This window comes from Rahnella sp. BIGb0603, from assembly GCF_024808755.1.
Taxonomy (GTDB): Bacteria; Pseudomonadota; Gammaproteobacteria; order Enterobacterales; family Enterobacteriaceae; genus Rahnella; species Rahnella contaminans.
Window position 1 is genome coordinate 1 of record NZ_JANUEX010000005.1, and the last position, 57,671, is coordinate 57,671.

Annotated in this window: 48 protein-coding genes and 1 pseudogene (1 of these 49 running past the window's edge); 19 read left to right on the forward strand and 30 right to left on the reverse strand. The window is 53.4% G+C overall.

Going from position 1 to position 57,671, the window contains the following annotated elements:
- The 5 genes from M2403_RS14195 to M2403_RS14215 form a co-directional block, all read left to right on the forward strand.
- Positions 1–2,496 (forward strand): YadA family autotransporter adhesin (locus tag M2403_RS14195; protein ID WP_259229642.1); only part of this gene is annotated, 2,496 nt, incomplete at its 5' end.
- Between the two features lie 87 nt (positions 2,497–2,583).
- Positions 2,584–3,387 (forward strand): OmpA family protein, encoded by an 804-nt coding sequence (locus tag M2403_RS14200; protein ID WP_259229643.1) that lies wholly within the window; start codon positions 2,584–2,586, stop codon positions 3,385–3,387.
- A gap of 12 nt (positions 3,388–3,399) precedes the next feature.
- Positions 3,400–4,263, forward strand: coding sequence for a hypothetical protein (locus M2403_RS14205; protein WP_152326637.1), 864 nt, complete (start codon positions 3,400–3,402; stop codon positions 4,261–4,263).
- Between the two features lie 139 nt (positions 4,264–4,402).
- Complete coding sequence (locus M2403_RS14210) at positions 4,403–4,876, forward strand: helix-turn-helix transcriptional regulator (RefSeq protein WP_217153025.1); 474 nt, start codon at positions 4,403–4,405, stop codon at positions 4,874–4,876.
- A gap of 132 nt (positions 4,877–5,008) precedes the next feature.
- The gene (locus M2403_RS14215; protein ID WP_259229647.1) at positions 5,009–5,893 is read left to right on the forward strand and encodes a GNAT family N-acetyltransferase; all 885 of its coding nucleotides are present in this window, start codon (positions 5,009–5,011) and stop codon (positions 5,891–5,893) included.
- On the opposite strand, the pseudogene M2403_RS14220 reads toward M2403_RS14215, so the two are convergent.
- The 7 genes and pseudogenes from M2403_RS14220 to M2403_RS14250 form a co-directional block, all read right to left on the reverse strand.
- A pseudogene (locus M2403_RS14220) lies at positions 5,844–6,089 on the reverse strand (glycoside hydrolase family 10 protein); the annotation flags it as partial. The gene M2403_RS14215 and the pseudogene M2403_RS14220 sit on opposite strands and share 50 nt — an antisense overlap.
- Positions 6,090–6,199: 110 nt before the next feature.
- Positions 6,200–7,141, reverse strand: coding sequence for a DMT family transporter (locus tag M2403_RS14225; RefSeq protein WP_259229649.1), 942 nt, complete (start codon positions 7,139–7,141; stop codon positions 6,200–6,202).
- 64 nt (positions 7,142–7,205) lie between these two features.
- Positions 7,206–8,990: an ABC transporter permease subunit gene (locus M2403_RS14230; RefSeq protein ID WP_259229650.1), complete on the reverse strand. Its 1,785-nt coding sequence runs from the start codon at positions 8,988–8,990 to the stop codon at positions 7,206–7,208.
- Entirely contained in the window at positions 8,990–10,498 is a 1,509-nt protein-coding gene (locus M2403_RS14235) for an ABC transporter substrate-binding protein (protein WP_259229651.1), read from the reverse strand. Before M2403_RS14235 ends, M2403_RS14230 begins: the two co-directional genes overlap by 1 nt.
- A gap of 13 nt (positions 10,499–10,511) precedes the next feature.
- Positions 10,512–11,750, reverse strand: coding sequence for an MFS transporter (locus M2403_RS14240; RefSeq protein WP_259229653.1), 1,239 nt, complete (start codon positions 11,748–11,750; stop codon positions 10,512–10,514).
- Between the two features lie 4 nt (positions 11,751–11,754).
- Positions 11,755–12,576, reverse strand: coding sequence for an ABC transporter ATP-binding protein (locus M2403_RS14245; RefSeq protein WP_259229655.1), 822 nt, complete (start codon positions 12,574–12,576; stop codon positions 11,755–11,757).
- Entirely contained in the window at positions 12,573–13,394 is an 822-nt protein-coding gene (locus tag M2403_RS14250) for an ATP-binding cassette domain-containing protein (protein WP_259229657.1), read from the reverse strand. Before M2403_RS14250 ends, M2403_RS14245 begins: the two co-directional genes overlap by 4 nt.
- Before the next feature lie 334 nt (positions 13,395–13,728).
- Here M2403_RS14250 and bamA point away from each other — a divergent pair, with 334 nt between their 5' ends.
- Positions 13,729–16,149: an outer membrane protein assembly factor BamA gene (gene bamA / locus M2403_RS14255; RefSeq protein ID WP_165060063.1), complete on the forward strand. Its 2,421-nt coding sequence runs from the start codon at positions 13,729–13,731 to the stop codon at positions 16,147–16,149.
- 288 nt (positions 16,150–16,437) lie between these two features.
- On the opposite strand, the gene M2403_RS14260 is transcribed toward bamA, so the two are convergent.
- From M2403_RS14260 to M2403_RS14310, 11 genes are all read right to left on the reverse strand, one after another.
- Complete coding sequence (locus M2403_RS14260) at positions 16,438–17,805, reverse strand: efflux transporter outer membrane subunit (RefSeq protein ID WP_259230162.1); 1,368 nt, start codon at positions 17,803–17,805, stop codon at positions 16,438–16,440.
- A gap of 5 nt (positions 17,806–17,810) precedes the next feature.
- Positions 17,811–20,921, reverse strand: coding sequence for an efflux RND transporter permease subunit (locus M2403_RS14265; RefSeq protein WP_208951271.1), 3,111 nt, complete (start codon positions 20,919–20,921; stop codon positions 17,811–17,813).
- Complete coding sequence (locus M2403_RS14270) at positions 20,921–22,063, reverse strand: efflux RND transporter periplasmic adaptor subunit (protein ID WP_152326627.1); 1,143 nt, start codon at positions 22,061–22,063, stop codon at positions 20,921–20,923. The genes M2403_RS14265 and M2403_RS14270 overlap by 1 nt, the downstream gene beginning before the upstream one ends.
- Before the next feature lie 113 nt (positions 22,064–22,176).
- Positions 22,177–22,668, reverse strand: a complete 492-nt coding sequence (locus M2403_RS14275; protein WP_259229664.1) for a PadR family transcriptional regulator — start codon at positions 22,666–22,668, stop codon at positions 22,177–22,179.
- A 264-nt stretch (positions 22,669–22,932) separates the two neighbouring features.
- Positions 22,933–23,514, reverse strand: a complete 582-nt coding sequence (locus M2403_RS14280) for a membrane integrity-associated transporter subunit PqiC (RefSeq protein WP_259229666.1) — start codon at positions 23,512–23,514, stop codon at positions 22,933–22,935.
- Complete coding sequence (locus M2403_RS14285) at positions 23,511–25,109, reverse strand: intermembrane transport protein PqiB (RefSeq protein ID WP_259229668.1); 1,599 nt, start codon at positions 25,107–25,109, stop codon at positions 23,511–23,513. The genes M2403_RS14280 and M2403_RS14285 overlap by 4 nt, the downstream gene beginning before the upstream one ends.
- The gene (locus tag M2403_RS14290) at positions 25,102–25,755 is read right to left on the reverse strand and encodes a paraquat-inducible protein A (RefSeq protein WP_405047827.1); all 654 of its coding nucleotides are present in this window, start codon (positions 25,753–25,755) and stop codon (positions 25,102–25,104) included. Before M2403_RS14290 ends, M2403_RS14285 begins: the two co-directional genes overlap by 8 nt.
- Positions 25,719–26,339 carry a paraquat-inducible protein A gene (locus tag M2403_RS14295; RefSeq protein WP_310503638.1) on the reverse strand — a complete coding sequence of 207 codons (621 nt, stop codon included), beginning with the start codon at positions 26,337–26,339 and terminating at the stop codon, positions 25,719–25,721. Before M2403_RS14295 ends, M2403_RS14290 begins: the two co-directional genes overlap by 37 nt.
- A 22-nt stretch (positions 26,340–26,361) precedes the next feature.
- A complete protein-coding gene (locus M2403_RS14300) occupies positions 26,362–27,024 on the reverse strand; it encodes a DUF3313 domain-containing protein (protein ID WP_259229669.1) in 663 nt (220 codons plus the stop codon).
- A 227-nt stretch (positions 27,025–27,251) separates the two neighbouring features.
- Positions 27,252–28,289: a TRAP transporter substrate-binding protein DctP gene (gene dctP / locus M2403_RS14305; protein ID WP_152326621.1), complete on the reverse strand. Its 1,038-nt coding sequence runs from the start codon at positions 28,287–28,289 to the stop codon at positions 27,252–27,254.
- A gap of 523 nt (positions 28,290–28,812) precedes the next feature.
- Entirely contained in the window at positions 28,813–31,185 is a 2,373-nt protein-coding gene (locus M2403_RS14310; RefSeq protein WP_371819759.1) for a TonB-dependent receptor domain-containing protein, read from the reverse strand.
- Between the two features lie 425 nt (positions 31,186–31,610).
- Between M2403_RS14310 and M2403_RS14315 the strand changes: the two genes are divergently transcribed.
- The 4 genes from M2403_RS14315 (at position 31,611) to M2403_RS14330 (ending at position 35,831) form a co-directional block, all read left to right on the forward strand.
- The gene (locus M2403_RS14315) at positions 31,611–32,222 is read left to right on the forward strand and encodes a TetR/AcrR family transcriptional regulator (protein WP_152326618.1); all 612 of its coding nucleotides are present in this window, start codon (positions 31,611–31,613) and stop codon (positions 32,220–32,222) included.
- A 175-nt stretch (positions 32,223–32,397) separates the two neighbouring features.
- Positions 32,398–33,210, forward strand: coding sequence for a siderophore-interacting protein (locus tag M2403_RS14320; RefSeq protein WP_152326617.1), 813 nt, complete (start codon positions 32,398–32,400; stop codon positions 33,208–33,210).
- A gap of 237 nt (positions 33,211–33,447) precedes the next feature.
- The gene (locus tag M2403_RS14325; protein WP_217153010.1) at positions 33,448–35,178 is read left to right on the forward strand and encodes a tannase/feruloyl esterase family alpha/beta hydrolase; all 1,731 of its coding nucleotides are present in this window, start codon (positions 33,448–33,450) and stop codon (positions 35,176–35,178) included.
- A gap of 107 nt (positions 35,179–35,285) precedes the next feature.
- Entirely contained in the window at positions 35,286–35,831 is a 546-nt protein-coding gene (locus M2403_RS14330) for a PadR family transcriptional regulator (protein ID WP_217153009.1), read from the forward strand.
- A 63-nt stretch (positions 35,832–35,894) separates the two neighbouring features.
- Here M2403_RS14330 and M2403_RS14335 read toward each other — a convergent pair whose 3' ends face one another.
- The 3 genes from M2403_RS14335 to M2403_RS14345 form a co-directional block, all read right to left on the reverse strand.
- Entirely contained in the window at positions 35,895–37,247 is a 1,353-nt protein-coding gene (locus M2403_RS14335) for a glycoside hydrolase family 10 protein (RefSeq protein ID WP_405047828.1), read from the reverse strand.
- A 104-nt stretch (positions 37,248–37,351) separates the two neighbouring features.
- Complete coding sequence (gene map, locus M2403_RS14340) at positions 37,352–38,152, reverse strand: type I methionyl aminopeptidase (RefSeq protein ID WP_259229675.1); 801 nt, start codon at positions 38,150–38,152, stop codon at positions 37,352–37,354.
- Positions 38,145–38,399 (reverse strand): ParD-like family protein, encoded by a 255-nt coding sequence (locus M2403_RS14345; RefSeq protein ID WP_104925134.1) that lies wholly within the window; start codon positions 38,397–38,399, stop codon positions 38,145–38,147. The genes map and M2403_RS14345 overlap by 8 nt, the downstream gene beginning before the upstream one ends.
- A gap of 159 nt (positions 38,400–38,558) precedes the next feature.
- Here M2403_RS14345 and M2403_RS14350 point away from each other — a divergent pair, with 159 nt between their 5' ends.
- On the forward strand, positions 38,559–38,948 hold the full coding sequence (locus M2403_RS14350; RefSeq protein ID WP_259229682.1) for a hypothetical protein: 390 nt from the start codon (positions 38,559–38,561) through the stop codon (positions 38,946–38,948).
- 142 nt (positions 38,949–39,090) lie between these two features.
- Here M2403_RS14350 and ampC read toward each other — a convergent pair whose 3' ends face one another.
- Positions 39,091–40,176, reverse strand: a complete 1,086-nt coding sequence (ampC, locus tag M2403_RS14355) for a class C beta-lactamase (protein ID WP_259229685.1) — start codon at positions 40,174–40,176, stop codon at positions 39,091–39,093.
- Positions 40,177–40,340: 164 nt separating this feature from the next.
- Between ampC and ampR the strand changes: the two genes are divergently transcribed.
- Positions 40,341–41,219: a LysR family transcriptional regulator AmpR gene (gene ampR / locus M2403_RS14360; protein WP_259229686.1), complete on the forward strand. Its 879-nt coding sequence runs from the start codon at positions 40,341–40,343 to the stop codon at positions 41,217–41,219.
- A 232-nt stretch (positions 41,220–41,451) separates the two neighbouring features.
- Positions 41,452–41,829: a hypothetical protein gene (locus M2403_RS14365; protein ID WP_165060094.1), complete on the forward strand. Its 378-nt coding sequence runs from the start codon at positions 41,452–41,454 to the stop codon at positions 41,827–41,829.
- Positions 41,830–41,970: 141 nt separating this feature from the next.
- On the opposite strand, the gene M2403_RS14370 is transcribed toward M2403_RS14365, so the two are convergent.
- The gene (locus M2403_RS14370) at positions 41,971–42,453 is read right to left on the reverse strand and encodes a glutathione peroxidase (RefSeq protein ID WP_259229687.1); all 483 of its coding nucleotides are present in this window, start codon (positions 42,451–42,453) and stop codon (positions 41,971–41,973) included.
- Positions 42,454–42,655: 202 nt separating this feature from the next.
- On the reverse strand, positions 42,656–43,150 hold the full coding sequence (locus M2403_RS14375; protein ID WP_259229688.1) for a DUF523 domain-containing protein: 495 nt from the start codon (positions 43,148–43,150) through the stop codon (positions 42,656–42,658).
- 231 nt (positions 43,151–43,381) lie between these two features.
- On the opposite strand from M2403_RS14375, the gene M2403_RS14380 reads away from it, so the two are divergent.
- Together M2403_RS14380 and M2403_RS14385 are read left to right on the forward strand one after the other, a co-directional pair.
- Positions 43,382–44,488, forward strand: coding sequence for an ABC transporter substrate-binding protein (locus tag M2403_RS14380; RefSeq protein ID WP_259229689.1), 1,107 nt, complete (start codon positions 43,382–43,384; stop codon positions 44,486–44,488).
- Between the two features lie 468 nt (positions 44,489–44,956).
- Positions 44,957–45,343: a restriction endonuclease gene (locus M2403_RS14385; RefSeq protein ID WP_259229690.1), complete on the forward strand. Its 387-nt coding sequence runs from the start codon at positions 44,957–44,959 to the stop codon at positions 45,341–45,343.
- Positions 45,344–45,429: 86 nt separating this feature from the next.
- On the opposite strand, the gene M2403_RS14390 is transcribed toward M2403_RS14385, so the two are convergent.
- From M2403_RS14390 to M2403_RS14400, 3 genes are all read right to left on the reverse strand, one after another.
- Complete coding sequence (locus tag M2403_RS14390; protein WP_259229691.1) at positions 45,430–46,065, reverse strand: transglycosylase domain-containing protein; 636 nt, start codon at positions 46,063–46,065, stop codon at positions 45,430–45,432.
- On the reverse strand, positions 46,044–46,592 hold the full coding sequence (locus tag M2403_RS14395; protein WP_259229692.1) for a hypothetical protein: 549 nt from the start codon (positions 46,590–46,592) through the stop codon (positions 46,044–46,046). Before M2403_RS14395 ends, M2403_RS14390 begins: the two co-directional genes overlap by 22 nt.
- 847 nt (positions 46,593–47,439) lie before the next feature.
- The gene (locus tag M2403_RS14400; protein WP_165060563.1) at positions 47,440–48,093 is read right to left on the reverse strand and encodes a DUF421 domain-containing protein; all 654 of its coding nucleotides are present in this window, start codon (positions 48,091–48,093) and stop codon (positions 47,440–47,442) included.
- A gap of 211 nt (positions 48,094–48,304) precedes the next feature.
- Here M2403_RS14400 and M2403_RS14405 point away from each other — a divergent pair, with 211 nt between their 5' ends.
- The gene (locus tag M2403_RS14405; protein ID WP_165060566.1) at positions 48,305–49,300 is read left to right on the forward strand and encodes a LacI family DNA-binding transcriptional regulator; all 996 of its coding nucleotides are present in this window, start codon (positions 48,305–48,307) and stop codon (positions 49,298–49,300) included.
- 29 nt (positions 49,301–49,329) lie between these two features.
- On the opposite strand, the gene M2403_RS14410 is transcribed toward M2403_RS14405, so the two are convergent.
- The 3 genes from M2403_RS14410 to M2403_RS14420 form a co-directional block, all read right to left on the reverse strand.
- Positions 49,330–50,769 (reverse strand): glycoside hydrolase family 32 protein, encoded by a 1,440-nt coding sequence (locus tag M2403_RS14410; RefSeq protein WP_259229695.1) that lies wholly within the window; start codon positions 50,767–50,769, stop codon positions 49,330–49,332.
- Positions 50,766–52,016 carry an MFS transporter gene (locus tag M2403_RS14415; protein WP_259229697.1) on the reverse strand — a complete coding sequence of 417 codons (1,251 nt, stop codon included), beginning with the start codon at positions 52,014–52,016 and terminating at the stop codon, positions 50,766–50,768. Before M2403_RS14415 ends, M2403_RS14410 begins: the two co-directional genes overlap by 4 nt.
- A 218-nt stretch (positions 52,017–52,234) precedes the next feature.
- Positions 52,235–53,095 (reverse strand): hypothetical protein, encoded by an 861-nt coding sequence (locus tag M2403_RS14420; RefSeq protein ID WP_259229698.1) that lies wholly within the window; start codon positions 53,093–53,095, stop codon positions 52,235–52,237.
- Positions 53,096–53,593: 498 nt separating this feature from the next.
- Between M2403_RS14420 and M2403_RS14425 the strand changes: the two genes are divergently transcribed.
- From M2403_RS14425 to M2403_RS14435, 3 genes are all read left to right on the forward strand, one after another.
- Positions 53,594–54,406, forward strand: coding sequence for a fimbrial protein (locus M2403_RS14425; protein WP_217152214.1), 813 nt, complete (start codon positions 53,594–53,596; stop codon positions 54,404–54,406).
- Between the two features lie 88 nt (positions 54,407–54,494).
- Entirely contained in the window at positions 54,495–54,995 is a 501-nt protein-coding gene (locus M2403_RS14430; RefSeq protein ID WP_165060121.1) for a CS1 type fimbrial major subunit, read from the forward strand.
- A gap of 75 nt (positions 54,996–55,070) precedes the next feature.
- Positions 55,071–57,671, forward strand: the 5' portion of a protein-coding gene (locus M2403_RS14435) for a TcfC E-set like domain-containing protein (protein ID WP_259229704.1). The gene runs 138 nt beyond the window's last position; 2,601 of the gene's 2,739 nt are visible here — the first part of the coding sequence; it begins with the start codon at positions 55,071–55,073; the stop codon falls past the right edge of the window.

The window sequence follows — 57,671 nt, forward strand, 5'->3', positions numbered from 1 at the left end:
AACTACAACAGCATGACGCTGGGTGGCACGACGTACAACAGCACCACGCACACCGGCGGGACGAAAATCACCAACGTGGCGGACGGGTCAAATCCAAGCGACGCGGTGAACTTCTCGCAGCTGACGACGACGAATAACAACATCAACAACATCTATGCCACCGGCACGAAGTACTTCCACGCCAATTCAACCGGCACGGATTCTTCCGCGACGGGCATTGATGCAGTGGCGATCGGTATGGGTGCGGTGGCGGATGTGGCACGCAGCGTTGCGCTGGGTGACGGCGCGACCACACTCGCCGCTGTCGGCACGGCAGGCACCAAACTGCTTGGTGTTGATTACGCGTTTGCCGGCACGGCGCCGGTGGGTACGGTCAGTATTGGTGATGCAGGTTCGGAACGTACGCTGACCAATCTGGCAGCCGGACGCCTGAGCGCAGACAGCACCGACGGCGTGAACGGTTCACAGTTGTTCGCCACCAATACGGCGCTCAATACCGTGACCAGCAGTGTGACCAATCTGGATGCAGGCACGGTGAAATACGACAAATATGTCGACGGCACGGTGAACTACAACAGCATCACGCTGGGCGGCGATACCTACGACAACAGTACGCACACCGGCGGCACGAAAATCACCAACGTGGCAGACGGGTCTGACCCAAGCGACGCGGTGAACTTCTCGCAGCTGACCACCACCAACAACAACGTGACCAATCTGGGTGACCAGGTTAACAACATCTATGCCACCGGCACGAAGTACTTCCACGCCAACTCAACCGGTACGGATTCTTCCGCGACGGGCATTGATGCAGTGGCGATCGGTATGGGTGCGGTGGCGGATGTGGCACGCAGCGTTGCGCTGGGCGACGGCGCGACCACGCTGGCCGCTGTCGGCACGGCGGGCACCACTATTCGCGGTAACGATTATGCCTTCGCAGGTGCCGCACCGGTGGGTACGGTCAGCATCGGCAGCAAAGGCGCTGAACGTACGCTGACTAACGTGGCGGCGGGTCGTCTGAGTGCAGACAGCACCGACGGCGTGAACGGTTCACAACTGTTTGCCACCAATCAGGCTATCGACAGTCTGGATATCAGCTTCACCGATCTGGATAACCATGCGGTGAAATATGACACCCACGTTGACGGCACGGTGAATTACAACAGCGTCACGATGGGCGGGGATACCTACAACAGCACAACGCATACCGGCGGCACGAAAATCACCAACGTGGCAGACGGTTCTGCACCGAGTGATGCGGTTAACTTCTCTCAGCTGACGGAAACCACCAACAACATCAATAACGTTTACAGCAACGGGACCAAATACTTCCACGCAAACTCTTCCGGCGCGGATTCTGCCGCAACGGGCGCTGACGCCGTGGCAATTGGTCAGAGTGCCACCGCCAGCGCGATGAATGCTATCGCTATCGGTAACGGCGCAGACGCCTCCACGGCAAGCAGCGTGGCGCTGGGCGATGGGGCGAAAACGCAGGCTGCCGTCGGCACCAGCGGGATCACCCTTCAGGGCAAGAATTACGCCTTCGCGGGTTCTGCTCCTGTGGGTACGGTCAGCGTCGGCGGTGCCGGTGCAGAACGTACGATCACCAACGTCGCGGCGGGTCAGGTCACGGCCACCAGCACCGATGCGGTGAACGGTTCCCAGCTGTACGCCGTCGCGGATGCGGTGAACAACATCAACAGCGATATCACCAATATTGACCAGCGATCAGTCAAATATGACGTCAATACAGACGGGACCACCAACTACAACAAGATCACGCTGGGCGGCGGGCCAACCACGATCACTAATGTGGCGGCCGGTACTCAGGACAGCGATGCGGTGAACTATGCACAGCTGGAAGTGGTGTCAACTCAGGTGACGAACATCTCCAACGGCACCGACGGTATGTTCCAGGTCAACAACACCAGCAATCTGCCTAAGCCAAAACCAACCGGTAAAGATTCAACCGCCGGTGGCGCGGGTGCCGTGGCATCGGGTGATAACAGCGTGGCGCTGGGTGCTAACTCCGTCGCTTCCGCGACTAACGCTGTGGCCCTGGGTGCGAACTCAGTGGCTGACCGGGCGAACAGCGTGTCGGTGGGCTCTGCGGGTAATGAACGTCAGGTGACGAACGTTGCAGCAGGCACCAGCGGAACCGACGCCGTGAACGTTAACCAGCTGAAATCAGGCGTTGCTGATGCCAATCAGTACACCGATAACAAATTCGGTGACCTTAAAAATCTGGTTGATGGCAACAAAGACAAGCTGAGTGCCGGTATTGCGGGTGCGATGGCGATGGCGAGTCTGCCACAACCTTATGCGCCGGGCGCCAGCATGGTCAGCATGGGCGGGGGCACTTACCAGAACCAGTCAGCGGTTGCGCTGGGCGTGTCTGCTATCTCCGATAACGGTAAGTGGGTAGCCAAACTGTCCGGGACCACCAACAGTCAGGGTGATGCGGGTGCCGCCGTCGGCGTGGGTTACCAGTGGTAATCCCGGCACATTATTGATCTACAGCGTTATGCCCCCGGCATGAAGCCGGGGGAATTCCACCCATTTTGCAGTAACAGGATGATGTAAATGAACAAAAAACAAGCGGGTCTGGCAGCGGTAATGGGCGGTGTGTTGCTACTTGCCGGTTGCACACATTCGGTCAGCAACGTCGACTCACAGGGCATGACGGACAAACCGGTCTTCCCGGACATGGCATCTGCCGTGAGAACCGAAGGCAGTTTCGTCAATATCGATAACCTGAAGCAGGTTCGCAAAGGGGATACCAAAGCACAGCTGTATGAGCTGATCGGTACGCCGCACTTTTATGAAGGCACATTCCGTGTGAAAGAGTGGAACTACATATTCCACTTCACCAAAGCCGATAACAGCGTGCTGACCTGTCAGTACAAAGTGTTATTCGACAGCCATATGAAAGCGCAGAGCTTCTACTTCCTGCCGGAAAACTGTCTGTCCCTGCTGAATGCGAAAAAAGCAGTACCTGCGTTACCGGCTTCGGTCGCGCATCAGGAATTCACCGCAGAAAGCCTGTTCGCATTTGGCAGTGCTTCGCTGAGCCCGGCAGGCGTTTCTCAGGTGCAGAAGATGGCGCAAGGGCTGAAAGCCGCCGTTCCTGGCGACCGCAACGTGGTGGTCTCCGCTTATACCGACCGTATCGGTAAACCGGCAGACAACCTGCGCCTGTCTCAGGCCCGTGCAGACTCGGTCAAACAGTTGCTGGTGGCCGGAGGCATTCCTGCAAGCCATATCGTCACCCGCGGTTTAGGCGACAGTGAACCGCGCGTCCGGTGTGACGGCAGCAAATCCCCGACGGTTATCGATTGTCTGGCGCCAAACCGCCGGATGGTGGTTGACGTCGTTAACGCCCGCTAAGAGCCCATTGCCATGCGTATATCTTCCACTTTCATCAGGACCGCCCTGGGCGGTCTTATCGGTCTGATCAGTTGTCAGGCTATTTCGGCACCGGCAGACCTGAATGTGAAATCCATCAGTGTCCCGGCTTACAGCCTTATCACGGATGCTTTAATCGCTGCCACGCCGACGGTAAAAGGGCAGCGCAACGATGCGGTCATGCAACTGGTGTGTGATCTGGCGCGCGGCACCAAAAACCAGCAACAGGTCAATGACGTCCTGAAGCAAAATAACGTTGAAGTGGAAAATATACCCGCATCAGGCAGTGCGCTTTCATTGTTAGTGAATAAAAATGTCGCCATGCAAAGCACCGCCTGCGCGGCATTTATTGCCACTTCACTTTTCACCCCGGTGAATAACAGCGTCTTATTTGATGTGGTAAAAGACGGGCAAGATAAAAATAAAGAAAAGATCACACTGAATCCTGAGAAATTTGCACAGGAGATGCGTCTGAGGATGGCTATTTCGCAGGCCACCGCGCAAATGTATGCGGTGATCGCCGGTAACCTCAGCAAAGGGAATAATCTGAGCTGGGCAGACCAGCAAAATAGCGTGGTGCGTATTGTCGCAAGTTATGCCCCGCAATATTTACAGTCGGTCAGGGATATCTACCTGTCCGGCCAGCAGGTTTTTACGCCAGTCAGCATTGACGCCAAAAGTTATGACGTTACCGACAGCGTGGGTCACGAACTGAGCCAGACCCCGCAGGGCCCGGTATTAACCTATCGCGGCGTGGAATGGCTGGGCAACGGCAAGATCCTGGGCAAAGAGTATTTTGTTGATGTGCGCGTGATGAGTGATCCGGCGCAGGCAGTTAAAGTGAAAAAGCGCCGCTAATTCTGAATGAAAAGTTAACCGCATTCATTTACGGTCCGGCATTGTCGGATAACTATTTCCCAGGGATGATTAAGAGGGAACCATGTGTATTTATATTATTACGGATGATGTTTTTTTCTTCACCGGACTGAAAAGCATTATGCGCCAGCGCATCGGGGATGAATATATACACCTTCACTCGGACAATATTTTCTCATTTTTAAAGGGTAAGGTTCCGGGAAGTGAGGATGTTTTTATTATTGCCTCTGAATGCCTGTCCCTTAATCTGATGGTTTTACTGTATCTGAAAAATTTCCTGGCGAAATTATTGGTAACAGAAAATAAAACCAACCGGGCTTTATATCACTATCTGCCGTCAGCCGTGATAAAAAGCAATGCAACCGCCGTCGATATTTTAACGATGATAAACCTTGATGAAATAAAACATCGTCACAGCATGTTCGACAAAATCACTGAGCGCGAGCGGGTGATATTGCTGTATACGCTGAAAGGGATATCGGTGAGATCGATTAAAAGTGTGATGAAAATATCGATAAAGACCATTTATTCTCACCGGAAAAATGGTCTTTCTAAACTGGGCGTGAGAAGTCTCATGGATTTGCTCCCTGAGTAAATAAGGCGTTTTCTGCCGCAGGAACTGAGCGGAGTGTTTTTGATCAATGGGAAAGAAAATCCTGATCTGAGTTTGACAAAAAGACGCCGGTTCACTCATTATCATTGATACTATCAACTATCAGGGTTAATGATGTCGGCCATTCATACCATTCGCACCGAGCTCCGCTATCTGGTCAGGGAGCTCGGGCTGCTGGATAAAAACTGTTTTCGCTCGGGTCTATCCCTCACGCAGGCGCATCTGCTGACCTATCTGTCAAAGAATGGCGTGACGTCTTTTGCTGAGTTGTGCCTGCAACTGAGCATGGATAAGGCGTCGCTGAGCCGGACGCTGAGCGTGCTGGTTGGGAAAAATTACGTTGAACAGGTCTCTGGCATCAAAGACAGACGGCAGAAAAATTTTCAGCTGACGGCGGCGGGGGCGCAGAGTTTAGCGACAGCAGATGATGCCGCGGATAATGAATTTTCATTTATTGATAATCAGATGGAATTGCAGGATGCGCAGGCGGTCATTAACGGATTACGGGCGCTGAGAATGAATGCTTTCCGGCGTAATGCCGCGCGTCATCCGCAAAGAATACAAATTGAAATAATGCGCAGTAATTACCAGCCTGAAGTGACGAAACTGTTATCTGAGACCTTTGCGCAGGAACAGAATATTCCCGCAGAGCTGATTTCATTGCCTCCGCACCTGAAAAGTCAATGCTGGATAGTCCGCTCGGGGGAATATGTTCTGGGCACCGTGGCCGGCTGGCATGAAAATAATCACTGGCACTGGGGGAGATTTGCGGTAAATCCGGGTTATCGCGGCATGGGCATCGGTAAGCATCTGGCGCGGGTATCCCTCGCGGAAATGCTGGCGAAAACGGATAAAGTCCTGCTCGATGCCCGGGATTCTACGGTAAAAATCATCACGGATCTGGGCGGCGTCATTACAGGCCCGACCACAGATTTTTACGGTATGCCGATTACGTCGATGCGTCTGACAAAAGAAGATTTTGAAAAAGCGACCGCCTGACCGGTCGCGTTCCTGTTGCCTGAGCCCGCGTGGCGCGGCGGCTTTTCAGAAAGCTGAGCGCCTGCGGCTGGTTGAGGTCATTTTCCCTGAACAGAATGGTGCCCTGAATTTGCGGGTTGGATTCATTCATACCGGGCTGTTTTTTCAGCTCAGGCACACCCCCGTTAATCATCCCGTCCGGTTCGCTCTTTGAAGGGCAAAGGGCGCGTAAACTCCATTTTTTTGTAACCGCGGGGACCGGTTGCAGAGTAGCTCCTTCGTGCCGCGTGCTTAATGAACAGTATTAATTTTCTTTGTAATCAGGCATTAACGCAATTTCCCCAGACGCTTTTTTGCTATCCATTGGCCCAACATTCCTTCGGCACTCACCGTCAGTATTCCCAGCATGATCAGTAACGCACCGGCGATAAAGTTGATTTTCAGCGGTTCATGCAAAAATACCACCCCCGCAATAATGCCGAAAACCGGCGTCATAAACGAGAGGATCCCCAGACGCGACGCCTGATAACGACGCATCAGGCTGAACCACGCCAGATAGCTGCCAAACGTCACGACCACGGTCTGAAATACCATGCTGCTGACGGAAACCGGGCTGAGGCGGAAATGCGTTTGTCCGGTCACCCATGCAAGCCCGCCGAGCAGCACGAACGCACCTGCCAGCTGATAGAACAACGTCATCGTTGCGCTGCCAGACGATAATTTACTGCGGCGAACGACGAGTGTGGTCATGCCCCAGAACATGCCGGCCAGCAGGCCGAAGAAATCCCCGAGCAGCATATTGCTGGCCTGTGGCGCGGTGGCGGTATGCCCGCCAAACAAAAATGCCACAATCACGCCGATAAACGTGATACCGACGCCCGACCATTGCAGCGCGCTCAGCCGTTCTTCCGGCACCAGAAAATGCAGCCCCAGCGCGGCAAAAATCGGTGCGGTATACAGAAACACCGCCATGTGCGCCGCTGTGGTGAAGCGTAATCCTTCGGCGACAAACATAAATTCGATGGAAAACAGCAGGCCGACCAGCAAACCGGGGCGCAGGGTTTCACGGCTGAACGGGATTTTCCGCTGGCGCACCAGCATCAGAATCAGCACCGCCAGCCCGGCGATCCCCGAACGCAGCGCGACCTGCAACAACGGCGTGATATCCGCCGCCGCGCTTTTGATCGCCACCTGCTGCACGCCCCAAATCACACACAATCCTACCATCACGCTGGTAGCCATTCCGTCCAGCGGTTTACGCGCTTCCATTTCCATTCATCCGGTAAAAACTCAGGCCGACAGCTTAGCGCGAAACGAATGATTCAGATAACGCTCAGTGTGCGGTGGCACGCTTTTTCCACCGCAAACCGCTGAGCGTGACGGCCATGACGGAAAGCACGGCCAGCGCGGCGGCAGGGGCGAAAACGCTCCACCACGCGCGCTCGATATACGGCATACCTTCCGCCAGTACACGCCCCCATTCCGGCACCGGCGGCGGTGCGCCCAGCCCGAGGAATCCGAGTGACGCCAGCGCCAGCGCGATCCCCGGTAAGCGTAACATCGCGTGGCGCAGCAGCGGGCCACACAGCGCGGGCAGTACGTAAAACACCGTGCGGCGGATGGCGCCCACGCCGACGACTGGCAGCATTTTCATGTACGGGCGTGCCTGAATTTCACTGACCAGCGCAGCGGTATGCGCCGCGAGCGGTGCCCAGCTTACGGCGGTGACGGCAATCGCCGCGCCGGTGGCGGTCGGGCCATTGACGGCGGCGACAACTAATCCGGCAATCACCGGCGGCAGCGCATTGGTGACTTCAATCGGTCCGGTCATCGCGCGGGGAAATGCACCCATCAGCAGACCGGCGGCGAGACAAATCAGCGACACCGCCAGCGCCTGCAAACAGGTGTTGAGCGTGCCGTGCGCGACACGGGCGAGCAGGTCGCGTCCCATCGCATCGGCCCCGAAAGGCAGCGCCAGCGACGGCGGTTGTAAGCGCAGGTATTCCGACGTCAGCGGGTCACGTGGCAAACCGGCGAGCACCATCATCAGCAGTATTCCCAGACACAGCAGCGGGATCCACGCCCGCTGTTTTTCCGGCTGAGCCGCCTGCGCCGGAACCGGCACCGCGCCGAGTTGCAGCGCACGGCCCAGTAATAAACGGCGTCCGCCGCCTGCCAGCATTCCTGTCAACGACGCCAGCAACAGCAGGATCAGCACGCCCGTCTGCAAGGCCGGTAAATCTCCGGCAGCCGCCGCGCCCAGCGTGGCGCGCGCGAGTCCGGGAATGGCAAAAACCTTTTCCACCGCGATGGCGCCGCCGGTCAGCGAAACCAGCACCAGACCGGTTAGCGGCATAACGCCCGGCAGCGAACGGGCGATCACCGCCAGCGCTGTGTGGCGACGTGAGATGCCCAGCACGCTCCAGGTGGTCAGCCAGCTTTCGCCAAAGGTTCCGGCCAGCGCATCGGAATACAGCCTGCCCAGATAACCGCCCGCAGGCAGCCCCAGCGCCAGCGACGGCAAAACCGCGTACTGCCAGCCGAGCCAGCCGTAAGGCGGGAAGAATTGCAGCCAGACTGCGCCGGTGATCAGCAAAAGCGACGCCAGCAAAAACTCCGGCAGCGCGGTCAGCAGGGCGGCGAAAAAGCCCGCCGGGCGCGGCGTATGGCCGCGTAATCCGCGCAGTAACGTACCAGCACACAACAGCAACGCAAGCACCAGCGCCACCAGCGCCGACGACGCCATTAACGTCAGCGAAACACCGGTCGCCCGCAGCATGCCCGGCAACACCGGCAATCCTGAAACCCACGAAACGCCCGCATCGCCATGCAGCAAACCGCCGAGCCAGTGGGCCAGCGCGTGCCACGGCCCCTGATCTAGCCCGAGCGACAGCCGGATAGCGTTCAGCGTTTCGGCCGTTGCTTCCTGCTCACCGGAACGTGCGCGCAGCAATGACAACGCCGGATCCGTACCGGAAAGCCACGGCAGCAGGCCGATCAGCACCACAATGGCGGCCAGCGTCAGCAGGCGTGAAATCAGCGGCACCAGCGTGTCCGGCGGGCGCTGGCGCAACCGGCTGACGCCCGCGCAGGTCCGGCAATACATCGATTCGTTCATCAGTCGGCCTGAGAATTACGCTGTGTGGCGGCGTTGATCAGCGTGCGTTCGCGCGGGTCACGCAGCGCATCCCGGACGTCCGCCGCTTCGCCCTGGATCACGCGCTCATGCAGCATCGGAATGGCGGCGTCGGTGGCGAGGATCTGATTTTCAGCCAGCATGATTGCCTGACGGCGCGCCTCTCCGGCGGGAATGGCGGAGGCGTGTTGCAGCGCTTCATCAATTTCCGGGCGGCAAAGTTGCGCGATATTGAACGACCCTTTGCAGGAGAAATCGCTGTAGAGATACGCCACCGGATCGCCGGAATCCAGCACCGTCGCGCGGGATAAAATAAAGGCATCGAATTTACCCGCCAGCGCATCGGTTTCAATTTGCGAATATTCGCGCACCACTTGCTTGACGCTAAACCCGGCGGCGGTCAGCTGTTGCGCCAGATACACCGCCACTTCCGGCAGTTCGGCGCGGTCGCTGAAGGTCGCCAGCGTGATGGTTTCCCCGGCCGGTTTACGCGCTGCCGCCGGATGAGCGACCGGCTGGCGTAACTGCGCCACCCACGGTAACGCCGGACCAAGCAGGCCTTGCGCCACATCCGCGCGTTTTTCATAAACGTTATCCACCAGTTGCTGACGGTTGATCGCCTCGCGCACCGCCGCCCGCAACGCCGGATCCTTCATCACGCCGAGCCGCGTGTTGAGATACAGCGTGTTGGTGCGCGGCATCGGCACTTCATGGATTAAGCGTTGGTCGAGCAAAGGTGCCTGAGAAACCGGGATGGCTTCGACGATATCCGCTGTCCCGGTGCGTAATGCCGCACCACGCGCCGTGCCGTCCGGCACAAAACTGACGTCGATGCCGCTGGCTTTGGCTTTTTCGCCCCAGTAGCCGTCAAATCGCTCGAGCCTGGCACTGCTGGTGCCGTCCACCTGAACCAGTTCAAACGGGCCGGAACCGGTGTGGCGCGGGTCAATCACGCCGCTGGCGCTGTAGGCTTTTTGCGACAGAATCGCCAGCTGCGGGCTGGAGAGGCGCTGCGGCAGCAAAGGATCGGGCTGCGCCGTGGTGACAATCACCGCGTGTTCGCCGTCAGCCACGGCAGTGAGCTTAACGCCGTCGAGAATGCGTGGCTTCGGTGCTGCACCGGCGGCAACGGTCAGGGAATTTACGACCGCCGCCGCATCCAGCGCCGTGCCGTCGTGGAATTTCACATCATGGCGCAGCTCGAGACGCCAGCGATTTTCGCCGGTTTGCTGCCATTTTGTCGCCAGCGCCGGTTGGGCTTCGCCGAGCTTATCGAGCACCACCAGCGTTTCCGCCGTGCTCCAGCGCGAGAGCTTAAACGCATCGTCGCTGAGCGGCGTCAGGCCGGAACGCGGCGGTTGCAACATCGCCAGCCGCAGACGGGGATCGGTGCTGTTTTCGGTGTTTTTATCGGCTTCATTAAAGCAACCGGTCAGTAAAAGTGCAGCAGAAAGCAGCCCGGCCAGCGGGCTAATGCGTAACGCAGACATCAGAAGTTCCTTGTCAGATTGCAGGAGGAGGCAGCTGGCGGCAGATTTTCCACATTGCCAGCGCGCTTAAAAACGGAACGGCGGTCAGCGCCAGCCAGGGGATCACCGCGCCGGGCGACGGCACCAGTGCGTCATCGAGCAATCCGCCGAGCAGGAAATTTCCCGCCAGTACCGCGATGCCGCCCATCGAAGAGAGCGCCCCGTAATGCGCGCCAAGATTGTGCTGCCCGGCAAAACGCGGAATTAAATCCATGCCCACCGGCACAATCAGCATCTGCCCGATGGTCAGCAACGTGATCAGCAAGACCGATGGCAGCAGGCGCAGCCAGCCTTCCGGCGGCACCGTCCAGGCAAACATCGCCACGGCGGCGAAGGCGGAAGAAAGCAGAAGAAAACCGGCAGGCAAAATGATCTGCGCGCCCATGCGGCGGGAAAACCGCGCCAGCGGCATTTGCAGTACGATCACCAGAACCGATGCCAGCACAAACAGCGGCCCGAGATCTTGCTCGCCGCCGCCGGAGCGACGCAGTTCCACCGGCAGCGCCAGATACAGCTGGTTGTAGCTGAACAGATACGCGCTGTAAGCCACGATAAATGCCACAAAACGCGGCTGACGGAAGGTCTCCCACCAGGGCACAATTTTCAGCCCGGCGGTGCGTTTCGGCGCTGCGGGCAGGGTGAAAAACAGCACCACCAGCGCAACCATAAATAAGCCGGAACCGGCCAGCGCCACCGGCTGAAAACCGTAGCCGGAAAGCAGTGAACCGAGCAGCGGCCCGAGCACTGCGCCGAGTTCCGCACAAACGGCTGACAGCGCAAACCATTCGGCGCGGCTGCGTTTACCGGCTTTCTCGCTGTGCGTTCCTGCCTGCGCCAGCAGGGCTTCAATCGATGGCGAAAACAGCGCGCCGCCGATGCCGGTCAGGCAGGCACCGAGTATCACCGGCGTCAGCGTGTCGGAAAGCCCGAGCAAAAGGTATCCGGCGATGCGCACCACGCAGCCGCAGAGGATAACCACCCGGGCACCGAAGCGGTCGGATAACGCGCCGCCGAGCAAAAACATCCCCTGCTGCGAGAAGGTGCGCAGGCCGAGCACCAGCCCGATCGCCCAGCCGGAAAGCAGCATGTCATCGCGCAGAAACAGGGCGAGAAACGGCACCACGGCGTAAAAACCGATGTTAAAGACCAGATTGCTGCCCAGCAGCAGCGGAGGCCAGGGCGCAGACGAGCAGGTTTGAGAGCGGGTGAACATCGGGTTATCCGTTAACGATCAAAGGTAAATGAGGAACAGCCGCCAGCAGCTGGCGGGTATGCGGGTGGCGCGGAGCAAGCAGCGCGTCCTGCGTCGGGCTGTCTTCGATAATTTCGCCATCGTGCATGGTCAGCAGACGTTCGCACAGCCCGGCCACCATCGAAATATCGTGCGTCACCATCAGCAGTCCCATGCCGTTTTGCTGCGTGACCTGTTGTAAAAGCTGTTTGATTTGCTCACGCAGCGGTAAATCCAGCCCGCTGACCGGTTCATCGGCAATCAGAAATTCCGGGCGGATCGCCAGTGCGCGGGCAATCGCCACGCGCTGTGCCTGACCGCCGGACAGCGCACCCGCCGCGCGATGTATCAGCATTTCCGGCAGGCCGGCCTGCGCCATTACCTGTGTCACGCGGGTTTTTATCTCTCCCTGAAAACCCAGACGTTTCAGCGGCTCAGCGATAATCTGACCGACATTCTGACTGGGTGGCAGTGAACTGGCCGGATCCTGCGGAATGTATTGCACCCGCTGACGGTATTCCCGCAGCGAACGGGCAGAGCCGGGACGGACAGGTTTTCCGTCGCAAAACACATCGCCGCTGTGCGGCGCGTCCATCGCCAGCAAAATTCTCAGGAGCGAGGATTTGCCGCAGCCGGAAGCGCCCACCAGCCCGACGCGCTCGTGGCGGCCAATACGTAAGGATAAGTGTGAAAATAGCGGTGCTGATTCTTGTTTTTTCTGCCAGAAAAAGCCCGGAACGGCCAGTTTCCGGCTGACGTTGTGAAGATGCAAAAACGGTTCGGTGACGAGTTGCAGTGAAGGATTCATCCGATGGTCACCGCGCTTAACGTGGAGGCATTCCGGTGCAGCGCCGCGCTATGTTTTGCTGCTGCGACCAGCCGTCTGGTGTAGGCGTGTTGCGGATTATTCAGCAGTTGCGGCATCGGGGCGGATTCCACCAGACTTCCGTTTTCCATCACCAGCGCCCGTCCGCAAAGTTGCGCGGCAACGGCGATGTCATGCGTGATAAACAACAGCGCGCGCGGTTGTGGCGCATTTTCACAGGCATCACGCATCACCTGCAAAACTTGTTGCTGTGTGAGCACGTCAAGCGCGGTGGTGGGTTCATCGGCCACCAGCAACGAGGAAGACGACTGCATCGCCAGCGCGATACACAAGCGCTGCCGCTGGCCGCCGGAAAGCTCTGCCGGATACCGTGCGGTAAAGTTTGGGATTTCACCCAGCCCGACCCGTTCAAGCATTTTGGCGAGATCATCAGCGCTGGCCGCTGGCAGGGCGAGATTCAGCTGTTTGCCGAGCGTCATCAGGGGATTGAGCGCGGTGGAGGGATCCTGAAATACCGTCGCCACGCGGCTTTGCGCGCCACGCGTCACTGGATGTTTACCACAGACTTCAATGCCGTTTACGCGAATGCTGCCGCTGAGCTTTGCGCCCGCAGGCGGCGTGCCGGTGATGGTTTTCGCGGTCAGCGATTTTCCCGAGCCGGAAGCGCCGAGCAGGCAAACCCGCTCGCCCGCTCTTACCGAAAAGCATAAATCCGTGACACGCTGTTCTCCGGCAATTTCCAGCGTCAGCCCCTTAACCTCAAGAACCGGTTCGACATTTTTTGCCCTGTCAGCAGTCATTCCCTTCAACCTGTGCATCGCGGTGGTGTTTTTGATATGTGATAACATAACAAAATGTGTCAATTTGATGCAAAAGGTTTTGTGAGTTTTTTTAGATCTGTTGCCTGCGCAGGGACAGGGGATTTTTATTATCAATATTAAAACTCCTCCTGTACGCCTCGCGAAAATAACGTAAGTAATACGTAACAGAATCCCATGTTTTCCGAAAATCAAAACGTCCCCGATGAACCTCGGATATTTCCCACAGTCTGTTAGCGAGGTTATTTCTTCTGAAAGCAAAACTTTTTTGTTTTCAGGAAATTCGGTGAGTTGAAAAACGGCGTGCACGGATCACATGACAATGAAAAAATTACTCTTAGCGTCGCTGCTGTTGAGCAGCACGGCGGCTTTTGCGGCTGACGGTTTTGTCGTAAAAGACATACACGTCGAAGGTTTGCAGCGCGTGACCGTCGGTGCTGCGTTGCTGAGTATCCCCGTGAGGGTGGGAGACACGGTATCGGATGACGATATCAGCCAGACGATCCGTTCGCTGTTTGCGACCGGAAATTTTGACGATGTGAAAGTACTGGAAGAGGGCAACACGCTGATTGTTCAGGTAAAAGAAAGGCCGACGATCGCCAGCATTACTTTCTCCGGTAACAAAGCCATCAAAGACGATATGCTGAAACAAAACCTCGAGGCTTCCGGAGTTCGCGTCGGCGATGCACTGGATCGCACCACCATTTCCTCGATTGAACACGGCCTGGAAGATTTCTATTACAGCGTCGGCAAATACAGCGCCAGTGTGAAAGCGGTGGTGACGCCGCTGCCGCGTAACCGCGTGGATGTGAAGCTGGTCTTCACCGAAGGGGTATCGGCAAGAATTCAGCAAATCAATATCGTGGGCAACAAAGCCTTCACCAATGACGACCTGATCGCGCACTTCCAGCTGCGTGATGAAGTTCCGTGGTGGAACGTGATCGGCGATAAGAAATATGAAAAACAAAAGCTGTCCGGCGATCTCGAAACCCTGCGCAGTTTTTATCTCGACCGGGGTTACGCGCGTTTTAATGTGGATTCCACGCAGGTCAGCCTAACGCCGGATAAGAAAGGCATTTATATTACGGTCAATATTACCGAAGGTGCGCAATATAAAGTTTCCGGCGTCACGCTGACCGGTTCGATGGCCGGACATTCGGCTGAGGTTGAAGCGCTGACCGCTATTCCTGCGGGTGAATTATATAACGGCGCGAAAGTCACCAAAATCGAAGGAGATATTAAAAATATGCTGGGACGCTACGGATACGCTTATCCGCACGTCACCACGCAGAGCGAGATTAATGACGCCGGTAAAACCGTCAGACTGCATATTAACGTGGATACCGGAAATCGTTATTCGGTGCGCCGGATCCGTTTTGAAGGGAACGACACGTCGAAAGACGAAGTGCTGCGACGCGAAATGCGCCAGATGGAAGGCGCGTGGCTGGGTAACGATCTGGTGCAAAAAGGCAAAGACCGCCTGAACCGGACCGGCTATTTCGAGACAGTAGATGTCGATACGCAGCCGGTGCCGGGCTCTACCGATCAGGTTGACGTGGTGTACAAAGTCAAAGAGCGTAACACCGGCACATTCAACGTCGGCGTGGGTTACGGCACGGACAGCGGCATCAGCTATCAGCTCGGCGTGACGCAGGATAACTGGCTCGGCAGCGGTAACACGGTCAGTTTTAGCGGCACGCGAAACTCATACCAGACGTATGTCGAAATCTCGGCGACCAACCCGTATTACACGGTTGACGGCGTCAGTCTGGGCGGCAAAGTCTTTTACAACCACTACGACGCCGAAGATAACGATCTGGCGGCGTACAACCTGCAAAGCTACGGCACCGGCGTTAATCTTGGCCTGCCGGTCAGTGAAGACAATACGCTGAATCTTGGGCTGGATTATGTGCACAGCACGCTCAGCGACATGGAACCGCAGGTGGCAGTGTGGCGCTATCTGAACGCCAGCGGCGTGCAGCCGGGCGTGGTGACCTCCGGCAACAGCACGGCGGAACTGCGCACCAACGACTTCTTCGCCAGCGTCGGCTGGGCGTATAACGATCTCAACCGTGGCTTCTTCCCGTCATCGGGCACGCGCGCCAGCTTAAGCGCAAAGGTCACAACACCGGGCTCGGACGACAGTTATTACAAAATTACGTTTGATGCCAACCACTACATTCCGCTGAGCGACAAATCCGACTGGGTGCTGATGGGCCGCGCGAAAGCCGGTTATGCCGCCGGACTGGGCGGTAACGACGTGCCGTTCTACGATAACTTCTACGCGGGTGGCTCCAGTTCGGTGCGCGGGTTCTCGTCCAACACCATCGGCCCGAAAGCGGCGTATTACAAATGTGCGACCACGGATACGTCGTATTCAACCTGCCCGGTGGAAAAATCCAGCGACGCCGTGGGCGGAAATGCGATGGCGATCGCCAGCGCAGAACTGTACGTGCCGACGCCGTTTATCAGTGAGAAATACGCCAGTTCCGTGCGCACATCGTTCTTTGTGGATTCCGGTACGGTGTGGGATACGAAATGGCAAAATACGGCAGCGACGGAAGCCGCAGGTATTCCGGATTACAGCGATCCGACACATATTCGTGTTTCCAGCGGTATTTCATTGCAATGGCAATCGCCTTTAGGGCCGCTGGTATTCTCGTATGCGCAACCACTGGTTAAATATGAGGGTGACAGCGCAGAACAGTTCCAGTTTAATATTGGTAAAACCTGGTGATAATATTAGCGACTTACAAAGTTATTACTTTATACAGACGCAATGAGGATAGAAACTGATACTGATTCAATTATAATGTGTGCATGATGTTTATTGAGCAACCATTTATGGTAAAACATCATGCCATTATAATATTGTTGGAGTTCTTCCTTCTTTGAGGCCGTCCCTGTACGGCCTCTTTTTTTATTTAAAATATCGGGATTTTTTATTTCTACTCTGTGATTCAATCAAAAAAAATACCGCATCCCTGCGGTATTCATTTTATCTCTCTTTAAACTCTTCGCGTTATTACACCCCACCACCGAGCGACTGCCACAGCGTGATACGGTTTTCAAAATCGGTCTGCTGTAAGGCAATCAGATCTGCCTGTGCAGACCACAGCGAGCGCTGGTCGGTCAGTACGGTCAGGTAATCGCCTGCACCGGTTTCATAACTGCGGCGCGCGAGGTCATAACTGCGTTGCGACGCGGCGACGTATTGCTGCTGTGCATCCAGTTGTTCGCTGAGCGTTGCGCGACGGGCAAGGGCGTTAGCAACGTCCTTGAACGCGCTCTGAATGGATTTTTCATACGCAGCGATCAGGCCTTTTTTCTCGGCTTCGGCGTACCGCAGTTGCGCGGTATTGCTGCCGCCGGTGAACAGCGGCAGCGTCAGGCCTGGGGCGAATGACCAGACGTTAGCGCCGTGGCTGAACAGGTTCGACAGCGAACTGCTGCCGACGCCTGCGCTGGCGGTGAGGGACAGCGTCGGGAAGAAGTTTGCCCGCGCGGCGCCGATATCCGCGTTGGCGCTTTTGAGGTTATGTTCGGCTTCCTGCACGTCCGGGCGTCGCAGTAATACGGAGGATGAAACACCGGCGGGCACCAGCGCGATGGCCTCCGGCGACAGGTCTTCCAGCGTGCCCGGCAGCAGGTTTTGCGGCACAGTTTCCCCCACCAGCAGGTTCAGGGCGTTGATGTCCTGTGCAACCAGCGTCTGATAGCTGGCGACGCTGGCGCGGGCGGACTGGTACACCGCCATGGATTCGCTGACATCCGGCCCGGAAGCCACGCCTTCTTTCTGGCGCAACCGGGTGATACGCAGTGAATCCGCCGCGCTTTTTTGCGTGTCCTGCGCCAGTTTCAGGTTGCTGTTATCCGCCGCCAGTGTGACCCACGCGGTGCTGGTTTCGGCAATCAGCGTCAGACGGGTGTTCTGCGCGGTGGACTCACTGGCCAGCCAGGTTTCTTTCGCCGCCGTGCTCAGGCTGCGGTTGCGGCCAAATAAATCAATCTCAAAACTGCTCACCGCGCCGTCGGCGGTGGCGGTGCCGGAAACCCCCGCATCCTGCGTGCGGCTGCGGGTTTGCGTCAGTTCCGCATCCACCGTCGGGAACAGGCTCGCGCGCTGCTCCCCGTAAAGCGCTTTTGCCGCTTCGATATCAGCAATCGCTTCCTGCATATCGCGGTTACTGGTCAGCGCCTTTGCGACCACCGCATTGAGGCGCGAATCGGTCATGATGTGTTGCCAGCCGGTGAGCACGGTTGTGGCGGCAGGCTGCGTTCCCTGCGCAGGCCAGACGGCAGGCACCGGCGCGGCAGGGCGCTGGTAGTGCGGATCCAATGAAAGACAACCGGCCAGCAGGAACGACAACGAAATAATACTCAGACGAAACATCATGCTTACTCCTGCGCGTCTTTGTGGCCGGTGAAGACTTTTTTCACCAGAACGAAGAACAGCGGAACAAAGAAAATAGCCAGTAATGTGGCGGTCACGGTGCCGCCGATAATGCCGGTACCAATGGCGATACGGCTGTTAGCCCCCGCACCGGTGGCAACCGCCAGCGGCATGACCCCGGCGATAAAGGCCAGTGACGTCATCAGAATAGGGCGCAGGCGGGTTCGCGCCGCAGAGAGCGCCGCCGCCGTTAACGTGCTGCCCTGTTTGAGCGCCGCCTCGGCGAATTCAACGATCAGGATGGCGTTTTTCGACGAGAGCCCGATGGTGGTCAGCAACGCGACCTGGAAATAGACGTCGTTATTCAGGCCGCGAAGTTCGGCGGCAAGGGACGCCCCAAGCAGACCGAGCGGGATCACCAGAATGACGGAGAAGGGGACAGACCAGCTTTCGTACAGCGCGGCGAGGCAAAGAAACACCACCAGAATCGAGATGCCGTAGAGGCTCAGCGCCTGCCCGCTGGCCAGCTTTTCCTGCAATGACAATCCGCTCCAGGCCCAGGTGGAACCGGCCGGGAGTTTATCTGCCAGCGCTTCCATTTTTGCCATGGCCGCGCCGGAGCTGTAGCCGCCGGTGTTTTCACCCTGAATCTCATAGGAGGTTGAACCGTTGTAGCGCGCCAGACTCTCCGGGCCATACGTCCAGTGCGTGGTGGCGAACGCGGAGAACGGCGTCATGCTGGTGCCGTCGCTGCTGCGAACAAACCATTTGTTCAGATCAGCCGGTTTGGAACGGAACTGGCTGTCGCCCTGAATGTACACTTCTTTTACGCGGCCACGGTCAATGAAATCATTGACATAGGTTCCGCCCCACGCGCTGCTCAGCGTATCAGTGACGTCACTCAGCGTTAATCCCAGCGCCACGGCTTTGTTGTTGTCGATATCCACCTGAAGCTGTGGCATCTGCGGTAAATCATTGGCGCGGACCGATTGCAGCTCGGGGCTCTTCGCCGCCATTGCCAGCAGTTCTGTCCGCAGTTTCATCAGTTCTGCGCGGCTGGTGCCGCCAGCTGACATCAGCTCGAAGGTGAAACCGTTGCTTTGCCCCAGACCGTCCACCGACGGCGGTGTCATGGCAATGACTTTTGCATCGCGGATCACCGCGAGATCTTTCATGGCGCGTCCGGCGATAGACTGCGCGGTGTTGGCCGTGCCGGGGCGGTCGTCCCAGTTTTTAAGGGAGACGAAGGCCATCCCGGCGTTCTGGCCGCTGCCGCTGAAGTTAAAGCCGGTGATGGTGAAAATGACGTTAGTGTTGTCTTTTTCTTTATCCATAAACCACTGGGTGACGCGGGAGTTCACCGCTTCGGTGCGGTTCGCCGTAGCGCCCGCCGGCAGGGTGTACTGCACCATAATCTCGCCCTGATCTTCGGACGGCAGGAAGCTGGTCGGCAGTTGCCACATCAGCAAGCCCATCAGCGCCGCCATCGCACCGTAAATCAACACCATCGCGACCGGGCGACGCTGAACGTGCGTGACGCCATTCTCATAGCGATGCTCAGTGCGGGAATACAGGCGGTTGAAGCCGCCAAAGAAACCGGTGGTCGATTGCGGTTTATGGCGCAGGAAAGCGCCGCACAGCGCGGGTGTCAGGGTCAGCGCGACCACAACAGAAAGCGCCATCGCGGAGATAATCGTGACCGAGAACTGGCGGTAAATCACGCCGGTTGAGCCGCCGAAAAAGGCCATCGGCAGGAAAACGGCGGAGAGGACCAAAGCAATCGCCACCAGCGCGCCGGAGATTTCACCCATCGATTTCTCGGTGGCATCGCGGGCAGAAAGCCCTTCGTCGCGCATGATCCGCTCGACGTTTTCCACCACCACAATGGCGTCATCCACCAGCAAACCGATCGCGAGCACCATCGCAAACAGCGTCAGGGTGTTGATCGAATAGCCGAATAACGCCAGAACGCCGAACGTCCCGAGCAACACCACCGGCACCGCCAGCGCAGGAATGAGCGTGGCGCGCAGATTCTGCATAAACAAATACATCACCACGATCACCAGCAGGATGGCTTCGACCAGCGTTTTAATCACGTCCTGCACCGACACTTTAATGAATTCGGTGCTGTCTTTCGGATACGCGATGTCATAGCCCTTCGGCATGCTGCGCTGGTATTCGCTGAGGGTATTTTTCACCAGCGTGGCGGTGTCGAGCGCATTGGCACCCGGCGACAACATGACTGCCATGCCTGCGGCAGGATGGCCGTTCAGCTGAGAGGTTGCGGTGTAATCTTCACTGCCCATTTCAACGCGCGCGACGTCGCTGATGCGGACAATCGCGCCGCCGGTATTGCCTTTCACGATGATATTGCGGAACTGTTCCGGCGTTTGCAGGCGCGACTGCGCACGCACGGTGGCAGTCAGTTGCTGAGTACTTGAAGACGGCAAACCGCCGATTTTACCGGCAGAAATCTGTACGTTTTGCGCTTCAATCGCAGTCTGAACGTCTGAGGGCATCAGGTCGTAAGCCGCCAGTTTGGTCGGGTCCATCCAGATGCGCATGGCGTATTCCGCCCCGAACACCTGCAAACTGCCAACGCCGCTGACGCGCGCCAGCGGATCCTGCATGTTACTCACCAGCCAGTCGGCGATGTCCGAGCTGGTGGCTTTGTCGGTTTTGTCATACACCGCCATGATCAGCAGGAAGTTGGACTGCGATTTTGTGACGGTCACGCCTGCGGTCTGCACTTCCGTCGGCAGGCGCGATTCGGCCTGCTGCACTTTGTTCTGCACCTGAACCTGCGCGGTATCCGCGTTGGTGCCCTGTTTGAACGTCACCGTGATATCCACGGAGCCGTCAGAACTGCTGCTGGAGCTGAAATAGAGCAGATTATCCAGGCCGGTCAGCTGCTGTTCGATGACCTGCGTGACGCTGTTTTCCAGCGTTTCTGCGGATGCGCCGGAATACGTCGCCTGAATTTTAACGGAAGGCGGCGCGACGTCCGGGTACTGCGCGACCGGCAGCGTGCGGATCGCCATGACCCCGGCCATCATGATCAAAATGGAAATCACCCAGGCAAAAACCGGGCGACGTACGAAGAAGCGGGAAAACATCAGGCGGCTCCTTCTGTGCTTTGGGCTGCGGTGGCGTCGTTATTTACTTCCACCGGTTTGACGGTGTCGCCGGTTGAAACTTTGTCGCTGCCTTCCACCAGCACGCGATCGCCTGCCTGTAAGCCTTTAAGGATCAGCCAGTTTGTGCCGCTGGCGTCGCCGGTCACGACATCACGTTGCTCGACTTTGTTTTCTGCGGTGACGACCCGTGCGGTGGCATCGCCTTTTGCATCGCGGGTGATGCCCTGTTGCGGTGCGAGAATGGCGTTTTCGACCACGCCTTCATCGACGTCAGCGCGGATAAACATCCCCGGCAGCAAAACGTGTTTCGGGTTGGGGAACACGGCGCGCAGCGTCACGGAGCCGGTGGCTTCATCGACAGCCACTTCGGTCAGCTCCAGACGGCCTTTTTCGGGATACACCGAACCGTCTTCCAGCGTCAGCGTCACGTTTAAGGTGTCACTGTTGGTCGCCAGCGCGCGTTTGCGCAGGCTGAGTAGATCCGCGCTGGAACGGGTGAGATCCACATACATGGAGTCGAGATTACGGACGGTGGCCAGCGCGGTGTCCTGCGCGGCAGAGACCAGCGCGCCCGGCGTGACGGATGAAATGCCAATCCGGCCCGCAATCGGCGATGTCACGCGCGTCCAGTCGAGATTAATTTTTGCCGTTTCCAGCGCCGCCGCTTTTTCATCAACGCTGGCGCGATCTTCCGCACAGGCTGACTGCGCGTCTTCGGCGTCCTGCTGCGACACGCCCTGTTCCTTCACCAGCACGGCGTAGCGTTTGGCTTTCTGGCAATCGGAAATCACCAGCGCTTTGGCACTTTTCAGCGCAGCGGCGGCCTGATCGTAGGTGGCTTTATAGGACGACGGATCAATCTGGTATAACGCCTGACCGGCTTTGACCATGTCGCCTTCGGTGAATAAGCGTTTCTGAATAATACCGCCGACCTGCGGACGCACATCGGCGGTTAACGTGGCAGTGGTGCGCCCGGTTAATTCGCTGACCAGATTAAAAGATTGTGCTTTCAGCGTGACAACGCCGACGTCGACGGGAGAAGCAGATTGCTGAACGGTCTGCGAATTATCACAGCCGCTCAGCCCCAGGATAATGAATAATGGCAAAAATCTGGATGGCATTTTGGTGTCCGTAAATAATAAAGAAATAAAAAAGGCAAAAGGGATCCCTCGCGGCTTATTGGAATAAAGCAGCGGGGATAACGTCGGGTTTATTTAAATAAGGTCAGGAAAGTTTAAAGTTTGTTGATCTTTCGTGTCGCCTCATTGACGTATTCAATTATTTGAGCGTATTTCTCCGGTGTGACTTCTCCGTTATACGATTTAGCCCGTACCGTGATTTTTAAATTCTCTATGGCATAAATCAGTTCAGGCGCAGGCGGGGGATTGTTTTTAATCACCAGCGTTTTCATTTTTTCTTCAATAACGCGAATTTCTTTACGTTTGAGCGCCAGAAACGCCGAACCGTCAGGCGTCATGGTGAACTGCTTTTTACCGCCTTCAATGTCGGTGGCGGTGGCGAAACCCTCTTCGACAATCAGCGTTAAAATGGGGTAAATCACGCCGGGGCTGGGGATGTACGCGCCCATCGAATAGCCTTCGATGGTTTTAATGATTTCATAACCATGTGCCGGATTGATCTGAATAAGATGCAGCACAAATAACGTCAGTTCCTGACGCGTGAACAGCTTGCTTTTGCGGCGGGCGGCGGGCCCTGAGTTTGTCATCGGTTGTGCCTTCTGCCATGAACCGGAGGGTCTCAAGATATATCTTGTGCAGTTTTAGGGTCAAGATAGTTCTTGGGGCAAAAGGTAGTGTATGGATTGCGTTAAGTTTATGTTTTAACTGATTTTTCAAGTCAGATTGTCACGGCAGTTCTCCTCGTATTGACAAAACTTAACGTTATTCAATATTGCTAACTTATTGATTTAGAGAATGTTGAAAAATAATGTGACTCAGGCCGGTTTTGCACTGTAAGCATTGCGAAAAAGTCAGCCGCAGCGGCGCTGAAGCACGGAGAAAGCGATGTCATCCGCCACGTCCTGCACCAGCTTCTGCCGGATCATCACCTGCTCCTGCGTGCCGCCATTTATGGCGCGCTGATGTTGTGTCTGGCAGATGAGTTGCCCGCTGTCTTGTCCGGGATCCAGCTGCCAGGTGGCGGCTATCGTCGCTTTCTCACCTTGCCAGACATCAAACTGTTCCACCGACACGCGGATACCGATCACCGGTTTGCCCGCCGGTGGCATCAGACTGCGGATGTCCGTCGTCTTCAGCGAACGCTCAAGCCGGGCGGTCAGCGCCGCCCGAATTTCCTCGGGCAGCGGCGCGGCCCAGAGTGCATTATCCGACATCAGCAGTTCGCCGTTGCGCTGATGGACCATCAGCTGCGGCTGATTGAGCCGCTCCGCCACGTTCACCGGTTTCACGTGGATGACAAAAGGCGCAGCGCTGGCAGCCGCGGGGGCGGGACCGGCGGCAGTGGTCAGCGTGTAATAGTGCGGAGCGGAAGACGCACAGCCGGTTAAAACCAGCAGAGTAAGCGTCGCGTAAGCCGTTCGGGCAAGTTTCATGGCTGTTCCTTTTTGTCATTCTGTCTGCCGGTCAGCAGCGCCTGCGGCTGGCGCGTTAACAGGCCGGTCAGGGTGCGCAGCGAATACAGCGTGCGCTGGAATTCAGCCAGCGTTTGCAGCAGCGGCGAATCCTCCGCCAGCAATAACTGGGCGCGGGTCAGGGTCTGATTCATCGTGCTGAGCGTCTGCGTGGTTTGCGGCAGAACCTGGCTGTTCACCTGAATCAGCGTCTGGTTGAGATTGCCCAGCGTGGCGTTGAGATTATTGCCAATCGACTCAATGGGCATTTTCGATACCTTGCCGATGAGCGTGGCGAGCTGTTCCTGAAGGTGATCAAATCCGCCATTCAGCGTCGGAATGCGCAGCGGCCGCGCATTGATATCGTAAGAAACTGGCGCGGCGTTCGGAATAAAATCGAGCGAAATATACAACTGGCCGGTCAGTAAATTCCCGGTGCGCGCCTGTGCGCGAAGGCCATGTCTGACCATATCCCGCAGGAAAACGGCGGCCTGTTTCCGGGCATCTTTTTCTGGCTTTGGCAGTTTCTCCAGCACCTGACCGAGCCGGTTCGGGTATACCTCAATCGTCACCACCGAAATAAACCGTGAACCGGCTGGCTCGTAATCCAGATCGATGGCGGTCACTTTACCGAGTTTTACGCTGGAGAATTCCACCGGCGCGCCGGTTTTCATTCCGCGTAACGATTGCTGGAAACGCAGCTGAAGGATTTGCGGCGTGCCGTCCTGCGGTGCCATAGCGGACGCCTGATCGTCGGCCAGCGTAAAAACGCTGTGATCGGGGGAAGGTGTGGCGGCGGGAGCGGCGTCTGGTGGATTAGCAAAGGCAATGCCGCCGGCAATAACCGACGCCATGGTCTGCGTTTTCAGCTGTAACCCTTCGGAATCGAGCGATAAATCCAGCCCGCTGGCATTCCAGAACCGCGTGGCAGAGGTGACGAAACGGTCATAGGGTGCGTCGATAAAGACGTTAAGGCTGACGCCTTTGCCGTCAGGGCGCAGCGCGTAGGACGACACCCGGCCCACGGGCACGCGGCGGTAATAGACGGCGGAACCGATATCCAGCGAACCGAGATCGCCCGATACCACTTCAAACTGCCTGCCGGGCATACCGTTGATGACCGCCGGTGGCGATTCCAGCCCCTGAAAAACTGAACCGGTTCTGCCGGATGTGCCGGTATCCAGGCTGATATACGCGCCGGAAAGCAGCGTGTCGATGCCCGAAACGCCGCCCATACCGACGCGCGGACGCACCACCCAGAAGCGGGTATCGGCTTTCGCCAGGCTTTCGGCACTCTTCATCAGTGACACTGTCACGAGTACGCGCTGGCTGTCCGGGCTCAGCGTGATGGATTTCACCAATCCGACGGTGACGTCTTTGTATTTCACCTCGGTTTTTCCGGCCTGTAATCCGCTTGCGGTCTGGAACGTGATCGAAATCTCCGGCCCGGCGGAGGCCCACATCTGAAAAAACAAAAACAGCCCGATTACCGCAGCGGCGGCAGGTACCAGCCAGACCAGCGACGGACGCCAGCGGCGCGGCGTGATTTCAGGTGCCGGAGAAACGTGTTCACTCATTCTTGTTATTTTCCCAAATCAAACGCGGGTCGAACTTCATGGCGGCAAGCAGGGTAAAAATCACCACGGCACCAAAAAAGACAATGCCGATGCGCGGTTCCGCACTGCTGAAACCGGGGAACTGCACCAGTGCGGCGACCAGTGCCACGACCATGACGTCGAGCATCGACCAGTAACCGATATATTCCGTCAGGCGGTACATCCGTGCGCGGCGAACGCGGCTCCTGGCCTGGCCTTTTCCGGCGGCAAGCAACAGCCCGCCGAGGATCAGGAATTTGGCGCAGGGCACGACCACGCTGGCGATAAAAATGACGGTGGCGACGCCGTATGAACCGGACGCCCAGAATTCTGCAATTCCGCCCGGAATGGTATTTTCACCGCCGTAACCGGCCAATGAGCTGTACATCACCGGCAGTAAATTGGCGGGTAAATACAACAGCAGGGCGGTCAGCAAAAACGCCCATGACTGGCTGCGGCTGTCGGGCTGGCGCGGGTGCAGCGCCGCATGACAGCGCGGGCACGGCAAACGATGAACGCCGGAAATATGCTCGCAGACCAGCCCGCAAACGTGGCAGCGGACGAGCCCCTGCGGTAACGCCTGCATGGGCATCACGGGCGGTAGCCGCGAAGGGTTTTGAGTGTCCATAACGGCTGGAAATCCTGATGATTGATCACGGGTAACAGCAGACATAAACCGAGCAATGCCCAGGTACCGGGGCCGGTGGTGATTTCAACCAGACCGGAGAGTTTGATAGCAGCAATCAGGATACTCAGCAGCGCGACTTCCGCCATGCTCCACGGTGCCAGCCCGGCGAGCAAACGCATGGCGGAGGCAAAACCGGGCGCGGCTTTTTTCCTGCACGCGTGAAATAACACCCAGCCGAGCAGCAAAATTTGCAAACACGGGCAGACAATCATCAGCAACGCCACCGGGATCGCCAGCGGCGACGCATAGCTGTGTGCCAGCGCCATCGCGGTTTGCCATAGCGTGGCCGCCTGCGACTGGCCGTGGAAGCCGATTTCCAGCACCGGAAAAACATTGGCGATGATAAAAAACAGCGCCGCCGTGAGGGTGAGCGCGAACCATTGTTCCAGACTCAGCCAGCTTCCCCGATACAACACCGCCCGGCAGCGCGGGCAGTATGCGGCCTCGCCGGGCCGCACGGATTTTCGGGTATACAGGCTGTCGCAGTGTTTGCAGATGATTTGCTGCGGATAGATTTTCATCATGAGCCCTTTCTGATTCAGCCGGTTATTTCAGCTGTTCCTGCAACTGATCCGCCCCTTTCTCCAGCCCGGTTTCTGCCGCACTCAGCGCGCCAAAAGTCGCCCCGATGTTCAGCGAGTTCGGGTACTGGCGTGAAATATAGGATTTGAGCAACTGATTGGTCGGCGCATCGTAGATTTCCACCGCATAACTCACCGAGCCGGTAAACGACCCTTGTTTGCCGCGGATTGACTGCACGATGTTGTACGGCCCGCCCATCAGGTCAAAGCGTGTGAACGTGCCGACAAACGGCGTACTGGTTTCCGCGCCGGTCAGCGTCAGGCGAATGCGCAAGGTTCCCGGCGTGATGGCGTTGGTCAGCGGGAACCGTTCCGCCACGCTTTTGCCGAAGACCTGCTGCATATGCGCCGCCAGTTGTTGTTTTTGTTCAGGAGAAACGTCATCAAACTGGGCATCTGCTCCCTGATAAATCACCACCGGATCCACAATGGCGCGGGAATATTTATTCCAGTCGACCGGCGTGTTGTAGCTGAAAGCGATATGCCCGGATTCATCCTGCGTGTCAGGTTTCATCCGGGAAGAAGAAGTGACCCCGGTGTAGGGCACAGGCTGGGTACTCGCGCACCCCGTTAATAAACCTAAAGAAATCAAAGCTGCCAGCGGATAGCTGTTTGTTAACGCAGACATACGTCTTACCTTCTTATGAAAAAATGCAGCGGGATGTCGGTTTACTTTTTCATTAAACCGTACAGTACGGTACATTTATGGGGTAAGACAATTCTCCTGTCAAGAAAATGTACAGGTGGGTTCAGTTATGAAAGTAAAAAAGAGGAAGTGTGGCAAATAGCGGTTTGCGGGGAAGGGCGAACAAACGGGTTCCGGCAAAGGTGGTCACCTCTGCCGGAGCGATTTAATTACTTCATCTCATCTGCCAAAATTGCGCGGACTTTTTCCAGCACCGGAGCCGCCTGTGTCACGCCTGCTGCGGTTTGCTCTTTTGCCCACGCGGCCTGAATCTCCGGATAACGGCTCACCGTTTGCCAGTGTTCCACTTCGCTGTGCTGAAGTTCGCGGACGTTTGCGCCGTCTTTGCGCAGCGCATCCAGCTGGTTTATATAGCCTTTGTCCATCACCTGACCGGCAGTTTTGTAGGCAGTTTCTGCGGCGCGGTGAATGGCATCCTGATCGGCTTTCGCCAGCCCGTTCCAGACCTTTTCATTCATCACCAGCAGATAAACGTGGCCGAGCCACAGCTCGCGCGAGACTAAAACCTCCGGTGCCATTTTCTGAATTTTCAGGTCATAACCGCTGTCCACGTTGACCATAATGCCGTCCAGCGCGCCGGTCTGAAACGCTTTCACCGTTTCCGGGCCCCACGGCATTGTTACCGGCTTCGCGCCCGCATTTCGCAGAAAATCCTGATGCCAGAAACTCGCTGAACGCCACGTCGTGCCCCGGATATCTTGCAGATTTTTCAGCGGATGCGTGCTGAAAAACGCCACCGGATAACCGGTGCCGAAGAAAATGTTCACGACGTTTTCGTGATGTAACTCGGCAGGAAAAGCCGGAATTTCGGCGTAAACGCGGCGGAAGAATGCAATCTGTCGGTCACCGGTCGGCCCGGCGGGAAAGCTTTTAAAAATCTGATGCAGCGGCAGATCTTTGGCCGCGTATTCCGGCACAACGGTGCCCATATCCGCTGCTGAACCCTCACTGATTACGCTCAGCGCGTTATAACCGGTCGCCCGTTCGCTGCCCCAGTGCGCGTTAATTTTCAGACGACCCTGTGATTCTTTTTCAATCGCCGGGAAGAAAACGTCATTGATGAAGCGGGTGCGCGTGCCACCCAGCGGTTCATGATCGGTGTAGTTCAGCAGGGTGGTGGCGTTTACGCAGACGGGTGACAGCAACAGGGCGAGCACCAGCGCGAGCGGTTTTCTGATTAATTCCATGTAATCTCTCAGTGAAATGATGATGAGGAAAACAGGGAGTCTAGTCGTTTCCGGTGTGGGCTGTTGTGCGCGGCAACCATTTATTTGCTGATAATCAGACACAAAAGCGCCTCTGCGAAAAGCGACAGGGGCGTTAAAAAAACATCTCAGAAGCCATTACGGAACGGAACCCGGAATATGCCCCTGCATATCGACACGCATGACACCGTGGTTCGACGTTGCCCCGCAGCCCGCCAGATACCGGCATATTGCAACAGGGCAATCACGCTGCAGGCGGACTGTTTCTGAGTATTATTTGGCAGATAAATATGAGGGAATGCAGTCCCCTGAGTACGGGTAATCGGCATTTTTTTATTTCCTTTCGCTTTGGGACAGCATGGATGGAGATTAAAAACTAGCACCCGGGAAACGATGAAAAAATCTGCCAGATGGCCGTGGGGTATTGGCTATAACCTGCATCTTGAAACATAAAAAAGCGCCATGTTTTCACATAGCGCTCAGGTTTTCGGTGATGAATTATCGCTTAGAAATCGACATTCACGCCCAGCTGGAAGCTGCGGCCTGGCATCACGGCCAGCGCTTTGTTGTATGCATCCTGATTGGTGGTTTCAGTCAGGTTGCGGCTGCTCAGGTAATCCCAGTACTTACGGTCGGTGATGTTATAGACGCCGCCGCTGAGTTTTACGTTTTTCGCCACTTTCCAGTAGGCCGTTGCATCAAGCAAACCGTAGCCAGGAACATTCATGTATTCCGTGGTGGAATCCGTGATCGGTGTACCGGCGTTGGTGTAGCTCTGACGGTTGGTCGCTTCGGCTTTTTTACCTTTCACGAAGGTTGCAGTCAGCGCCGTACCGTAGATGCCTGACGGATCATCCCATGCCACACCGGCTACAAATTTCATTGGCGGAACGCTGTCGATATCAACGTATTTGTCACCCGCGTAGCTGGATTTAGATTCACCCTTGGCGTAACCCAGTGCGAAGCTGGTGCTCAGACCGTCAACGCTGCTGAACCACGTACCGTAGTTGATTTTAGTGCTCAGATCGCCACCGTAGATAAACGCTTCATCGCGGTTTTCGGCCTGATAAATCGTATAAATATTGGAAGGCACGTTGGTGAACATGCCCGGGCTGCCTGCGCGGGTGTAACGGGTGTTAGCGATGAAGTTTTTGTACGTGTTGTAGAACACGGCCGTTTTAAAGGTCACGCCTTCGGTCGCTTCACCTTTCATGCCCCATTCGAAGTTGTTGCTGGTTTCGGTTTTCAGATTGGTATTACCGATCAGCGCATATTGCTGAGAACCGGCATAAGAAGAACCGAGGTTCCAGGAGCCGTAAAGCTGGCTGGCATCCGGGAACTGTGCGCCGCGACGGTATTGCAGGTAAGTCATCAGCTTAGGCGTGATGTCATACGTGAATGCCAGTGATGGCAGAACCTGCGTATCGGAGTTGGCTTTACCGTACAAAGTAGAAACCTGGCTTTCAGACACGGTGCTGTTAGACAAATCGGACAGGTCTGTCGCTTTCGTATTCTGGTACGCCACACGCACCGCAGGCACGATGCCGAAGTTATGGCCGTCAAGGTCAAACTTCATGGTGTCTTGCAGGAAACCGCCGAGAACGTAAGAACGGCTGTTGGCTTCCGGCTGCATGATGGTGGTGTAAACACTCTGGTCCGGGCTTTCGCGGAACGGACGTTCAGTGTTAGAGATGCGACCGTTGATCCCGGCACTCAGCTCGTGGCGACCCAGCGTTTTGAGCCAGCTGGTTTCCGCGCCATAGGTGCTGACGTCGTAATCGGAATAGACGTTCATCATCTCTTTGCTGGCGTTCGGCATGTACGTGTTGTCATGCGCCTGGGTGTACTGGTAATAGACTTTGGAGACCACGGCGTCAGCGAAATCGTTGAACGGTGTCCATTCGTCTTTCAGGCTTGCGCCCCAGCGGCGGGTGTTACTTTGCTGCTGTGCGGTACCCAGAATGGAGCTGCCAGCGCTGTTCCACGCGTCGTAATGGGTGTGATTGATTTTCTCGTAGTAATCGAGCGTGCCGGTGAATTTATGTTCGTCGTTTGGCTGCCAGATACCGGACGTCATGATGGCGTTAGAGTGCCAGTTCGCCGGATAAGCGTCGTGCGTCCCGCTGTTGTTGCTGGTTTCCTGACCGTCGCGGCGGCTGATCGCCACAAGGCCACGCAGGGTTTCGTCACCGGCAGCGGCAGTAATGCCGTTGTGCCATGAACGGTCTGAAGAATCATAATCAGACTGGTAACCGAAATAGGTTTCTTTGCCCGGACGCAGGTAATCGTCTGCGGTTTTTGGCAGGAAGGAAACGGCGCCGCCGATGGAAGTGTTGGCGCGTTCGGCTGACGTTGCGCCGGATTCGATATCCACCTGGCCGTAAATATACGGGTCGATGTAATCACGGCCGATGCCGGATGTGCCTAAACCAGCGCGGCTGGCGTAGCTGCGGCCGGTAGCACTTGGCTGTGGAATGCCGTCAACGTCGATGCTGACGCGGTTGCTTTCCAGACCACGAATGTTATAGCCGGTGTAACCGCTGCGGTCGAAGCCGCTTTTGCCGTTGCCGGAACCGCCACTTGAGCCGGTCGCGGTGATCAGTGGCTCATAACGCATGATGGTACCGAAATCGTTACCGCCACGTTTTTGCATTTCAGCCGCAGTGATGGTGGTTTTTGAGCCCGGCGTTTTATCCGGCAGGGTCTCGGTGACGGTCATCACTTCTTCATTGTTCTGTGCCAGATCCTTCGCACTGCGCACCACCGGTTTCTTTTTGATGGTTTCTGTAGATTGCGCTTTGTTCTGTGCCAGATCGGTGTTGTCTTTAACGGCTTCCGCTGCGTTTACGTTAAAGGTGGTGGTGAGAATCGTCCCCATGAAAATGACGTTTTTCACCAAACCCTGCTGTGTAAAGGATTTGAACATTTGTTTTTAGTCCTGCACTAATTTTTTTAAGTTCTGCTCGCATTTACTGCCTTTCGACAAATTCAGACGCGCTTGTCATCTGCTTTAATCTTCCGTGAAAAAGCCGTTGTCCTTATAAAATATGGGTTTAATTACCGTCCTTACCCATTTCAGCTTTGTGCGAATGATAATGATACTGATAATTGTTATCAACAAATTGGTAAATAAAAATGCGCTTCTTAACGAAATCTTTGCACTTCGTTCTGAAAAATGGGCTACGCCGGTCGCTTTACAAGGCACAAACCCGTCGTTAGAGTGGGGACATCAGGGAACTGTACTGTACAGTTTCGCCGCGACGGTTTTTGGCCGTGGCCGTAATAGCAACGTCAGGAGGGAAGATGAAAGTCCGCACCGAAGCCCGCAGGGAGGCGATTATCGATGCCGCAGCGCAATTGTTTCAGGAAACCGGTTACGAACGCGCGTCAATGAATGAGCTCGCCCGGCGTCTCGGCGGTTCAAAGGCCACGCTCTACAGCTATTTCCCGTCGAAAGAAGCGTTGTTGGTGGCGGTGGTGAAAGCCTATGCCACCGGGCATCTTTCCGACGCCGTCAGCGATCTGACCCAAACGTGGGCGGATGCCAATCTTGAAACCATCCTCACCCGTTTTGGTGAAAGAATGTTGCTGGTGCTGACCAATGATGTCTCCGCGCTGGCGGTGTATCGCATGGTGATCGCCGAGTCCGGGCATTCCGAAATCGGCACGTTGTTTTATGACGCCGGGCCACGGGAGAGCGTCGATATCCTGGCAAAATTCCTGGGCAGTGCGATGGAGCGAGGGCAACTGGCGCAGGCCGATGCGCATCTGCGCGCCTTACAGTTTCTGGCGCTGGTGACGGCGCAAACCAACACGCGCGTCTATCAGCGTAATCCGGCACCGCTGGAAATTGCGGAAATCCGCCAGATGGTGAGCAGCGCCGTCGATATGTTTTTGCGCGGCGCGGTGCGTTAATCCACCCGGTGCGTTCTGCTGCACAAACCGCCAACCGGCCTTCTTCACGATGGTCGGTTTTTTTTTGAAGTCGTTGCATAAAATATTACTAAGATATATCTTTCACTGAATTGAGAATCATTCACGTCCTGAGCGGGCTCGCGATGATAAGTTTCGCCACCTTGAGAGAAAAAATATGGAACACAAACGCACTGAATCTTCCGCCGCCAACCTGCCGGTGCGCGTTAAGAACGAACTGGTTTTCCGCCACATCACGGTAAAAAGCGCGGAAACGGTTTCCGGCTGTTTTAAACGCATTGTACTGAACGGCGACGAGCTGAAAGGTTTTACGTCCCGCGGTTTTGATGATCACATCAAACTGTTCTTCCCGGCAAATCCGGGCGACATGATTGTTCCGCCGACCGCCACAGAAGACGGCATTGCCTGGGGCGAAGGCCCGCGTCCGGTTAACCGTGAATACACACCGCTGCATTTTGATGCGCAAACTAACGAACTGACGCTGGATTTTTATATTCATGACGGCGGTGTGGCCAGCGAATGGGCCGACAATGCCAAACCGGGGGATAAACTGATCATTGGCGGGCCGCGCGGTTCCCTGATTATTCCGACGACCTACCGGTGGCAGCTGTATCTTTGCGATGAAACCGGTCTTCCGGCAGTAAAGCGCCGCCTGCGTGAACTGAAAGAGGCGGCTGTAAACGCAAAAATCACCGTACTGGTGAAAGTGAAGGACGTGAGCTGCATCAGTTATCTGGATGAAGCAAAAGATTTCAACGTCGAGTGGATCGTCAGCGATGAGCATAATGGCTATCGCGAAGATGATGCGGTTGTGCAGAAATTGAAAAGTCTGATGCTGCCTGAAAATGACTATTACGTCTGGGCCACCGGCGAAGGGAAATTCGTCAAAGGCCTGAGTGATTATTTCACCGAAACCCGCGGGCTGGATGCAAACTTTGTCCGCTGCGTGGCGTACTGGCACGCGAAATAATTTTCTGCGCCGGAACTGATTTACCCCTGTCAAGCGTGACGGAATATTTTCCCGCAGATAACAGAACGTATTTTCCCTGTTATCTGCGGTCTTTTATTTCAGTCGCTACGAATTAATACTTTGTTGCAACTGCCGCGCAAATCATTACGGCAGCCGCCCTGAACGCCATTATTTATTATTTCTGCCATCATTATAATTCTTATGACAAATTCTGAATCTTTATTCAAAGGAATGGTTATGAAATTAAAAAGCCTCAACGGGCGCTGGCGGGCGCTTTGTCTGTTACCTCTGCTGTTAGCCGGATATTCCTCTTTCAGTATCGCTGCTGATCCCGCAGCGCCTGCGCGGGAGGTGGTCAGGCCGGTGATGTCCTGCGCAAAACTTGCCGACGTTTCGCTGACCGACATTGGCGGCGAAGGCAGCCGGATCACGACTGCCAAAGAAATCACCGTGAACGGCGCAGCGGCCTGTGAAGTCGATGGCAATCTGCATCCTGAGATCGGTTTTCAGGTGATCCTGCCGGTTTCATCGTGGCAGCAACGCTATATGCAAATCGGTTGCGGCGGCCTTTGCGGGAATATTCAGCTGCAAATCGGCGCAGCAGCGGGTTGTACGCCCTTAAATACCAACGGTTTTGTTCTGGCCGCCACCGACATGGGCCATTCCATGAAGGAAGGTGACTTTGGTAAGGATCCTCAGAAACGCGTGGATTTCGCCTACCGCAGCCAGCATCTGACGGCGGAAGTGTCGAAAAAGCTGATCACGGCTTTCTATGGCCGCGCGCCTGCGTATTCCTATTTTAACGGCTGCTCGGACGGTGGCCGTGAAGCCCTGATGGAAGCGCAGCGCTTCCCGCATGATTTCAACGGGATTATTGCCGGTGCCGCCGCGATGAATTTCCAGTCGCAGAATGCGGTTTATCACGCCTGGCAGGCGCTTTCCAATACCGGGCCTGACGGCAAACCGGTGCTGCTGGCCGCGCGTTTGCCGCTGATCCACAACGCCGTGCTCAAACAATGCGACGCGCGGGATGGTCAGACCGATGGCCTGATTGCCGACCCGCAAAGTTGCCATTTCGACACCTCGGTTCTGGCGTGTAAAACCGATCCGGCCACGCCGCAGGGATCGTGTTTATCCACCGCAGAACTGACGGCGCTGAACCGGTTGTATGCGGGGCCTGTAGATCCGAAAACCGGCAAAAAACTGATTGTCGGCGGCCCGATGCCGGGTTCAGAACTGGCGTGGGAAGGTGTCTTTGTGCCGGAAAAAGCCAGCGACCCGATTTTCAGCCAGATGATCGCGCTGTCGTCGCTTAAATACATGAATTACGAGAAAAATCCGCCAGCGGATTTTACGTTAAAAGACGTGAAGTTCACCGAAGCGGCGTTTGACGAACTGCGCAAAATGCATCCGCTTTATGACGCGACCAACCCGGATCTGACGGCGTTTAAAGCCGCCGGTGGCAAGCTGATTATCTGGCACGGCTGGGCGGATCAGCACATTTCACCGCTCAATTCCGTGGCTTATCATCAGGCCGTCGGCAACGTCATGGGGGCGGCGAGCCGCGATCAGTTTGAGCGTCTGTATCTACTGCCGGGCGTGCATCACTGCTCCGGCGGTGAAGGCCCGAGCCTGGTGGATTTCCTCACACCTATGATGAACTGGGTGGAAAAGGGCACTGCGCCGGATAACATCACCACGTATCAGGCGGCAAAAGAGCAGAAAACGTCGTTCGGGCAACCGCTGCCGGAACGCGGTAAAAAGCCAGCAACTGAAATCCGTCTGGAGAAAATCCCGGCAGATACCGCTTCTCGCCCGGTTTTCCCGTACCCGGATTACGCAGTGTACAGCGGCAAAGGCGATGTGAATTCTGCCGCCAGCTATGTGCGCAAGCCGCTGGCGACGCAGCCTGCGGCTTATCACTGGCTGGGCGAAGATTTCTATAAGCCTTTTACTTTCATGAACTAATGCCATCATAAAAACGCTCCCCTTCGCACGTGAAGGGGAGATTGTGATCGGGGGCTTAACCCGTTATCTTTAGGGGATATCTTTACGCAATTTTAACCATGGTTCTGATGAAAAATAATCCTCTGGGCAACGACCGTCCTCCCGCCGGATCCGGCAACAAAGCAAACTGTATTGCTGCGAAAAAACACCGTCGTGAAAGAATGTTCGAAACCGGTGATATCCGCCTATTAATGCTGCATTTTCTGCAACAGCGTTCCGCCCACGGTTATGAACTGATCAAAGCCATCGAAGAGCTATCCAAAGGGGAATACACCCCGAGCGCCAGTATTATTTATCCGAACCTGACTTTTCTGGAAGATCAGGGACTGGTTCTGGCGAATCAGGAAGAAGGCGGGAAGAAGCAATATACGATCACCGCAGAAGGTGTGATATTGCTTAACCAGCAGGATGAATTACTGGCGACGGTGACTGAGCGGCTGCATTCGCTGGCGATCCTGTCAAATAACCGCAGCATTCCGGAAATGCAAAGGGCGATAAATAATATCCGTTCAGCGCTGAATTTAAGGCTGGCGAAAGGGCCGATCGAACAGGAAACGCTGTATAAAATCACCGATGCGTTAGATCGCGCAACCAAAGAAATTGAGCGCAGTTAAGGTTGAAAACGAAAAGCCCCCGGCGTCATTGCAGGGGGCTTTTTTTGTTTTATCCGCGCTGGCTTAATGGCCCCAGCGGCTTTTCAGGTAACGCACGGCTTCCTGCGTTTGCGGCTGGTTCAGGTAATTTTCCCGAAACAGAATGGTGCCGCTGATGCCCGGTAACGATTCATTCATATCGAGCTGTTTCTTAAGCTCCGGTACGCCACCGCCGGTGGTCCATTCAGGCTCATTCTTCGACGGCTCGCCCACTTTATACAGCGCAATACCGATATACAGGCGCGTGTTGTTCGGTTTCACGACATCCGCCCACCATTTCGCCAGCACGTCATAGCGGGCCGCCTTGCGGGAGAAAGGCCAGTAAAGCTGCGGCGCAATGTAATCGAGCAAACCCTGTTTCACCCAGAGACGCGTATCGGCATAGGCTTCGTCATACGCCGCCGCGCCGCGTGTGTCGGAACCGGCAGGGTCGAACGACAGATTACGCCAGACACCGGCAGGGCTGACGCCGAATTCAACGCCCGGTTTCAGCTGGCGGACGGTGCGGGAAACCTGTTCGATCAGCATCTGCGTATTGTGGCGACGCCAGTCCGCTTTTGAGCTGAATCCCTGACCGTATTTTCTGAACGTCATGCTGTCATCGAGCGCCGAGCCAGGGGTTTCGGCATAGAAATAGTCATCAAACTGCACGCCGTCGACCGGATAACGCGTAACGACTTCGGCCACGATGCTGGTGATCCAGTCACGCGCTTCAGGAATGCCGGGGTCAAGCACCAGGCGATCGCCTGCGGTGCGGATCCAGTCGCGGTGCAGCACATAAACGCTCGCCGGACTGAGTGACAATGTACGATTCAGCTCGGCAATCGTTGAAGGTTTGGTATTCACCGAAACGCGGTACGGGTTGAACCACGCATGCACTTTCATGCCGCGCTTGTGCGCTTCATCAAGCATAAATTTCAGCGGGTCATAACCCGGGTCTTCGCCAATCGTGCCGGTCAGCATATCGGACCAAGGCAAAATTTTGGATTGCCACAGCGCTGTGCCGTCCGGTTTAACCTGGAAGAATACGGTATTGATGCCGAGCGATTTCAGATTATCGAGCTTGTCGGTGAGGGACTTTTTCTGCTGACTGATACGCTGTGCGGGGCTGCTGACATTCACCGAAGACACCGGTGGCCAGTCGAGACGGGAAACCGTCGCCAGCCAGACGCCGCGCACCGGTTCTTTATTCTGCTCACCTTTAGGCGCAAGAGGTTGCTTTGCGACCGGCGGCAGCGGCGTGACCAGTGATTTCGGCGGCGCGGATGAACAACTCGCCAGTAACAGCGCCATGGCAATAAGAACGCCTGACTTTTTAGCCGGAGTTGCGAAGGGCAAAACAGGGGAAGAAGCGATGATAAACTCCGGGACTTTCATGTCGTTTTTCGAATGAAAACATTTTCGTAGTATTCGAATTAAAGTCAACCAGTCAGGCGCTTATCATCGCATCGGGCATGATCCGGATGCGGTAAAAATTCCGCTTATTCGTGCTCAGGCCACGGCGTCAGGATTTCGTAGCCATCTTTGGTCACGGCTACCATGTGTTCCCACTGTGCGGACAACGAGTGATCTTTGGTGACCACCGTCCAGCCGTCGGGCAGCACTTTATTCTGCTTTTTACCGGCGTTCAGCATCGGTTCGATAGTGAACAGCATGCCTTCCTGCAAAACCAGACCGCGGTTTTTTTCGCCATAATGCAGCACCTGCGGGTCTTCGTGATAACCCATGCCAATGCCGTGGCCGCAATACTCTTCCACGATGGAAAAACCTTCGCGTTTCGCGACGGCGGCAATGGCATAACCGACGTCACCCAGCGTGGCGCCGGGGCGGACGACTTCAATGCCGGCCATCATGGCTTCATACGTGGTATCCGTCAGACGGCGGGCAAGAATGCCCGGCTCACCGGCGTAATACATGCGGCTGGTATCGCCGTACCAGCCGTCTTTGATCAGCGCGACGTCGATGTTAACGATATCGCCTTTCTTCAGCGCTTTATCGGACGGAATGCCGTGGCAAATCACATGATTGACGGAGGTACAGGTCGTTTTCTGATAACCGTGATAGCCGATATTGGCCGGGATCGCCTGCAATTCGTTGACGATGAAATCGTGGCAGATGCGGTCCAGTTCATTGGTCGTGACGCCGGGCACAACGTAAGGCGTGATCATATGCAAAACCCGGGCGGCCAGTTTGCCTGCGATGCGGGCTTTGCTGATCCCTTCCGGCGTTTTGATCATCCGGTTATTGTTAACAAAATACGCGCTGTCTAAACCACTATTCATTACTTGCCTTCCTGTGTGTGCCGCCCACGTTTAACAGCGTACGGAAACTGTCGGTGTTCTCATCGGATTCCATGCTGCATCGCACCAGCAGCCGGGAGATTTCGCTGTGAGTCATGTCCGGATGGGTTTCCATTAACATGCCAATTTTCATCCAGTGTTCGGCCTGTGCATTGATCGAACGCGTATAAGCCAGGCTGGCGATGCGTAAGTTTTCATGCATCAGTTCTGAAATCTTGATGATGCCCATAAGTGTGCCTCAGTAGTATACGAAACATATATGTTTTATATACTAACCGGAAAAAAGCCGCAGCTCAACCTGTGCCGCTCATGACACCTTTCCGGCGTTGACGTATATTGTGGCCAGTTTTCAATTTCTTATCGTATAAAACACATCAATAAGGTTCACATGAAATCTACAAGTAAGTTACTTATTGGGCTTGTCTGTGTCATGGCACTTTCCGGTTGCGCGCGTACCGAGCCGGTATTAACGCCGCACACCACGCTGACCACGCATAATTCAGAAAATCAGATCCGCACGGCGATTATCGACGCCGGGCAGAAACGCGGCTGGATAATGACGGATGGCGCGCCGGGCGTGATTAACGGCCACCTGAATAACCGTGAACACAAAGCGGATATCCGCATCACCTATAACACCACCGGTTACACCATTAATTATGTGGTAAGTACCAACCTGCTGGCAGAGAAAGGTGAAATTCACCGCAGCTACAACCATTGGGTGAACAACCTCGATAACGATATTCAGATCCGCCTGGCGTCCAGCGCGACGAAATAAGCTGTGTCCGGGGCACGTCGTTATTCATGACTGACTGTCAGCGAAAAGGCCTCCGTTGAGAAACGGAGGTTTTTTTAATTTCAGACAGGTACCCGTTTGTTACGGGGTTTCATACAGGAGTGCCGCATCGTCTTATTGCTGATTACTGCAATGCCTTTAAAATTTGCATCGCGGCTTTTACCCGCTCAGTGTTGGGGTAATTTTTATTCGCCAGCATAACGATGCCTGCCTGTTTTTCAGGAATAAAAGCCACATAGGCACCAAATCCGCCCGTCGCTCCGGTTTTGTGAACCCATGATGCATTTACACGCGGATGCGACTGCGCACTCCGTACCTGTTGCGGGCCCAGCGCGATCTGGTTATCTGCGCCGTTTACTGCCAGCTCAGCCTGAGCTGGCCAGTCAAGCATTTCCCAGCCCAGCCCCTGATTGAGTGCGTCGGTGCGATAAAAACGCGTTTGTGCCAGATCCAAAGCTTGCCGTAACGTCTTATCTGCCACGTCCTGCGGATCCATATTCGCCTGCATCCAGCGCGACATATCTTTTATCGAAGATTTCACCCCATAGGCTTCTGCATCCAGCATACCCGGCGATACACGAACGGGCTTACCCTCACGGTAACCCCAGGCGTAAGCGCTTTTGGCAGAATCCGGCACAGTAATGAAGGTGTGGCTGAGCTTTAAAGGCGTAAATACGCGTTGTTGCATGGCTTGCTCAAAGGAAAGTCCGGTAGGTTTGACCGCTAAAAAGCCAAAAAGACCGATACTGCTGTTCGCATACTGACGCGCGGTTCCGGGTGACCATTGGGGTTGCCACTGCTGATAGAAGTGTACCAATGCCTTCTCATCTGTGACGGCATCCGGGACCTGCAACGGCAGGCCACCTGCGGTGTAAGTCGCCAGCTGAAGCAGCGTGATGTCGTGCCACTGCGGTGTGTTAAGTGCGTGCCAGTATTTGCTGGCCGGATCCGTAAGCGCAATCTCGCCTTTCGTCACGGCGACGCCACCCAAAACACCCGTGAAGGTTTTACTCACTGAGCCCAGTTCAAAGAGGGTGTCTTCTGTGACCGGACGCTTTTGTGCTTCATCAGCCATGCCCCAGGTAAAGTAGTAGGGCTTTCCTTTAACCACCACCGCGACCGCCATTCCGGGAATGCCTTGCTGCTGCATCAGAGGCTTTATCGCCTGGCTCACGGTAGTTTCCACATCCGGGGCGGCTGCGTTACTCATTGAGCACACAGAGGCCAATACCGTCGCTATCAACGTTTTAGAAATTAACTTCACTGTTTTTAACCTTATGGTTTGTTGTCCCACCTGAATTTTGCCCAGTTTGACAGATTGCAACAAACTGTTAATTTTAGGGGCTGGTAAAAGAAAAACTTACAGGTGAAATCGTGGTTCGCCCTTACATCCCTTTAAATGCCCTGAGATCATTCGAAGCCGCCGCCCGCCATCTAAGCTTTACTAATGCGGCCTCAGAGCTGCATGTCACTCATGCGGCGGTCAGCCAACAGGTGAAATCACTGGAACAGCAGCTGGGCTGCCCGTTGTTTGTGCGTGTTTCACGCGGACTGATGCTGACCCCGGAAGGCGAAAGTCTGCTGCCGGTATTAAATGATTCTTTCGATCGTATTGCTGATACGTTGGATCGTTTCTGGGCAGGGCAAGTACGGGAAAAACTTAAAGTGGGTGTGGTAGGAAGCTTTGCCATCGGCTTGCTGTTGCCGCGAATGGATGATTTCAACCACCATCACCCGCACATTGAACTGCAACTTTCCACCCACAATAATCGCGTTGATCCTGCTGCGGAAGGTCACGATTACACCATTCGCTTCGGTAGCGGTGCCTGGCACGGCACAGAGGCACAGTTTATTTGCGATGCCCCCCTGTCGCCGCTGTGTATTTCCGCGATTGCGCGCCAGTTGCAGCATCCTGCCGATGTGCACAAATTTACCCTGCTGCGCTCTTTTCGCCGTGATGAATGGAGCCACTGGTTGCAAAGCATTAATGAACATCCACCTTCTCCCGCGCAACCTGTGATGATATTTGACTCATCACTGACCATGATCGAAGCCACGCTGATGGGGACAGGCATTGCGCTCGCCCCCTGTAAGATTTTCAATCACCTTTTACAAACGGAAAAACTCATCCGCCCCTTTGCCGCTGAAATCAACCTCGGAGGCTACTGGCTGACACGGTTACAAACGCGCGCCGAAAGTCCCGCTATGAAGGCGTTCTCCAGCTGGTTAAGTGCGCAATTTAGTGCGGAATGAAATAGGAGAGCTGTGTCAGGGTGTTATTGTTGAGCACTAGAAGAAGAAGGTCGAAAAAGAAGCCTTACATTTAATTGTTTCAGTATCCGGAGGGGGTAAAATCATTGCCTGTGATAATCACCCGCAGAGTTTATGCAGGTTTTGAGCGGAGAGTTTTGAGTTTTACTCCTCAATCTGTTTATTGCAATATCTGACAATATTGCTCAAAGGTATAAACCTAAAGGGTCGCCTGATGCAGAGAACAAACCATAAAAAGATATTTATCCTTATATTCTTCTTACTCTTCGCTCAATTACTGAGCGGGTGCGTACTGACCCGGGTTTCTGAAAAATCGCATGCCAGAGAAGTCGGGAACCTGAATCTTATCGGAATGAGCATGGATGCGGCGAAAGAAAAATTAAGTAAAGAAGGGTTTGATTGCAGCGACTATCCTGAGACCAATAGGGTGCAAACCGAATCCGGCCCACGCACTTTAATACAGCTTGATTGTAGCAAACGAAGCTTAGAACTGATTTGTCCGCAAATACGCTATGCGGTACTCAATGTCGACCCCCAAAGCTTCAAAGTGGTATTGGTGGGAAAACGCATAACTGAACAAGCCTGTTTTTGATGATTAAATCCAGATGTAATTAGCGAGTAAAAGACGGGGCTGCTTGCAAAAGGGAAAATATCTCACGTTAAGCCTTTTTTTAAGCAGACATCAGTTTTCCGGAATATCTCTAAATATGGACGGTTTGAATGACGGGAACACTTAGATTTCAAGTGCAGCAAGAATGAGGGGTTCCATTTTCTCTGGGGAGGTGAATGGGGCAAAACGTTTGAGCGGTTTGCCGTCGCGACCGATCAGGAACTTAGTAAAGTTCCACTTGATCCGTCCACCCGGCACGCCGGGTAATTGGTCTTTCAGGTAACGAAATACCGGGTGCGTAGTTGCACCGTTGACTTCTACTTTCTCAAATATCGGGAAGCTCACACCATAGTTGATGTGGCAGGTCTGCGCGATTTCGTCGGCACCACCGGGTTCCTGATTACCGAACTGGTTGCAGGGGAAGCCAAGCACCACCAGACCTGAGGCGGCGAACTTCTTGTAGAGTGTTTCAAGCCCTGCGTATTGTGGTGTGAAGCCACAATGGCTGGCGGTATTCACCACCAGAACCAGTTTGCCAGCATAGTCGGCCATAGAAATGAGCTGGCCATCCAGGCGGGTGGCGGTAAGTTGATGAAAGATGGTCATGTCAGTATCCTCAGAGCAGTTTTGCAAAATCGAACCAAAACAAACAACCAACAGGCCACCTTTGACCTGCTCAAGAGCCGTTCATTTGCCGGAAACACCTGACGATCCTTTATTGTGTTGTGGCACAAATTGGCCTGAGAAGGTGTGACGCCATTAATAAACAAAAAACTAATTCCTGTTCATACCTCAATGAAAAATATGTTCAGCGTTCTTTCTCATCAATCCAGGCCATGAGATCGGCCAGCCTCTTCTCAGAAAACACGGCTATCCCGTGTTCTGTGAGTAACGAAGCTGCGACACCCATACCTGACTTACGCTGGCCGCTAAATGAACCGTCATAGATGAATTGGCTACCGCATGTTGGACTGCCGTCGGTTAACAGTGCAGCGGTACAACCTGACTCCTGAGCGGTACGTAGTGCCAGCCAGGCGGCAAGCTGATAATGCTCAGTGACGTCCTGCCCCGTAATTTCATGTATTCTGATCTGCGTCTGTATGACGTCTTTGCCATCAGTAGAAACAATCTCCGCCGGAGGACGTGGAATTGGCAATCCGGCAGCCAGTTCAGGGCAATGGATCACCAGACGCTGCTCTTTTTGCCAGCGCTGCAACTGATCGGTCATTTGTGCTTTCTCGCTTCCGTCGTAGCGCACTTTGAACCCCATCAGGCAAGCACTTACCAGTATTTTATTCATCATCGTTATCGTCTGTGAGTGCAAATGAATGCCTGGATTATAACATCTCCTCTTTTTACACTTTTCAATTTATTGAATTTCAGGAAATGTTATGGGAATAATACGGTGGTAGTGACAGAGCGGGATTTTCAATCTTTTTTGGCAACTTAAGTTAAATTAAAATCTGATAAATCTGTTTTTATAAATATAAATTTTGGCCTCAGATAATAATCACACAATACCTAAGGGAATTAAATGAAGTTACTTCAAGGCTTGCTTTTCATATTGTCCGTTGCAATAACCGGTCAGGCCAGTGCCGCCACCACCACGCTGACGGATGTGCTGGGAAATAAAATAACCTTAGAGACGCCGGTGAAAAGGGCGGTATTGGGTTTCTATTTCGAAGATTATATGGCGGTGGGGGGTGAACAGGCGTTTGATCATATTGTCGGCATTTCGCGTGAAGCCTGGCATGGCAAAGTGCCTGCGAACTGGGATATGTATATTAAACACCGTCCTTCCATTGCCGACATTCCGGATATTGGCGAAATCGACCTGCACAATGTGTCACTGGAAAAGTTAATCAGCCTGAAGCCGGATGTGGTCATTTTGGCCAGCTGGCAGTACGCGGCGCTGAAGTATGAAGTCACGCAACTTCAGAACTTGCATATTCCGGTTGTCGTGCTCGATTACAATGATCAGACGGTAGAAAATCATGTGAAATCTACGGAAATAATCGGGATATTAACCGGCCAGACTGACCGCGCCAATGAGCTGGCCCTGCTTTATAAAAATAACATCACACTGATTGAAGACAGGATCAGACAGGCAAATCTGCCTAAGCCAAAAGTCTACATTGAGTTTGGTAATAAAGGTCCGGCGGAGTATTCCTTCACCTATGGTGAAAATATGTGGGGCGTGATGCTGCGTCTTGCAGGCGGCGAAAATATAGCAGCGCCTTTTGTTAAACAGTGGGGCGAAATTAATCCTGAGCAGTTGCTGGTCGCCAGACCGGATGTCATTTTTATTTCCGGCAGGGAAAACAATAAAGTTGATACAGCACTGGAAATGGGCATCGGCGTCAATGAAGCCACAGCAAGAGCTAAACTTAACGGGTTCGCCCACCGTGACGGCTGGGGTTCATTACCGGCGATTCAGAATGGCAAACTCTACGGTGTATATCAGGGCGCATCTCGTACGCTGGTCGATTTCACAATGGTACAGTTCATCGCTAAATCTCTTTATCCAGATTTATTTAAGGATATTGATCCGGTGAAAAACTATCACGATTATTACCAAAAATACCTGCCAGTTATGCCGGTGGGCACCTTTGCGTTATCGGCCAGCGGCGGACAACACTGATCTTTGTCGTTAAAATAAGCCCGGATTATCTCCTAATGCTTGTCAGTTAAGCTTTTGACGGAAGCCGTAACGCCGGGCGTTGCGGCTTCTTTTTACCGCTCTTGGGCAGTTTCTTACCCACTGACTTGTCAGTACAAAACTCTCTGCCATCTCCGGTATCTCTGATCGGCTGCCATAGATTTACACGGAACAATGTTAGTAACGTTCGCTGATGGCACGGAATGTAAATGCTGAAGTGAATCGTCCGCGATGAGCGAGGAGCGGAAGTTAGCAATTGTTCTCACAACTGATTAAGGCATTACTAACATCACGATGTATTAATTAACGGGGTTAAGGTCAAATCCTACCGCACCCCCTTTTTTGATACATAATGTTTTCACTCTGCTACTGACTAAAGGTCATAGAAGTTAACAACCCCTTGTTAGTCAGATCATGGACTATCACTTAAGGGAATAAAGAAGGTTACAAATGACGGCCCCAAACTCCGCAAGCTATCCCATTCCTGCTGATTGGCAAAATTTCGAGAGACTCTGCATCACTTTGATGAGTGAAATTTATGGTTACAAGTTTCAGGCCTATGGCCGTAGCGGGCAGCGGCAGAACGGCGTAGATGCGCTTGGCATTCTTCCAAATGGAGATGTAATCGCAGTTCAGTGCAAAGGTAAGGATCAAGGTTATGGTAGTAGACTTAAACCAAAGGATATTCATACCGCAGTTAAAGAAACTAAGAATTTCAAGAATAGAATCGCTCACTTCTACATTCTGTCGACCTGCCCAAATGATGTCACTCTTGAAGATGAAGCCGTGCAGATTACCCAGTCGCATTTGTTTCAAGGACGCTTTCCGGTAACATAACGTGCCTCAGCAGAAGTATATGGAAAATACACAACACATTTCAAAAACACACACTTTTAAAATTTTCATTGACTGATATTTTTAATTTATTTTCGTAAAAAAATCGACGCCCTATCCGGGTTTACTTTACATAGATGAGAAAGATATAGCGCCCTTCGATTAAATTTGCCTTCAGTAAGGTCATCAATGTTTTTCCTGAATGGGTACCTAACCCGTGCAGCTATGTCAAAGTCACTAATGCTTGCATGAACTTTGGTAAGTTTAGCTATCCCATAAGTGCCATAGCCAAAGTAGCAACAGGATATATATGCTATGCAGATATCATCTGCTGTTGTTGCTTTCCTGATAAGAATGGCTAATATTTGCTCTCTTATTTTTCTTCGAATTGTTTTCTCATATCTCTTAGTTATTGTTCTAACAAACTGTTGGTCTATAGTACTTGCGCCTTGATTAATGTTTTTAAATAATCTCAGATATATAGTTCTTAAAATAGCAACTGGATCGACGCCCCTGTGTAATAGTTGCCGATGATCCTCAGCCACTCTTAATATATCAATTAAAGATAAAGATATAGATCTTTCACTTATCGAACTAAGCCTTATATAATCAATACATTTAAAATAATCTTCCATAATACTTTTAACCCTGAATTTAAAAACTATTACTGCCAATAGCAAGTATGGCGATGACAGTAAGGTAATCAAAAAGCGCTTCGCTGCCATTTCACGTCTCCTGATGAATCTGCAGCGGTGGACCAAAATTTGCCATGCATAGCATCTGCATTCACCTTTTGGAAATACAACAAAATGGTATAACTCCTTAACTCACCTTTCATTTTTATATTCAATGAGGCATGATTTTTCCTTAAGTAATTTCTCTTAATCACCCCTCGAACCTCTCCAGTACTTCTATGCTTCCCAGTGTATGATCTTATATTATTATTGTTTTCAACGTCTTTTGTTTTCTCAATAAACCCTTCAATATTATTGTTGTCACATATTAAAGTCAGTGTATAAAACGTTTTTAAATTCAAGTAAGGATTATATGCGGATTTTAGTGTTTCACATTCAATTTCAAAGACGCCCGAAAAATTTGGTGGCGGTTTAATATATTCTTTGAATATAAAAATCAATACAGCTGCAATGAGAGTAGCAACAGCACCACTTAAGATTTGATTTGTGGAAATAAAGGTTAGAGATGGCTCAAGCCATTCCCAAAATTTGATAAAAAAATTAGTGAATTTATTCATAAATTTCTTTTGACAGCATGTTTTTTATATGATGTTACATTTTTGAGAAAAAAGCAACTTCGCTGATTAAAAACTATCTCGCTGGAATTTATGAGCATCATGTTATGAATACATTCCTATCCCATAGGGAATAAAACTCTATCTATAGAATAAAAATCCAAATTTTATCTTAATAAATCAGATAAAAGACACTTATACTACAAAGGCACTTGTGTAAGATCAAATTTTTAATCCTATAAGTTATAGATTGAAGCAACAGTGACTTATAGTGCGCACACTTAAGAATCTCCGATGACGATGGTAGCGGGAGACAACTTTTGACAACTCACTCCTATTACCAACTAACTGACTTGCTCCGCGTTGAGATATTTATAGTTATGCCAGCTTTGTCCGCTCCTGGCACAAAGCAGACAAACAAATGACGCTGAAGGTCTGTTGAGAGCGAAGAGCGAAAGCTCGCAGCTGTCCTGCACGCTGATTTCATATTTACTGGCAGTTCTGATGGTTAGTTAACATGGCTCAGAGTAGTGAAGTTTCCCGCAGGTCGGACGATAATCGATGGCAATCATTCCGTTTTAAGCGTCTGCTGGTGCAAATAGAACTGTTGCGCAAAAGATAATCATGTATCACTTATTAAGAAGGGCTTTCATTCACTAAGCTTTCGTCACTATGTAATCATTAGAAACGTTACTGTCTACGATTCATTAATATCTTACTCTTCATGACATGCTCAAGGCAAAAGCAAGCAGCGCAAGGTCCGCTATGTGAAGCGGACCTTAAATCTCATCTGCCAACGTAAAAAAAAGCCGACCTAAGCAGCATCGCTTAAAATTATCCTGGTCAGCCACTACCTGCACACTTTCCCGTCGGACATCACCAGCGTCATTTCTCCCTGCCAGAACTCGGCGAGGAAGATTTCGCTGATCTGCGTCACGCCCAGTGAGGTAATTTTTTCATGCAGCCATTGTTCATCTTTCTGAATAGCGTCCAGCTCTGAGTATCTGATCCTGCCATCTTTAATCAGGATCACCGACGGCATGTCCGCGCCTTCGCAGACCGCGGTGATCTGGCCGCCCGGTTCGATTTGGGCATATTTCAGGTTCTGAAAAGAGTGAATGCCCTGCGCATGCAACTGGGACGCGACGTTCAGGATATCAATTTTGTTTTTTCGTTTTAGTATGTTTTCCATAATAAACTTCCCATCCTTGATAATAGGGATGGGATTACCAATCGCAAATGAACGAAAGATAAAAAATCTCTTGCTGACGGCATTTAGCAAAGATATCAGCATAACGCCGATAATAAGCACGATAATATACTGGTACAGCGGGATAACATCGTTGTAAATGACGCCGCCGATAATTCCACCCAGAACGAAGTTGCCGATAAAATCGACGGGTGTCATCTGAGAGAGCTGTGTTTTTCCTGAGAAATTCAGGTGTGAAATGACGATCAAAAAACCAAGGACGAATTTTGCCAGGACTAAAAGATAATATTCCATTAGGTTAACCCCCTCCACTTATAATTCATTAATATATCACAACCCATTCAGGTATTCAGTGGTTCAACTGTTCTGGCTGATAGTCGAACAATATCCGGACATGCTTTCAGTTAAATATGTTCTTACCTCTCAATAGAAGGGTTTTTTAAGTGCGCAGCGGCCCTGTTTTTGTGTAGGATCAGCACATAGAAATATTATGAGCTGGAGAATTATGGCTTCGCTGAAAGAAGTGGCCCAACGGGCCTCAGTTTCGCTGATGACGGTGTCGCGCGCCATTAACGAGCCGCAACGACTCAAGCCGGAGACGCTGGCACGGGTGCGGGAAGCTATCGATGCACTTAATTATGTGCCCGATTTCTCCGCGCGAAAAATGCGCGGCAAAAGCAGCAAAATATCCACGCTTGGCGTGCTGGCGCTGGACACGGCAACCACGCCATTCTCCGTCGAGCTTCTTCTGTCTGTTGAACTCACCGCACGCGAATTTGGCTGGAGCAGTTTTCTTGTCAGCATTACCTCGCAGGCCGACAGCGAGCGGGCGGTGAGCCAGCTCCTTTCTCAACGCCCGGATGGCATCATTTACACCACCATGGGGCTGCGTGAAGTGAAAATTCCGCCGCGCCTTATCGGTAAAAATCTTGTACTGGCCAACTGCATCAGCCCTGATCATGAACTTCCGGGTTACATCCCTGACGATTTTGGCGGGCAGTATCAGGCCATGAAATTGCTTTTGCAAAAGGGATACCGGCATCCTTTGTGCTTTTATTTACCGGAATCCATTCCCGCCGGGATCCGCCGTCGCGCTGGTGCAGAGCAGGCCTGGCGCGAAGCCGGAATGCCGGCGGCACAACTTCGCCAGTTCCATATGGAACCCGGTGATGAACATTACCGTGACATTGTGCAGATTCTGGAAAGATTTGCGCCCGACGGCAAACCTGACTTTGACGTGCTGATTTGCGGCAATGACCGCATTGCTTTTCTGGCTTATCAGGTCTTGCTGGCGAAGGGGATTCAGATCCCGCAGCAGGTTGCCGTGCTGGGATACGACAATATGGTCGGTATCGGCGATTTATTTATCCCGCCGCTGACCACCGTTCAGCTGCCTCACCGCGAAATTGGCCGCGAGGCGGTGTTGCATCTGATCGAACAGCGCCCCAATCAGGGATTGATAAAAATCGATTCCCCTGTACTGGAGCGCGAGTCTTTATAACGTCTTTTCTTTCTACAATTTCCGCATAATCAACCTGCGCTCAGCGTCCAGAAGTCACCCTGAACGAAGGTTGCTTTACCGTATGCAGCAAAAACGGAGAGGGCGCGCTGGCCGGGTTGCGGATAAATTCTGCTGCTGAACGTCGCGTCTCCCTGATTGACGAAAACTTCCACCGACGAACGGTCGATGAAAATGCGTAAATCCAGAAGCTTACCCGGAGGCAGTGCGGTGCTGCGGGCGTCTTTGATCCCGTGCATCGGGAAGTCCCTTTCCAGACAGAGTCTTTGCGCCTGTGTATCCACAAAAAAGGATACGCCTTCGCCGAGTTTTATCCCGAAGCTTTCCGCATCTGACGCGGCCAGATCCCATTGCATGATGATCTCCCCGGCCTGTGCGTCTTCCATCAGAGGGCGTACGTCGTTTCTGAGCACGCAAGGGGTGACCGGATAATGTTCACGGCGCAGCGTCCGAACTTCTTCCACCGGCATCATGCGCACTTTGCCATCACGCAGCGTCAGTTCACGGGGCAATGTCATACAGCCCGCCCAGCCTTCTGCTTTTGACGGCATCACGGATTCCCACATGTCCATCCATGCGATAACAATCCGCCGTCCGTCGGCCGCCGTAAATGACTGCGGCGCGTAGAAATCATGGCCATGATCCAGCTCGGCAAAGCCTTCCGTAATCATGAAGTCCTGGCCCGGTTTCCACGATCCGCGCAGGCATCCGCTCTGGAATAAATTCTGATAATCATAGCCTTGCGCTTTGATCCCTTGCGGAGAACACATCAGAATATGTTCATCGCCGAGCGGAAAGAAATCCGGGCATTCCCACATATAGCCGGTATGGCTGTCCGCTTTGGCCAGTACGCGATCCAGTTCCCACTGTTGCAGGCTCTTGCCTTTATAGAGCAGTACCTGCCCGCAGTCGCTTTCATCGCGCGCGCCGATCACCATCCACCAGCAACCGTTTTCACGCCAGACTTTCGGGTCACGAAAATGCATGATGTTATCCGGCGGGGCGAGCACCACACCCTGTTTGGTGAAATGAATGCCGTCCTCGCTGGTGGCCAGGCATTGCACTTCGCGGATGGCACTGTCATTGCCTTCACCATTAAGCCAGACATGGCCGGTGTAAATCAGGCTGAGTATGCCGTTGTCATCCACGGCGCTGCCGGAAAAGCAACCATCGCGGTCATCATCGTCGCCCGGCGCCAGCGCAACCGGGAGATGTTGCCAGTTCACCATGTCCTTGCTGACGGCGTGCCCCCAGTGCATTGGCCCCCAGTTTTCACTGAACGGGTGGTGCTGATAAAAAGCGTGGTACAGGCCCTGATGAAAAATCAGACCGTTCGGGTCGTTCATCCAGCCAGCCGGTGGGGCAAGGTGGAAGAGTGGGTAGAATGCATCGCCGCGTTTTTCTGCCGCATCCTGCAAAGCGTGCTCAGCACGTTCAAGTCGCTGTTTCATACGTTTTCGCCCTTTTTAAAGTCCATTGAACAGGGAGTCCGGCTCTTATCACCGGTGAGAAGGAAAGCGGAAATCAGAGTGAGGGAAAGTACCAGCGTGCCCAAAATCATGTAGGTGTCGGCGAAGCCGATCACGTCATAGCCTTTGCCCGCCAGCGGTGAAAATACACTGGCGCAGACCTGCGTAATGAACTGAAAACCCACGAGATAAAGCGTGGCAGAAAGGCGAGGGTCAAAGCGCGTGGTGATGTACTTAAACATGGCGATTAGCAGAATGGGTAATTCCACGGCGTGCAGCAGTTTCATGCACGAAATCGTGACCGCATCGGCGGCCAGTCCGGAACCAAAGACGCGCAGAGCCATAATCAGACCGCTCAGCAACAAGCCGTTTTTAGCGCCAATCTTATTGACCACAAACGGTGCAAGGAACATTCCGCCCGCTTCCAGAAATACCTGGAAGGAATTCAGGAAGCCGTACATCTCGTTGCCGTTTCTGACGTCCGGGAAAAGTGACGCGAAGTACACCGGGAATTGCTGGTCATACACGTTATAAACGCTGACGCCGGTGACAAACACAATCAGCGCCCAAAAGCGGGGCAGGCGGAACAGGTCAATGGCGTCGGACAGGTGCAAATTACCCGGTTTGCCGTACTCGAGCTGGCTTAGAGCATCGGTTTTGACTTCGCGTAATCCCCACAATAACAACAGGAAAATCAGCGCGGAACAGGAGCCCATCCAGAAATTAAGATTTGGATTGATGTTAAAGAGCATTCCGGAAAAGAACGTTGCAGCCGCCCAGCCCAGCGATCCCCACATTCTGGCTTTGCCAAACTCGAAGCCTAAAATGCGGCTGACGCGTTCGGTGTACGACTCCAGCGCCCCAATTCCGGCAAAAAAAGTGGCGCCGACATAAAGCCCGCCGGCCACCGCACCCGCTAAAATATTGGCCTGTAACAGCGGGGCAAAAATAAAGATGAAAAAGGGGCCACTGAACAGCAACAAAAAACCAATCGCCCAGAGCAGGTTTTTGCGTAACCCCAGCTTATCCTGAATAAAACCGTACAACGGCTGAGCGCACAGCGCCGTCAGGGCGATGGCAGAAAATAATAATCCGGTGTCAGCACCCCGCAGACCAATCTTCTGACTTAACCAGAGTGAGATAAGCGAGAAGGCTGATGACCAGGTGTAGAAAAAACAAAAAAGTAATCCGCTAAGCAATGTGTAAGGACTTCGGTTGCTGTTCTTCATATGTGTGTCCGTTCATTATTAGAATGTGTAGACCACATTGTTAACGTTAACTTTCAGTTTTTCACAGACGTTATAAGGCGAGTTTATGATGTTAATCACAAGTGTTAACGTTAACATAATTGAAGTGTGATCTGAACCACAATTTTTGGGGAGTGAGTTTTCAAGCCACCGGTTTTATCCCGCACAGAGGCCCGGAGAGGCCGCACAAAGCAACGCAATCAGCAGGGGCGTTGTGTCATTTCTGGCAGACCGCTAAGCCCATACTCGACCATCGCCATGTAAACGGAAAAATAGCTGAGCACCATTTGCATGAAGGTCAGATGCAACACGATCGTGTTATTGGCAGAGTCGAGCCTCAGCAGACCACCGGCCTCAGCGGCTTTCAGACATCGCTTAATGTGTGAGCGGGAAACCCCGCATTTTAGCGAAGCTTTCAGATAGTTATACTCGATTACCGCATTCTGCTGACGGATGCTTTCGATGTACAAATCCATCAGCATCATGTGCCCGGCGTCCCTGAAAATGAACTCCTTACAATCGGGGACCATATCGAATAAATAGATCTGATTGAGGATGATTTCCGAATACTTCCGAAAATAATCAGCATTGAAATTTTCCATCTTCAGGCAGCGTGAAACATCGAAATCCGGGTGCAACATGCCATAGGGGATCATCATGGTATTAATGAGCGCGCGGGTTTCATCCTGCGCTCTTGATGTCACCGTATAGTTCAGCTTTCGTTTATCCAGCGGATCCTTTTTAACTTCCATTCGCCCGCCCACACGAATAAAGAGCAGGAAAGAGTCAACGGTATTTTCACTGATTAATCCCGTTGTCTTACAAAAGTCTTTCACTTGTCGGAGAGTAGGGTTCTCTGTCGTGAAAAAATAGGTCATGACAGCGGTTCCAATAATAAATCGATTGGCTTTGAAAATAACCTTAAAATAGAGAGGTTTAGTCAGATAAAGTTTAAACATAAGTTTGTAATGTTTCTGCATGACTAACTCTATATCCTTATGCGATTTAATCTCCTCTGCACGATGAGAAATTAAATCCCTGAGTTCTTGTTTGCTCTTCATTTCGTTTCTTACTTTTCCCGATGTCATATTACAAATTAAAAAATATCGCAATTATTACTTAGCGTTAATTTAAGTCGTGTTGAAAAACAGTTTAGAATGCTATATCGCGACGGGGGTATTGCGTGTTTTTGTTAAAAGCTGAAAGGTCTGATTTGCCTCGCTAAGTATAATCCTAACACCGCATTAACGAATTTGCATAAGAGTTGATCTTATTTTGCCCGGTGATATTACTTTTTTAAGTAATGGCATTTTTATTATTTTTAAGATTTTAATTAATGGTTTCATCGGGTTATGTCGGTTTTCTAACGGGAGTTTTTTTAGAGTTATCCCCTCTGGAAAAATTAACCACAAAAATGGACAGTGACTTAACAAACGCCATGTGAGAATTTTCTTATCGCCAGGTTATTCCCGTGGGCTCAGAAGTCCGGATTAACAGGCAGAACCCTCTGGAGAGGGAATCGCCGGCACGTTTTTTAATGGAATTTATAAGGATTTATCATGGATGAGTCACGTCATCAGTCCCTGCGCCACAACATTTCTCTTGGGCAATTTTATAAAAAAAAGATTGCCGGGATACTGCGTTTCTCACTGATACCCATGACTTTTTTGGGCATCCATTCTGCCTGTGCAAATATGAGCGTCTATCCGATGGAAGTGGCGCTAAATAATCAGGGCGCGGCGCAGATTCAGACCTTATCTCAAAGCGGTGAGGCGCAGTTTATTAAAGTCAGCATTAAGAAAATTGAGCGTCCGGCGACGCCTTTTGAAAAAGAAATAGCGGTTAATGATGCGGTTTCACCGTCGCTGATTGCCACGCCGGACAAATTCGCCCTGGCTTCGGGTTCGCAGAGAATTATTCGGCTGATCTCGTTACAACCGCCGGAAAAGGAAACTGCGTGGCGTGTTTATTTCGAGGCTGTCGGTGCGCCTGATGAGCTGAAAGATAAATCCGGGCAGGATAATAAAATATCCAATCAGGTCGGCATTAATTTAGTCTGGGGCGTGCTTGTTCATATTCCGCCAAAAACACGGGTATTATCTTTGCGTCAGTTAACGGGCAGCGAAGTAAAAAATAATGGCACAGTGCGCATTGTTATCCGTGAGGTGGGGATCTGCCCGCAAGGAAAAATGAGCGGCAGTTGTCAGTGGAAAAAAGAACATGCCACGGTATACCCGGATGAAACCCTGACATTTAAATCGTGGTCGCCTGCGCAATTAAATTCAGCACATGAAATAAGAATTAAATATGTTGATCAGAATTCGAAAAGCCTGAATGAGTACGCTATCGAAAACACAGTCAGCATGTTCTAAGGGAATAACAACCTGTTTGTTATGAGACGGTTCATTACCGACGAGACGGTCATTAAAGACCATTACATGGATTTTCATGGAGCTACAAATGCAAAAATTAATTAAACCACTTTTCATCGCAACAGTATTAACGGCTGCATTTAATGCACAGGCTGTGCAGAAAGATATTACTGTGAATGCCAACGTCGATGCCACAGTGGATATGACGCAGGCGGACGGTACCGCATTACCTGGCACGATTAATATGCAATATATCCCGGGCCGTGGTCTGTCTACCTATTCACTGGACACCAGGATCTGGTCTAACTCTTCTACCGCAAGCATTAACGTTGCGCTGGTCAGTGCTGCGCAGTTAAACGAAGCGGTCAGCGGCACTGCGGTACCGCTGAAAGTGACGCTGGGTGCAGATCTTAAACCGATCACCACGACCTCAACGACCCTGACTTATGCCTCATTATTCCCGGCGGGTACGACGAACGGTTCTTCAGTATTGCCTTTGAAAATCTCGCCGGCAACCGTTGCACCTCTGGCGACCGGCACTTATTCCGGCGTTGTCAGCCTGCTGATCACACAGGCGACATCAAGCTGATTTGCCTGAGTTGACTGATCGATTATTTCGGGGGGCAGTCTGCCCCCTTATTATTCTTTTCAGCAGGACGCTGTAATGAAGGTCAATATTCGCGTTGTATTAATAGCCTCTTTCATTACCCTGATCCCCTCTCTTTCTGTCCGCGCAGTGACACAGGTCCCGCCGGGTTTTGAATCGCTGGTGACCGGGCAGACTCTGTGGGTCAATCTTTCTGTCTACGGACAATCGCTCGGGCTTTTTGAAGCCACCGTTTCCCTGGACACCGTGACATTCCTGAAGCCTGAAGATGTCGCCCGTGCGGTTATGCAGCACTATCAGAAGAACCCGCAGCAGGAAAAGCGCTTAGACGGCCTGATCCGTCAGCCTCTGGCGCGCAACGGCAATCTGGCTTGCAGCAGTAACGGCGGGGTGGCCGGATGTGACTATCTGGATACAGATTCTGTCGCCGTTATCTATGACGAGAATAATGCCAAAGTCGCGCTGTTCCTCGGCCCGGAATTTATTCCGCTTTCCGCAGGCAATGCCTCGCCCTATTACGAACAGACCGCCGAAACCGAAGCGGCATTTATTCATCAGCAAAATATCAACTTCGTGACTAACAGCGGCGACCAGACGTTATCCCTGCAAGGCGCGGGTGCACTGGGTTTGACGCAAAACAGCTATGCCGGTGTTGACTGGGATTACCTTGCGCAGAAATACCGTCAGCAAAATCATCAGGAAGTTCGTTTTAATAACGCCTTTCTGCGTCGTGACCTGGGCAAACGCTACTACGTTCAGGCCGGGCGCATGGATTCGCGGGACATTTTCAGCAACGCTGGCGGAAACATCACACTAAGCCAGTTACCGCTCAGCACCATCGAAGGTGCGCGCGTAGGTTCCACACTGGCCTGGGTGAACAGTACTCAGGCCGCACAGGGCACGCCGGTGACAGTATTCATTACCCGCCCGTCGCGCATTGATGCCTATCGTGATCAGCAATTGCTGGGCACTTTTTACCTGAATGCGGGCACGCAAAACCTCGATACCACGGCTTTCCCTAACGGCAGCTACACCGTGACGCTGCGTGTGTATGAAGACAATCAGTTGTCGCGCACTGAACAGGTGCCTTTCAGCCGGACAGGCAGTTCCACCAGTCAAAACGTTGAGTGGTTTGTACAGGGTGGCGCTATTCCCGGACGGGAGGGGCAAAGTAACGGCGCGGGATCGCAAAATGGCGCCGATCGCCGCGTAGTTCAGGCGGGGATCAAAGTCCCGCTGAACCTGGAGACCGCGCTGACCGGCGGTGTCGCGATGACGAACCGTAACCATTTTGTCGAAAGCGCCCTCGACTGGAGCCATGGATTCGACAACGCACTTCTCGACGGCATTCTTGCCACCCGCTTCAGCTATCTGAAAGGCAGTGAAGGCTCACGCGGCAATATTCAGCAGATTTCGTATAACGACGGTTTCTCTCTCAGTTTCTACCGCAGTGCGCTGTTTGCGCAGGATTGCTACAGCAACAATGGCGGGCAATATGGTTTCAGCGGTTGCTACCAGAGCAGCAGCCTGATGTTCAGCGTGCCGGTTAACAGCTGGTATGTGAACGCCGGTTACAGTGCCAGTGAGAATGAAGGCCGCAATGTTATCCCGGCGTTTCGCGATGAAAACGACGTCGTGCCGGTGTGGACCCGCCGCAATATTTACAGCAAAACGAAAACCACGACATGGCAGGCCGGGCTCGGGCGCGGATTCAGTTTCAACGGAATCAACATCAACACCAGCGGCAACCTTTTTACACGAACTAACAGTACCGGTATGAAACGTGATAACGGGGGATTCTTGTCCGTTTCGCTTTCGCGCGTCAGCACGCCGACGATTGATGCGCGCTCGAACTACAGCTCGCTGGGCATGACGTATCAGTCAGATCGCAGCAATAAAAATCAGCTCGGCTACAACGTGGCGCAGAACTGGTATTTCGATGCGCAGAACCAGCAGGAAATCGGTGTGAATCTCAACGGCAATCAGGAGAACACCCTGAATGCCTCGGTTTACGGTAAAGCCGGCGGCGAATACGGCAACGGCAGCCTGGCGGTAAGTTCGGCGTCATCCGGTTCGTCCGGCCAGCGTTTCAGCAGCAGTGGCAGCTATAACTCCTCACTGGCCGTGGCACGATCGGGCCTGTACTGGGGAAAATGGGGCAACGGTTTACCGGGGGCTGCGGTGGGGCTGAACGTCGAGAGTACGGATGACAGCCGTGATACCCGTGTGGATGTCTCGGTTGACGGAGCAGGCAGTGCCAGCCTGCACGGCACCGGCCGCACGTTATTCAGCGTTCCGGCTTACACGCAAAGCCATATCAGCATTAATGATTCCATCGAATCAACTGCCGGTATGCGCAGTGAAATTACTCAGGGTGCCGGACGCCGCGCGCTGTTTATCCCGCCGGGCCGGATGCTGGTTGGCAAGGTGAATATCGTTTCGCGTTACACCTATCTCGGCAGATTGATGATCAATCAGCAAACGCCGCTTGAAGGCGCAATTCCGCTCAATGTTGTCAGCTGGTCAGGTTTAGGGCAGGGAGGATTTACTGCTGAAACCGATCACCGCATGAAAGATTTATACATGGCGCGCGGGATGCAGATGTATCGCTGTGAAATGAAGGTAAAAAGCACGCACGACGTCGTGCGCTACGTCGGA

What these genes read in the sequence shown, in the direction of transcription:
- M2403_RS14205 (WP_152326637.1), top strand. Translation starts at nt 3,400, where the DNA reads ATGCGTATATCTTCCACTTTCATCAGGACCGCCCTGGGCGGTCTTATC.
- M2403_RS14430 (WP_165060121.1), top strand. Translation starts at nt 54,495, where the DNA reads ATGCAAAAATTAATTAAACCACTTTTCATCGCAACAGTATTAACGGCT.
- M2403_RS14370 (WP_259229687.1), bottom strand. Translation starts at nt 42,453, where the DNA reads ATGACCATCTTTCATCAACTTACCGCCACCCGCCTGGATGGCCAGCTC.
- M2403_RS14250 (WP_259229657.1), bottom strand. Translation starts at nt 13,394, where the DNA reads ATGACTGCTGACAGGGCAAAAAATGTCGAACCGGTTCTTGAGGTTAAG.
- M2403_RS14415 (WP_259229697.1), bottom strand. Translation starts at nt 52,016, where the DNA reads ATGAAGAACAGCAACCGAAGTCCTTACACATTGCTTAGCGGATTACTT.
- M2403_RS14295 (WP_310503638.1), bottom strand. Translation starts at nt 26,339, where the DNA reads ATGATGAAAATCTATCCGCAGCAAATCATCTGCAAACACTGCGACAGC.
- M2403_RS14380 (WP_259229689.1), top strand. Translation starts at nt 43,382, where the DNA reads ATGAAGTTACTTCAAGGCTTGCTTTTCATATTGTCCGTTGCAATAACC.
- M2403_RS14365 (WP_165060094.1), top strand. Translation starts at nt 41,452, where the DNA reads ATGCAGAGAACAAACCATAAAAAGATATTTATCCTTATATTCTTCTTA.
- M2403_RS14390 (WP_259229691.1), bottom strand. Translation starts at nt 46,065, where the DNA reads ATGGCAGCGAAGCGCTTTTTGATTACCTTACTGTCATCGCCATACTTG.
- M2403_RS14425 (WP_217152214.1), top strand. Translation starts at nt 53,594, where the DNA reads ATGGATGAGTCACGTCATCAGTCCCTGCGCCACAACATTTCTCTTGGG.
- M2403_RS14375 (WP_259229688.1), bottom strand. Translation starts at nt 43,150, where the DNA reads ATGATGAATAAAATACTGGTAAGTGCTTGCCTGATGGGGTTCAAAGTG.
- M2403_RS14400 (WP_165060563.1), bottom strand. Translation starts at nt 48,093, where the DNA reads ATGGAATATTATCTTTTAGTCCTGGCAAAATTCGTCCTTGGTTTTTTG.
- M2403_RS14285 (WP_259229668.1), bottom strand. Translation starts at nt 25,109, where the DNA reads ATGAGTGAACACGTTTCTCCGGCACCTGAAATCACGCCGCGCCGCTGG.
- M2403_RS14265 (WP_208951271.1), bottom strand. Translation starts at nt 20,921, where the DNA reads ATGTTTTCCCGCTTCTTCGTACGTCGCCCGGTTTTTGCCTGGGTGATT.
- M2403_RS14335 (WP_405047828.1), bottom strand. Translation starts at nt 37,247, where the DNA reads ATGAAAGTCCCGGAGTTTATCATCGCTTCTTCCCCTGTTTTGCCCTTC.
- M2403_RS14325 (WP_217153010.1), top strand. Translation starts at nt 33,448, where the DNA reads ATGAAATTAAAAAGCCTCAACGGGCGCTGGCGGGCGCTTTGTCTGTTA.
- M2403_RS14225 (WP_259229649.1), bottom strand. Translation starts at nt 7,141, where the DNA reads ATGGAAGCGCGTAAACCGCTGGACGGAATGGCTACCAGCGTGATGGTA.
- M2403_RS14235 (WP_259229651.1), bottom strand. Translation starts at nt 10,498, where the DNA reads ATGTCTGCGTTACGCATTAGCCCGCTGGCCGGGCTGCTTTCTGCTGCA.
- M2403_RS14420 (WP_259229698.1), bottom strand. Translation starts at nt 53,095, where the DNA reads ATGAAGAGCAAACAAGAACTCAGGGATTTAATTTCTCATCGTGCAGAG.
- M2403_RS14200 (WP_259229643.1), top strand. Translation starts at nt 2,584, where the DNA reads ATGAACAAAAAACAAGCGGGTCTGGCAGCGGTAATGGGCGGTGTGTTG.
- M2403_RS14210 (WP_217153025.1), top strand. Translation starts at nt 4,403, where the DNA reads ATGCGCCAGCGCATCGGGGATGAATATATACACCTTCACTCGGACAAT.
- M2403_RS14395 (WP_259229692.1), bottom strand. Translation starts at nt 46,592, where the DNA reads ATGAATAAATTCACTAATTTTTTTATCAAATTTTGGGAATGGCTTGAG.
- dctP (WP_152326621.1), bottom strand. Translation starts at nt 28,289, where the DNA reads ATGGAATTAATCAGAAAACCGCTCGCGCTGGTGCTCGCCCTGTTGCTG.
- M2403_RS14280 (WP_259229666.1), bottom strand. Translation starts at nt 23,514, where the DNA reads ATGAAACTTGCCCGAACGGCTTACGCGACGCTTACTCTGCTGGTTTTA.
- M2403_RS14275 (WP_259229664.1), bottom strand. Translation starts at nt 22,668, where the DNA reads ATGACAAACTCAGGGCCCGCCGCCCGCCGCAAAAGCAAGCTGTTCACG.
- M2403_RS14245 (WP_259229655.1), bottom strand. Translation starts at nt 12,576, where the DNA reads ATGAATCCTTCACTGCAACTCGTCACCGAACCGTTTTTGCATCTTCAC.
- M2403_RS14290 (WP_405047827.1), bottom strand. Translation starts at nt 25,755, where the DNA reads ATGGACACTCAAAACCCTTCGCGGCTACCGCCCGTGATGCCCATGCAG.
- M2403_RS14310 (WP_371819759.1), bottom strand. Translation starts at nt 31,185, where the DNA reads ATGGGGACGATTCTCACCACCACCTTTAACGTAAACGCAGCGGAAGCC.
- M2403_RS14385 (WP_259229690.1), top strand. Translation starts at nt 44,957, where the DNA reads ATGACGGCCCCAAACTCCGCAAGCTATCCCATTCCTGCTGATTGGCAA.
- M2403_RS14345 (WP_104925134.1), bottom strand. Translation starts at nt 38,399, where the DNA reads ATGGGCATCATCAAGATTTCAGAACTGATGCATGAAAACTTACGCATC.
- M2403_RS14350 (WP_259229682.1), top strand. Translation starts at nt 38,559, where the DNA reads ATGAAATCTACAAGTAAGTTACTTATTGGGCTTGTCTGTGTCATGGCA.
- bamA (WP_165060063.1), top strand. Translation starts at nt 13,729, where the DNA reads ATGACAATGAAAAAATTACTCTTAGCGTCGCTGCTGTTGAGCAGCACG.
- M2403_RS14300 (WP_259229669.1), bottom strand. Translation starts at nt 27,024, where the DNA reads ATGTCTGCGTTAACAAACAGCTATCCGCTGGCAGCTTTGATTTCTTTA.
- M2403_RS14215 (WP_259229647.1), top strand. Translation starts at nt 5,009, where the DNA reads ATGTCGGCCATTCATACCATTCGCACCGAGCTCCGCTATCTGGTCAGG.
- M2403_RS14315 (WP_152326618.1), top strand. Translation starts at nt 31,611, where the DNA reads ATGAAAGTCCGCACCGAAGCCCGCAGGGAGGCGATTATCGATGCCGCA.
- M2403_RS14240 (WP_259229653.1), bottom strand. Translation starts at nt 11,750, where the DNA reads ATGTTCACCCGCTCTCAAACCTGCTCGTCTGCGCCCTGGCCTCCGCTG.
- M2403_RS14260 (WP_259230162.1), bottom strand. Translation starts at nt 17,805, where the DNA reads ATGTTTCGTCTGAGTATTATTTCGTTGTCGTTCCTGCTGGCCGGTTGT.
- map (WP_259229675.1), bottom strand. Translation starts at nt 38,152, where the DNA reads ATGAATAGTGGTTTAGACAGCGCGTATTTTGTTAACAATAACCGGATG.
- M2403_RS14230 (WP_259229650.1), bottom strand. Translation starts at nt 8,990, where the DNA reads ATGAACGAATCGATGTATTGCCGGACCTGCGCGGGCGTCAGCCGGTTG.
- M2403_RS14320 (WP_152326617.1), top strand. Translation starts at nt 32,398, where the DNA reads ATGGAACACAAACGCACTGAATCTTCCGCCGCCAACCTGCCGGTGCGC.
- M2403_RS14405 (WP_165060566.1), top strand. Translation starts at nt 48,305, where the DNA reads ATGGCTTCGCTGAAAGAAGTGGCCCAACGGGCCTCAGTTTCGCTGATG.
- M2403_RS14330 (WP_217153009.1), top strand. Translation starts at nt 35,286, where the DNA reads ATGAAAAATAATCCTCTGGGCAACGACCGTCCTCCCGCCGGATCCGGC.
- M2403_RS14410 (WP_259229695.1), bottom strand. Translation starts at nt 50,769, where the DNA reads ATGAAACAGCGACTTGAACGTGCTGAGCACGCTTTGCAGGATGCGGCA.
- M2403_RS14270 (WP_152326627.1), bottom strand. Translation starts at nt 22,063, where the DNA reads ATGCCATCCAGATTTTTGCCATTATTCATTATCCTGGGGCTGAGCGGC.
- ampC (WP_259229685.1), bottom strand. Translation starts at nt 40,176, where the DNA reads ATGAGTAACGCAGCCGCCCCGGATGTGGAAACTACCGTGAGCCAGGCG.